Source organism: Geobacter argillaceus (assembly GCF_007830735.1).
Taxonomy (GTDB): domain Bacteria; phylum Desulfobacterota; class Desulfuromonadia; order Geobacterales; family DSM-12255; genus Geomobilibacter; species Geomobilibacter argillaceus.
Genome location: NZ_VLLN01000026.1, coordinates 1 through 54502, shown reverse-complemented (window position 1 = coordinate 54502; position 54502 = coordinate 1). Strand labels below are relative to the sequence as shown.

The window sequence follows — 54502 nt, the reverse complement described above, 5'->3', positions numbered from 1 at the left end:
CCCGAATTGTCGAGAACGAAGCCGTCGATATCAAGAGGGATGTGACCGGTGGAGATGGCCGTCAGGGGGACTTTCGTCCTCTGCAGGAATTCGATGGAAGCCCAGGAGACAGCGGCCAGAATCCGCTTGGCGTATTCATCCATGCGCTGCCGCATGGTTCCTTCCGAGGGGATCTCCTTGTTGCCGAGCGCTTCCCGGAAGAAGTCATCGTTTCGGCACTGCTCAACGGCGACGAAATCACTTTTCCCTTGAGCGAGAAGGGCACAGTAGCTCCTGATGATGTCGATGCCGGCGATCAGATCGCCCGGGGCATCCATGACTGCCAGGGCTGAAGAGAGGGACGTGAAACGGTTCAGGGCCAGCCCGACAAGGGCGATGCCGGAGTGGGAAGTGTAGAATTCTTCGTCGGACTGTTCGATCACAAAACGCTTCATGAATTCACCTGCCGGGTGAGTTTTTATTGCGTAGCAAAATAGCTCAATTGTCAAAGAACTTCAAATGGTTACAGCGGGCAAATTTAAATTGCTGAATTTGCCGTCACGGAGTCAGGTTAGAAAGTTACTGTATGCGCAGACTACTCTGACTTCACAACACACTGGCGAGCAAAAAAGATCGCAGACAAAATCAAGAAATTAAACGTCGATTTCTTTCCGAAGCCCATCTTCCTCTCAAATTTAAGCATATCGTCCGGAGATCGGCCGACAACTTCGGCCACACCCTCATTGGCCGGTCACGGGAGCTGCTGAACGACCGAGCCGTCCGGGGCGACGAGGCGGATGCGGAGCCCCCCACTGCCGGCTGCATGGGTAGCACAGCTGATGCACGGGTCATAAGCCCGGATGGCGATCTGCAGGAGCTGACTTGCCGCCTCGGTCAGCCTGCCGCCCCGAATCTCCTGGCCGGCGATCTCCCGCACGGCCCGGTTCATGGCCGGACTGTTCTGGACCGTGGCGATCACCAGGTTGACCCGCTCCAGCAGGCCGTATTCATCCACATGGTATTCGTGGCAGAGGGTGCCGCGGGGGGCCTCGCAGACCCCTATCCCCACCGGCTGGTTCACCTCGGCCCGGCTCCGCACCCGGCGGTCAATGATCGTCGGGTCGTCCAGCAGTTCCTGAAGCCGTTCCAGTGCCACCAGGATCTCGATCAACCGGGCGTGGTGGGCGAAGAACACGTCGTGGACCGGGTGGCCGGCTCCTGCCTGATCCCGGAAGGTCGCCAGTTCGGCATCCGCCTGCCTTGTGCCGGCACGGGCCACCAGATTGAGACGCGCCAGTGGCCCGACCCGGTAGCTGCCGTCTGCAGCACCCAGCGGCGCGTAATACGGCCCCTTCAGGTAATTCCAGTTGGACACCTCTTCGGCCACCAGTTCCGGGAACCGCTCCGGCACGGCCCCTGCCACCAGCAGCTTCCCCTTCCGGTCCATCACCGCCAGTTCCCCTTCATAGTATTCAAGCGTTTTTTCGGACGACGTCAGACCGAGGTAGAGGGTCGGCAGGCTCCCGAGGCGGCCGGCCAGCTTCAGCCCGGCGCTTATCTGCCGGAACCGCGCGATGGTCGCAGTGGCGATGGCGGTCAAGCCGGGAATCCGGCTGAGGAGCTCTTGCCGCACCTTTTCGCTGAGCGGTTCCGCCATGCCGCCGGGGATGATCCACTGGGGATGGACCACCCCGCCGCCGATCCGGGTGGCGATCTCGTGGGCGAAACGGCGCAGCTGCACCGCATGGGTGACGAGGTCGGGGTGGCTGCGGGCCAGTTCGGTGAGGGTCCGCCTGGCAGGGTCGTCCCTGAGACCGGGGATAAAATCGGGGAGGCTCAGGAAAAAGAAACTCAGGGCATGGCTCTGCACCACCTGGGCCAGGGCGAGGATGCGCCGGAGCTTGACCGCCGTTGGCGGAACGGTGAGCCCCAGGAGCCGGTCGCCGGCCAGGGCCGAGGCCAGCGCATGACTGGTGGGACAGATGCCGCAGATGCGGGCGGTGATCGCCGGCATCTCCCAGAAGCTCCTCCCGTGGCAGAATGCCTCGAACCCCCTGAACGAGGTGGAGAGAAAACGGGCATCCGTAACGGCACCGCTATCATCCAGGAAGATGTCGATCCGGGTGTGTCCCTCGATCCGGGTGACTGGGTTTATGGAGATCGTCTCAGCCATTGTAAAGCCTCAGCCAAAGGTGAGCATCTGTGGCGGCAACTGGAGGTGCGTGCCCCTGATGATGGCCGTCAGCACGGTCCTGATCCGCTCCGGCTCGGGGGGGCAGCCGGGTATGAACAGGTCGACCGCGATGACCCGGTGGAGCGGCAAAACAGCGGGGAGCAGTGCGGGAAGCCGTTCCGGCCGCCAGTCAGCGCCATAGACCTCCCGGATGATCGCCTCCCGATCGAGCGGGTTGCGCAGGGCCGGCACATTACCGGTAATGGCGCAATCCCCCAGGCTGACCACCTGCCTGCTCCTGGACCGGGCCAAGAGCGCCCGTTCCAGGTCGTGCTCCGTTCCGACCCCCCCTTCGATCAGGACCAGATCGATCTCTGAAGGGAACTCCGGTGCATCGGCAAGGGGGGAGTGGACGAGGTCGATGGCCGCGGCCAGCTCCAGCAGGAATGCGGCGGTGTCCAGCAGGCTCATGTGGCACCCCGAGCAGCCGGAGAGCCAGAGGGTCGCCACCCGGAGCCGATTTGTCCGCTCACCTTTCATGGGTCTCCCTCCAGGCCACGATGCGCGGGATCAGTTCCGGTGCCCGCTCCTTCTCGCCCCGGGCCGTCCACTTTTCGAACAGGGCACCGGTGGGGCATGACTGGACGCATTTGCCGCAATTGGTGCAGGTGTCGCTCCTGCCCCACGGCTCGTTCAGGTCGATGACGATGCGGCTCCTGACGCCCCGCCCCTGGAGGTCAAGCGTGTGGGCTCCCTCCACCTCGTCGCAGGCACGTACACAACGGGCGCACAGGACGCAGCGGCCGGGGTCCATGCCGAAGCGCTGGTGGCTGGCATCCAGGGGGAGGCGGGGGGAGAGGTAGGGATAGCGGACGTGATCGATCCCAAACCGTGCGGCCAGGCTCTGGAGTTCGCACTGGCCATTGACCACGCAGACCGAGCAGATATGGTTACGCTCGGCCAGGAGCAATTCGACGATCTGACGCCGGTAGCGCCGCAGCCGCTCGCTGTCGGTTGTCACCGCTATCCCTTCTTCGGCCGGTGTTACGCAGGCTGCCTGGGGCTTTTCCCGCCCCGCCACCTCCACCATGCAGAGCCGGCACCCTCCCCTGGCGGTTAGTCCTTCCAGGTAGCAGAGGGTGGGGAGATCAATGCCGTTCCCCCGGATCACCTGCAGGAGCGTTTCCCCTGCCCGGCAGCTCGCCAGCCTGCCATCGATGGTCAGGGTCAGGGCTGGCATGCCGCCTCCGTTGTTGCCATGGTACAGACTGCGGCCGGACAGCAGTGGTCAGCAACATGGGCCTCGTATTCGTCCCGGAAGTGGCGCAGGGTGCTCAGGACCGGGTTGGGGGCGGCGCTTCCCAGCCCGCACAGGCTGGTCTCCTGCAAGAGGTGGCAGAGCTCCTCCAACTGTTCCAGGTCGCAGGCACTGGCCAGGCCGGAGCAGATCCTGTCGAGCAGGAGCCCCATCTGCACGGTCCCGGCCCGACAGGGGACGCATTTGCCGCAGCTTTCATCCTGACAGAAGCCGATGAAAAAACGGGCCACGTCCACCATGCAGCGTTGGTCGTTCATCACGATCAGGCCACCTGACCCCATGATCGAGCCAAGCGCCTTCAGCTGCTCGTAGTCCATCGGGGTGTCCAGATGGCGGGCCGGGATGCAGCCGCCGCTCGGCCCGCCGGTCTGGGCCGCCTTGAAGGCACCGCCGGTGACACCGCCACCGATCTCCTCGACGATCTGCCGCAGGGTCGTCCCCAGCGGCACCTCGACCAGCCCGGCATTGACCAGGTCGCCGCAGATGGCAAAGACCTTGGTGCCGCTGTTCCCTGGGCTACCGACGCTGGCGAACTCTTCCCACCCGTCGCGGATAATCGTGGGGATAGTGGCAAAGGTCTCCACGTTGTTGATCAGGGTCGGGCAGCCACGCAGCCCGCGCTGGGCCGGATAGGGCGGACGGGGAACGGGGTGGCCGCGCCGCCCCATGACGGAAGCGAGCAGGGCGGTCTCTTCTCCGCAGACAAAGGCGCCTGCCCCCATCCGGAGGTCGATCCGGAAGTTGACGCGGCTCTCCAGTATCCGTCCTCCCAGGAGCTGCAGCCGTTCCGCGGCCCGGATCGCCTGCCGCAGCCGGGCCGCTGCCAGGGGGTATTCGCCCCGGACGTAGATATACCCCTGCTCCGCACCCACGGCAAATCCGGCCAGGGCCATCCCCTCCAGGACCCGGTGGGGGTCGGCCTCCATGATGGTGCGGTCCATGTAGGCGCCCGGGTCTCCTTCGTCGCCGTTGGCCACCACGTATTTCCTGCTAGCGCTGGCCTTTCGCACCAGCTCCCACTTGACGCCGGTCGGATAGCCGGCCCCGCCACGGCCTCGCAAACCGCTTCTGGTTACCTCTTCGCAGACCGTTTCCGGCAACAGGTGGTGGATCGCCCGGGACAGGGACTGATAACCGCCTCTGGCGATATAGTCCTCGATCCGTTCCGGGTCGGTGTAGCCACAGTTGGCCAGGACCAGCCGGGTCTGGCCGGTAAAGAAGGAGAGGTCGGCAGGGAGCAACCGCTCAGTCGGGGCAACGTCACCGTTAAGGAATCTGTCGACCAGTGCCGCGGCCGCTGGTGGCGTGACCCGTTCATATCGGTATTCGGTGCCGTCCCTGGTGACAACCCGCAGCATTGGTCCCCGGCTGCAAGGCCCGACGCAGCCTGTTCCGACCACCCGGATATCGGCAGCGGCACCGTGCCGGCCGATCAGCTCATCGACCGTCGTCTTGACCGCTGCGGCGCCGGCCGCCATGCACGGTGATCCCATGCAGACCGTTACCCGCAGGCGGTACTGCTGCTCCCGCTCCGCCTCGTTAAGCGCCAGCTTTTCCAGGTCTGAGGCGTTCACTTCGGCGCTCCTTTGGACAGCAACTCCTCGACAAGGGCGACGGCTGCCGCTGGAGAGTCAACCTTCACATCCCTGCCGTCAAGCAGTATCAGTGGGGCAAGGACACAGTTACCCACGCAGCGGGGAGCCGCCACGGTCAGGCGGCCGTCGCCGGAGGTCTGGCCGGCAACGATGCCGAACCGCTCCTCGATGGCGGAGAGGATCTTTCCTGACCCCTTGATGTGGCAGGCGGTTCCGCGGCAGACGCCGCAGGCATGTTCACCCTGCGGTTCCAGGGTAAAAAAATGATAAAAGGTGGCTACTCCGTACACGATGCTGGGCGGGAGGCAGAGTCCCCGGGCAATATGGGCGAGGGTCTGCCGGTCCAGATGGCCGAAGGTCTCCTGGGCAACGTGGAGCACTTCGATCAGGGTGTCACGGTCATAGCGGTGTCGCTGCATGACCCGATCGACGGCGGACCAACGGGGATCGTCCGGCACTGGAACAGTGTCAGGGGCAGGCATCTGATCCTCCCTGAGGGCGAATTTACCTTGAGTAATTATAATCCGATAATTTGATTTTGCAGGGTGAGCGAAGGAGGGAATACAAAAAAGGCGGCCCAAGGCCGCCTGTCAGCTGTCTGTGAGGAGTTATCTCCCCTTTTTCAGGTCGATGAGGATCAGCTTGGCTACTGCCTTGAGGGTCTCAAATACACCTTCGCCGGTTGCGGCACAGGCCTCGAAGTCGGGAACGCCACCGGGATTCAACTCCTGGCGGAGTTCATCCGTCGGCACGACATTGGGGAGGTCGCGCTTGTTGTACTGCACCACGAAAGGGATCTTCGCCAAGTCATACCCCTGTTCCTTCAGGTTGAAGGCCAAGTTGTCCAGCGACTCGATATTCGCCTCCATCCGCTCCTCCTGGGAGTCGGCAACGAAGACAACCCCGTCCACCCCTTTGAGAATAAGCTTCCGGGAGGCGTCGTAGAAGACTTGGCCGGGGACCGTATAGAGATGGAAACGGGTCTTGAACCCGCGGATTTCTCCGAGGGCCAGGGGAAGGAAATCGAAGAACAGGGTCCGCTCCGTCTCGGTGGCCAGGCTGATCATCTTCCCCTTGGCCTCGGGAGCGGTCTTCTGGTAGACGTACTGGAGGTTGGTGGTTTTGCCGCACAGACCCGGTCCGTAATAAACGATCTTGCAATTTATTTCGCGGGAGGCGTAGTTGATGAAGGACATGGGGCCTGTTCCTCGTCGTGAACTAGCTGAACAGATTGTCGATATCGTCGTCGGTGATCTCGGCAAAGGGGAAGTCGCTGGTGCCGCTCTTTTCCTTTTCCTCGGCCTTGGTCATGAGCCGGTCAAAAATGATGGTCAGTTCGTCCGAGGCCTTTTTGACCCGAAGCCTGACCAACCCCAGCGAAGAGCGGGCGTCGAAGAGGACTACCAGAATGACCCGGCCGCCAACAATGGAGATATGGAGATTGTCCTTTTCTCCCTCGTGGAAGAGGATGGAGAACTCCTTTTCTCCAATCAGCTTGGCCAGACCGCCGGTGGCGGCGATGTTCCCTGCGGTGAGAGAGGCCAGGGAGGTGGTGTCGAACTGCTCCACATCACCGACCCCTGAGATGAGCTGTCCGTTCTTGTCCACCAGGAAGATGACCTTGGAGTTGGATTCCCGCAGCAGCTTTTCAATTACCGCATTGATCTCCTTGAACTCCTCATCGTACATCACCATCTGGGGATACGACATGGAAGGCTCCTTGTGTAACGCACTGGTGCAGCAGAGTGTTTTTTATAACAGAAAAGGGGGCACCTAGCAAGCAAGCCCGCCGGTTTAGCAATAAAAAAAGCCCCGGCAGTTGCCTGCCGGGGCTTTAATCGTACTGAAACAAACTATTTCTTCTCGGTCGGGCAGACCGAGAAGCTGATGGACGCCATTTTCTCGTAGAGATCGAAACGACGGGTATTCCATTCGGCTGCCTGCGCCATGAGGGCTGTGGCGTGCTTCGGGTTGGCCTTCTTCAGCACCCGGTAACGGTTCTCGCCCATGGCGTACTCCTCGAACGACATGGTGGGAGTCTTGCTGTCCAACTGCAGCGGGTTCTCGGCCTTGCATGCCAGATCCGGGTTATAGCGGAACAGGGGCCAGTAGCCGCAGGCCACGGCCTTTTTCTGCTCGTCAACGGCACTGGTCATGTCGATGCCGTGGGCGATGCAGTGGGCATAGGCAATGATCAGCGACGGGCCATCAAAGGCCTCCGCTTCCATGAACGCCTTGATGCACTGGGCCGGGTTGGCCAGGGAGACCTTAGCCACATACACGGTGCCGTACGCCATGGCGATCATCCCCAGGTCTTTCTTTGGCATCGCCTTACCGCCGGCAGCGAACTGGGCCACGGCGCCCAGAGGGGTAGACTTGGAGGCCTGGCCGCCGGTGTTGGAGTAGACCTCGGTATCGAGGACCAGCAGGTTGATGTTCTTGCCAGAAGCGATGACATGGTCGAGGCCGCCGTAGCCGATGTCGTAGGCCCAGCCGTCGCCGCCGATGCACCAGACAGACTTTTTCACCAGGTAGTCGGCCAGGGTCAGGAGCCGCTTGGCAGCCGGTTCGGGGCAGGTGGCCAGCGCCTTCTTCAGACCGGCGACGCGCTCACGCTGCGCCTCGATCCCGGCCTGGGTTGACTGATCAGCACCCTTGATCTCCTGCATGGTTGACCGGAAGGAGTCGCAGGATTTGCAGCCGCAGGTGAGGAGTTGGTCGAGCAGTTCCAGGGCTGCCTCGTTGAACTTGTCCACGGTCAGGCGCATGCCGAAGCCGAACTCGGCGTTGTCCTCGAACAGGGAGTTGGACCAGGCCGGGCCGCGGCCGTCAGCTCGCTGGGCCCACGGGGTGGTGGGGAGGTTGCCGCCGTATATGGAGGTGCAGCCGGTGGCGTTGGCGATGAGTGCCCGGTCGCCGAAGAGCTGGGAGAGCAGCTTCAGGTAAGGGGTTTCGCCGCAGCCGGCACAGGCGCCGGAGAACTCGAACAACGGACGGACCAGTTGGCTCCCCTTGAGGCTGTCCAGCTTGAGCAGGGAAAGCTCGGTTTCGGGGAGGCCGAGGAAGAAGTCCCAGTTGGCCGCTTCCTGCTCGCGCAGTGGCGGCTGGAACTGCATATTGATCGCCTTGTGGTTCGGATCTTCTTTGCTCTTGGCCGGGCAGTTGTGAACGCAGGCGCCGCAGCCGGTGCAGTCTTCCGGTGCCACCTGGAGGGTGAACTTCAGCCCCTTGAGATCGTTACCCTTGGCATCGACAGCCTTGAAGCTCTTGGGTGCCTTGGAGAGGAGAGCGCCGTCGTAAGCCTTCATCCGGATGGTGGCGTGGGGGCAGACAAAGGAGCAGATGCCGCACTGGATGCAGAGCTGCTCGTCCCAGACCGGGATCTCAACGGCGATGTTCCGCTTCTCGTACTGGGAGGTGCCGGTTGGGAAGGTACCGTCGGCCGGCATCTTGGAGACCGGCACGTCGTCGCCGTAGCCGGCGATGATGTCTGCGGTCACATCCTGCACGAAGGCCGGGGCATGAGCGCCGACGACCGGCGGTTTCTTCAGGGAGCTGGTGGCCGTGGCCGGGACTTTGACCTCGAAGATGTTCTCCAGGGCGGCATCCACCGCCTTGTTGTTCATCTCCACGACCTTCTCGCCCGCCTTGCCGTAGGACTTCTTGATGGCGTCCTTGATGGAGTCGAGGGCTGTCTCCAGCGGGATGATGTTGGAGATCTTGAAGAAGGCGGTCTGCATGATGACGTTGATCCGGGCGCCCAGGCCGAGTTCCTCGCCCAGCTTGATGGCGTTGATCACGTAGAACTTGAGCTTCTTGGCGATGAGCTGCTGCTGCACCTCGATCGGCATGCTGTCCCAGATCTCGTCCTTGCTGAACGGGGAGCAGAGGAGGAAGGTGGCCCCTTCCTTGGCCTTCGAAAGCATGTCGTACTTCTCCAGGAAGGAGAAGTTGTGGCAGGCGATGAAGTCGGCCTGGTCGATCAGGTACGGGGAGTTGATCGCCTTCTTGCCGAAGCGCAGGTGCGAGGTGGTGATGCTCCCTGCCTTCTTGGAGTCGTAGACGAAGTAGGCCTGGGCGTTGTTGTCGGTCCGCTCGCCGATGATCTTGATGGAGTTCTTGTTGGCACCGACCGTGCCATCGGAGCCGAGACCGAAGAACATGGCGGAGTAGATCCCCTCGGCCGGGTTGCGGAAGGTCGGGTCGAGCGGCAGGCTGCAGTTGGTGACGTCTTCCACGATGCCGACCACGAAGTGGTTCTTGGGCCGGTCATCCTTCAGGTTGTCGAACACTGCCTTGGCCATGTTCGGGGTGAACTCCTTGGAGCCGAGGCCGTAACGGCCGCCGACGATGGCGGGGTAGCCGGCAAAGCTGGTCTTGCCGTCAGCCATGGCCTCGCCGATGGCTGTGCGGACGTCCAGGTAGAGCGGCTCGCCCAGTGAGCCGGGCTCCTTGGTCCGATCGAGGACGGCGATCTTCTTCACGGTTTTCGGCAGGGCGGCCACAAAGGCGTCGATGGGGAAGGGGCGATAGAGGTGGACCTTGACCACGCCGACCTTCTCACCCTTGGCAAGCAGATTGTCCACGGTCTCCTGGATCGTGTCGGCAGCCGAGCCCATGACCACGATGACCCGCTCGGCATCAGGGGCACCGGCGTAGTCGACCAGCTTGTACTGGCGGCCGGCGATCTTGGCGAACTTGTCCATCTCCTCCTGGACGATGGTGATCGCCCGCGGATAGTAGACGTTGACCGTCTCGCGACCCTGGAAGTAGACGTCCGGGTTCTGGGCGGTACCGCGCATGACCGGCCGGTCCGGATTGAGTGCCCGGTTCTTGTGGGCGGTCACCAGATCGTCGTCGATCATGGCGCGCATGTCGTCGTAGGTCAGCTCCTCGACCTTCTGGACCTCGTGGGAGGTGCGGAAGCCGTCGAAGAAATGGATGAACGGTACCCGGCTGCGCAGGGTTACGGCCTGGGAGATCAGGGCGAAGTCCATGACCTCCTGGACATTGTTGGAACAGAGCATTCCCCAGCCGGTGGAGCGGCACGCCATGACATCCGAGTGGTCGCCGAAGATGGAGAGGGCCTGGGCCGCGATGGCGCGGGCCGAGACATGGAAGACGGTGGAGGTCAACTCGCCGGCGATCTTGAACATATTGGGGATCATCAGCAGCAGCCCCTGGCTGGCGGTAAAGGTGGTGGTCAGTGCGCCTGCCTGCAGGGCGCCGTGAACGGCACCGGCGGCGCCCCCCTCGGACTGCATCTCGGCAACGGACGGGATGGTGTTCCAGATGTTCTTCTCACCGGCTGCGCTCTTGGCGTCGGAGATCTCCCCCATGACCGAAGACGGGGTGATGGGGTAGATGGCAATGACCTCGTTGGTGGCGTGAGCCACATGGGCGGCGGCGGTATTGCCGTCGATGGTGACCATTTTACGACTCATACGAAACTCCTCCTGTCTATGTGTGTTACCGAAACCGGAATAACTGGCCGGTGGCTACATCTCTGAACGACGTTCAAGGGCGTGGAACATGGTGGCGGCATCCACGAATTCCAGGTCGCCGCCGGTGGGGATGCCGTGGGCAAGCCTGGTTACCCGCACCCCCCGTTCCTTGATGAGCCTGGTCAGGTAGAGCGCGGTTGCTTCCCCTTCTACGGAAAAATTGGTGGCAATGACGACTTCCCGGATACCCTCACGCTCCAGGCGCTGCATCAGTTCGGCAATCCGGAGATCGCCGGGGGTGATGCCTGCCAAAGGAGAGAGGGCGCCATGCAGGACGTGGTAGCGGCCTTTGAAGGCACTGCTCCGCTCGATTGCCAGGACGTCCTGCGGCTCCTCCACCACACAGATAATGGCGCTTTCCCGCTCTTCGCGGCAGACGGCGCACGGATCATCCTCGGTGATCATGAAGCAGGTGGAGCAGAACCGGACCTTCCGGCTCACCTCCAGCAGGCTGTCTGCCAAAGCCGCAAGATTTTCGGGGGCTTTCAGGAGATGCAGGGCGAGTCGCAGTGCAGTTTTTTCGCCGACCCCCGGCAATTTTTTCAATTCACCGACCAGTCTCCCCAGAGACAAAGCTTTTTGTAGCATATATTTCATACCGATAAAACATATTTTTAGTAAATTAGTGGCATTGAAATTTAACCACAATAAAAATCATTATTTATAGGAAGTTGCATGTTTTATTTGACAGTTTACAAGAAAAATGTTTAGCCTGCCTAAAAAAATAAAGCACCCCCGGGCCGTAAAAAGAGGGGCCGCAAGGGTGCTTCGTAACGACGGTTGGCAGTGCTTGCGCGGCTCAGAACAGGCCCGGAATGCTGAGTCCGCCGGTAGCCTTGCTCATTTCCTGGCCGATCTCCGCCTGGACCTTGGTAAGGGCCTCGTTGACAGCGGCAACGACGAGATCCTGAAGCATCTCCACATCCTCCGGATCCACCGCTTCCTTCTTTATGGTAAGAGAAACCACCTGGTTCTTGCCGTTGACCAGGGCGGTTACAACCCCGCCACCGGCGCTGGCCTCGGCAGTCTTGAGCGATGCCTCCTCCTGGATCTTTGCCATCCGCTGCTGCATCATCTGGGCCTGTTTCATGATATTGGCCAAGCCTTTGGACATACTGACTTCCTCCTTTTATGTGCTGCTTCGTAATTATTCAGGCTCCCGGCACTCATCCAGCGTGCCGCCGAAGATCTCCAGGGCCGCAGCCACCATGGGGTGGCGCAGGGCCGTCTCCTTCAGGGTCGTCACCCGGGCGGCCTGGTCAAGGCTTTTTTTTTCAGCCAGGGAGATGGGGAGATGCCGGTCTTCGGTGGAGATGGGGACGATCTTCACAACGGTCGGCCGCTTGAAGAAGCTGACGGCGAGCTCCTGGAGCTGTGTATGGTAGTCCTTTTCCTTGAGCATGCTGAGTTCCAGCGAGCCGCGTGGGAAACCGATCTGCAGCCCCCCTTCATCCAGTTGCAGCGGGCTCCCCTTTTCCAGCTTGGTGGCCAGGAGCGGCCTGGTCCTCTTGACAAAGGCGACAAAGCCGGCCCAGTCTCCGCCAACCGGAGTTTCCCGCGGCCGCTCCGGTTCGGGCGGAGCTACAGTTGCCGGTTCCGCAGGACGCGGGGCCGGTTCCTGCTCCCGCCTCTGCTGGGGAGCAGCCGGCTGCTGCCGCTGGTGCACCGGCGGTGGCGACTGCCGCGAAGGGGTCGCGGCCGGGGGGGACGGCCGGGATGATGCGGTAGTGCCGCTGCCGAGGCGTGCCTCCAGGCGGTCCAGTCGGGCCAGGATCTCCCTGGCCGGGACCACGGCGCCGAGGGTGGCCATCTTAACCAGGGCCATCTCCAGAACCAGCCGCGGCATGGCGGAATGGGCACACTCGGTCTCGGCCTTCATCAGAATGGCGAGACAGCGCTGCAGCCGGTTCGCATCGCTCAGGGCGCATATCTCCCGCTGGGTTGCCAGCTCGCTTTCCGCCAGGTCGAGCAGATCAATGCCCCCCTCCACCACCTTGAGGATGAGAAGGGAGCGGAACAGGCCGATCAGTTCCTGGCAGAACTGGCGGAAATTGTAGCCGAACTCGTCCACCTGGCGCACCACCTCCAGTGCCCCGCGGGTGTCGCCGGTGAGAACGGCGCGGGCCAGATCGGCCAGGAGGCGCTGATCCACCACCCCCAGGAGCGTTACCACGTCTTCGTCCCTCACCTCGCTGCCGCAGAAGGCCAGGACCTGATCCAGCGTGGAGAGGGAGTCGCGCATGCTCCCATCCCCCTTGCGGGCCACCACGGTAAGGGCCTCGTCGGAGACGGCGATCCCCTCCCGGTCGACGATGTGGCGCAGGCGGTCAACGATGGTGGCCAGCGGGATCCGCTTGAAGTCGAAACGCTGGCACCGGGAAAGGATGGTGATCGGCAGTTTGTGGGGTTCGGTGGTGGCGAAGATGAACTTGATATGGGCCGGCGGTTCCTCCAGGGTCTTCAACAGGGCGTTGAAGGCGCTGGTGGAGAGCATGTGTACTTCGTCGATGATGAAGATCTTGTAGCGGGAGCGGGACGGGAGGTACTTGACGTTTTCGCGCAGTTCCCGGATGTCGTCGACGCCGGTATTGGAGGCACCGTCGATCTCGAACACGTCCACCGAGTTGCCGGCCGTGATCTCGGTACAGGAGGGACAGACGTTGCACGGCCGCGGGGTCGGCCCCATCTCGCAGTTCAGCGCCTTGGCGAAGATGCGGGCCGAACTGGTCTTGCCCACCCCCCGGGCACCGGTGAAAAGGAAGGCATGGGCGATCCGACCGGTCTCGATGGCATTGGCCAGGGTACGGGTGATATGCTCCTGGCCAACCAGGTCGTCAAAGGTCTGGGGACGCCATTTTCTCGCAAGAACCAGGTAGGACAAGGGGGATCAACCTCGCAACATCAGCCGTGGGTTACCGTGGGGAGAAATCAGGGGAACGTGCTTGCGGGCACAATTGATAGCTGGGCACCCCCGCGGCACACGGAGTCGATTACTGCCGCTGCTTCCTTCCGGACCTGACGGGGTTCATAACCTTCCGTTGCGCGGGACCCAGCTATCAGCTCTGCCCGCAAACGACCGACACCGCCCAGTGGGCGGTGTCTATGCGATAAGGTGGCGGAGAGAGAGGGATTCGAACCCTCGATACCGGTTTCCCAGTATACTCGCTTAGCAGGCGAGCGCCTTCGGCCTACTCGGCCATCTCTCCTCAGAAACTGTTCGATGTTCGACGTTAACAGGCTTATAACCTCGAACATCGAACTAAAATATTAATTGGCGGAGGAGGTAGGATTCGAACCCACGGAACTTTCGTTCAACGGTTTTCAAGACCGCCGCCTTCAACCACTCGGCCACTCCTCCGTGTGTTGCCGCCTCTTCCGTACCCTTGCAGAGCCCTATCTAGGGGAAGCGAAAGCAATGTGTAGCATTTCCGCCCTGTATTTGCAATACCAAAAAAATGAATCTGCCGGGGAACCCTAAGCTGGCGTAGCCGGAACCAAAACCAAAGGCAATTCAACACGGATCAACGCGGATAAAGCATGACAAAAATAGATTTGTAACATCCGTGTAAATCCATCCAATCCGTGTCCTTCTGCGTTGAATTGCAGTTCAGGCTTGCTCACTTTATGTAAAATCTTAAGTCGTATGGGACTAACCGATCCGCTCCTGGCCGCCCAGATACGGTCGCAGGGCCTTCGGGACGACGACCGAGCCGTCGGCCTGCTGGCAGTTCTCCAGGATCGCCACCAGGGTCCGTCCCACCGCCAGCCCCGATCCGTTCAGGGTGTGGACGAATTCGGGCTTGGCCTTCTCGTCCTGCTTGAAGCGGATCTTGGCCCGGCGGGCCTGGAAATCCTCGAAGTTGCTGCAGGAGGAAATCTCCCGATAGGTATTCTGTCCCGGCAGCCAGACCTCGATGTCGAAGGTGCGGGCCGCGGAAAAACCGATGTCGCCGGTGCAGAGCTCCACCACCCGGTAGGGGAGTTCCAGTTGCCGGAGGATCTCTTCGGCGTTGTCCAGGAGTCGGTCCAGTTCCTGATACGATGTCTCGGGTGTGACGAACTTGACCAGTTCCACCTTGTTGAACTGGTGCTGGCGGATCAGCCCGCGGGTGTCCTTGCCGTACGAGCCGGCTTCCTTGCGGAAACAGGGGGTGTAGGCGGTATAGCACAGCGGCAGGTCCCCCCCCTTGAGGATCTCGTCCCTATGGATGTTGGTGACCGGCACCTCGGCGGTTGGGATCAGGAAATAATCGGTCCCGTCCAGATGAAAGAGGTCGTCTTCGAACTTCGGCAACTGTCCGGTGCCGGTCATGCTCTCCCGGTTGACGATGAATGGGGGGAGCATTTCCGTGTAGCCGTGCCGGGTGGTATGGAGATCGAGCATGAAGTTGATCAGGGCGCGCTCCAGGCGGGCGCCTGCCCCCTTATAGAGGGTGAAGCGGGCGCCGGTCAGCTTGGCCCCCCGCTCGAAGTCCAGTATACCCAGGGCTTCGCCGACCTCCCAGTGGGGCCTGGGGGTGAAATCGAACACTGCCGGGGTACCCCACCGCCTGACCTCGACATTTTCCTCTTCCGAGGCGCCAACCGGCGTCTGGCGGGAGGGGAGGTTCGGAATCGTATAGATGATCGCCTGGAGCAGTTCCTCGATCTTGTTGAGGTCCTCGTCCAGCCCCTTGATCTTTTGGCCGACCTCCCGCATCTCGGCGATCCGGTCCTGGACCAGACTCTTGTCCCTGACCTTGCTGATCTCCTCGGAGACCTTGTTGCGCAACGCCTTCAGGGTTTCGCTCTCCTGGAGGAGTTCGCGCCGCTGCTGGTCCAGGTCGCGGAACTGACCGAGATCTATCGCTTCCCCGCGGGTCTTGAGCCTCGCCTCTACCTCTTCCAGATTCTCACGGATGTAACGTATGTCGAGCATGGCAAAACCCTTTGCAAATTGATGGATAAGGCCCTATCTTGTAGCACTTGCCCAGTGGTTAGTCAATAACTTGCTCCCTGTTTCGGAGGGGTTGTGCACCAGTTCATCGCCTGCACCCTGCTTCTCTTATCGTTTGCCCCGGTTGCCGCCGGGCAGGAGATCGTCATCAACGCCGTGGGCGACATCATGCTGGCCGGCCGTGCTACTGCCACGCTTGCCCGGACCGGTTACGACCACCCTTTTGCCGCCACCGCCCCGCTCCTGCGCCGGGGAAACATCACCATCGGCAATCTGGAGGCGCCTGCCGCCCGCACCGGCACGGAGTTCAGGGATAAACGGTTCCGCTTCCGGTCCGACCCGGCGGTTGTCCCGGCTCTGCAGCGAGCCGGCTTCACTACCATCACCCTGGCCAACAACCATATCCTCGACTTCGGGCACCAGGCCCTGTTTGAAACCATTGCCCACCTGGAACACCAGGGACTAGGGTACGCCGGTGCCGGGACCAACCTGGCAGCTGCCCGCAGAGAAGCCGTACAGACGGTAAACGGCCGGCGGGTGGCGGTCCTCGCCTACTCCCTCATCCGGCCGACCGAGTTCTTTGCCGGCTCTGACCGGCCGGGAACGGCGCCGGGATGGGCGCAGTTTTTCGCGGAAGATATCGTCCGGGCCAAGAGCCGGGCCGACTATGTGGTGGTATCATTTCATTGGGGCGGGGAACTGGAGACCAGGCCCAAACCGTACCAGGTGACGGCCGCAAGGCGGGCAATCGATGCCGGCGCCGATCTGGTCATCGGCCACCACCCCCACGTGCTCCAAGGGATCGAGCGTTACGGCAACGGGGTGATCTTCTATAGTCTGGGCAATTTCGCCTTTGCCAGCCGGAGCAGCCGCGCGGACCGGAGCGTCATCGCCCGGATCGTGCTGGACAATGGGGTCAAGGAGGTGGAACTGATCCCGCTCAATGTCCTGAACCGGGAGGTCGGTTATCAGCCCAGGATATTGACCGGGAGGCGGGGGGACGAGGTGATTGCCCGCTTGAACCGGCTTTCCGACGGGATGGGGATTGTCATCGCAAACGTTGCCGGCCGCTACGTGATTAGTGGCAGCGGTGAACAGATGGCCAAACAGTAACGGTGGTGGGCGATGCACAGGCTCTTTGTGGCGATCGATCTGCCGGACGAGGTGAAGCGGGAGCTGGCAAAACTCAGGCGGGAAGAGATCCAGGGTGCCCGCTGGGTGCCGGTTGAGCAGCTCCACCTGACGCTTCGCTTCATCGGTGAGGTGGATGACGCGACCTTTGAGGCCATCAGGCAGGCCCTGGGCGCCGTCAGGGGGGGGCAGTTCCCCCTGGCCGTTCAACTGGTGGGGCACTTCCCTCCCCGCAAGTCTCCGCATGTCCTCTGGGTCGGTGCTGATGCCGGAGAGTCTCTGGCCGACCTGCAGGGTCAGGTGGAAGATGCGGTCCAGACGGCCGGCCTCGCCCCCGAGCACCGCCCGTTCTCTCCCCACATCACCATCGCCCGCCTCCGGGAGACTCCCCCTCATGTTGTCGCCGAGTTAGAGAAGCGACACCAGGCCTTTGCCTGCGCCCCTTTCGAGGTGCCCTCCTTCCACCTCTACGAGAGCACCCTCACCGGCAAGGGGGCGATCCACACCGTGGTGCGGAGTTACCCGCTGAGCGCGCCTACGCCGTCAACGGAAGGCCGATAAATGCGCATCCCGAGGAGGATTCGGCCAATGAAGCGCACCATCTGCCTGGTGATTTTGTAAATCAAACCCAGAGAATCTTTACCAGATGCGCCACCTGCCGAAACTCCGGATCTCCGGTAACAAGTGACGCCCCATGTTCTATAGCCGAGACAACGGCAAAGGTGTCGGCGTATGACATGGCAAAGCGTGCTTTCAGTTCTGCGGCGCGAAAGATAAGCTCATTGGGGCACGGGAGGGTAGTTAAACCGAGGCTATGGAGTTTTACTATCATCTGGAGCTTGGCCTGCTCACCAGATCTGCGCTGAACGATGTAGATGAGCTCACCGACATTGATAGCAGAAATCAGACGAGGCACATTAGCTTTCGTGGCCTCTTTGAGCAGTTCTCGAACCCTTTCGGCTCCGGGCTCCTGGTAAAAGAAACGGAGCATTGCAAAGCTGTCGAATAACAGACTACTCATTCCGGAAATCAATGCGCCGTTCCTTCAAAAGTTCTTCCGCTGCTGATGGTCCGCCATCACGCAAGAAACCGTATGCGTCATCGACCGGCTCCTTCACAACCGGCACAATACATACGACATCGCCGTATTCCACAAAGCGCACCTCGGTGCCGGGCTCGATATGGTGCCGTTTCCTGATTCCGCCGGGAATGAGAACCTGACCCTTTACGGTTACTTTTGATGCCTTTTCCATGGCACGCCCCCAAGGTATTACCTTTATATTAAATAGTAATACCCGCTATCAAAATCTTCAAGCTGAAAAATAGTGGAGGTTCAAGCTCATCGTCCGTTCCCCATGACGCCCCACCCCATCTTCCCGCTTGATCAACCGCAGTCAGGTGATGTCCGGTTTGTACTCCCGCTCCGTTATCTCGTCGATGGAGAAAGAACGGAAGCGCCCTCCCCCTCAGTCCGCTATTCTACTTCCAACGGCACCTTCTGTAGCCTCTTATAATAGAAATTCTGCCCGTAGAGCGCAGCTACCGGGTTGTGGCCGGTGACCCGGTCCTTGCAGATCAGGGTCGTGACCGGTGCCTGCGAGTGCTTGGTGAATAGCATGTCGTGCCCGACACAGAGGCCGACGATAATGTTCATGTCGGTCCCGGCCCGGTTGCAGAGCTCGGCCTGGGCGATGGGGTTGCAGGCCGGCTCGAATGTACCGGGCCGGACCTTGTCCTCCTCGGAGAGCCCCAGCCGCAGTTTGTCGACGCTCCCCGCCTTGCAGCAGACCGACAGCGGCTCCAGCCCCTGGCCGGTAAGGATGGCCATAAGCTGGTCGGTCTCGGCCAGGAGGCCGATGCAGGTGGCAATACCGATCTTTTTCCACCCCATTAGCTTTGCCAGGGCCACGGTATCCTCCACCCGCGTCCAGCGGGCCGTTACCGTGCTGCTTCCCGGCGTCTTCTGGTAGCAGAGCCCCTCGACCTTTGCCGCCATCAGGGCCAGTCGGGCATCTTCGCTGTCACCGGTGTAAGTGGCCAGGGAGGCATCGATGATCTCGCTGCCGCTGTTGGCGGGACAGTAGCCGGGACGCGGCGGGGCAGTGGCCGGGTCGCCGCTCCAGCAGTTGGTGGTGCCGTTCTTCTGCCAGACCGCGCTGCACTTGCTGCAGGATAAGGGGGTCTCTTCGCCGGATCTTTCCATGGTTGCCTCCTTTGGAAACGGTTATACATACAATGTTCGAGACAATGAAGAACTCAGACATAGAGCATAAAACGGTTTAACAGAATCTGGGAAAATACAGGTTGCTCAAAATAGTCAGATCGTCGCACCCGCAGCAAGCTCCGCGGAGGCTTGAGCCAAGCTACGCCGCACAAGGTAGCTTGCGAGGACGGCGGCGAGATGGCTGTTTTTCAGCAACCGCTTACGCCGAATACAGTTTGCCGGTCGCTTCCTTGAGCAGGATGTAGGGGGAGACGATCAGCATCTGGAAGCGTCGGGACGGCGTCGTGTTCCATGCCTCGACCTGCGCCGGCGTCGGCTTTCCCAGCTTGCCGTTCTGTATCCACTGGGTCACCATGGGCGTGTTGTCCTCGGCGATCCGGTAGCCGGCCTCGGCCAGCTCCAGGCCGGGTGCGACGAGAATCAGGGTTCCCCGTTCCAGGTGGGGCCTGACCCACTGCCACTCCGCCTCGTCGATGTTGAGGGCCAGCTCCTCCTTGGTCTTGTCCGGTTTGGTCATTTCCGCAAAATCCTCTTATCGCCGACCCGAATGGTCAGCTTGGTTGAGTCAAAGTATTCCAGCAAGGGGATCATAAACTTTCGTGACAGCCCGGTGATTTCCCGGAACTCATTCGGGGTGATCTCACCCGTTTCCGTGAGCCGGGCGAAGAGCTTTTCACGGATGGCCGCCAGGGGCGTTGCCGCGTAATAGAGGTCGCTTTTTACCCTGATCACCTCCCCTTCCCGTACCAGACTGTTCAACTGCTCCAGGAGCACCTTCTCCGGTACCTGCACCAGGTCGCACAGCTCCTTGACGGTAGGGGGTTCGCTGTCGCCGTTCAGGAGCGCCGAGCCGATCTTCTCGCGAAGACCGGTCTGTTCTGGCGTAGCGGTTCCTTTCCTGCCGGGGAGCTTCACCAGGTCCCGGTCAGCTACCACTGTCCCCTCCTTTTCCAGGGAGGCCAGGACCGGCGTAAAGAAGCGCGGGTCGCTCCGCTTCGGCAGGCGGGTCTTCAGCTCTTCCTTGCTGATCCCCTCCTTTAGGGCATTTTCCTGCAGATAGCTGTCGAGTTCGGCCAGAACCGATTCCTTTAGAGCGGCAAATGCCTCCCGTCCCAGGAACATCCGCGGCTCCCGCACCACCTGGATCACGGTCCCACCGCTCAGGAGTGGCGTCAGGGCCGCATCCAGCCGCTTGGCAGAGAGGCCGGTACGGTTGGTCAGTTCACCGACCGTCAGGCCGGAAAGTAGGGAAGCGGCCACCATCCGGCCGATCCGGTCCCCCTCGTCCCCCTCCTCGATAGCGGTGAGCAGTTCCATCGCCTCGGTGGTACGACGGCGGCGGCGCGGAGGGGCGGGATCGAGCACCGTCCCTCCCCCCAGAGTCGCCGATGGCGAATAGGTGCGCAGGACAAAGGGATCGCCGGGGAGGAGCAGGACCGGCCTGGCCAGGCGCAGCTGAGCCAGGGCGCTCTCGCCCGGCTGCAGGGTATCCCGGTCGAAGAGGATCACCTGGGCCGACACTTCGTAGGTGGCCGAGTGAAGGCGCAGGGTCGAGCGGTGCCTGAGTTCCCGCGGCGCGGACGGTAGGTAGTTGAGCCGCACATCAACGGCCCTGGTGGTCCGGTAGAGTTCGCGGGGCACAACCACATCACCCCGCTCCAGGTCCGTATGCTCCACCCCCTGCAGATTCACCGCCAGCCGTTGGCCTGCTTCGCCGGTCTCCGCCTTTGCGCCGTGGGCCTGGAGCCCGCGCACCCGGCTGGTCAGCCCGCCCGGAAGGATCTCAACCTCGTCGCCGACCCGGATCGAGCCGGAGAGGAGGGTACCGGTCACCACCGTACCGAAACCTGCCACGGTGAAGACCCGGTCCACCGGGAGGCGGAACGGGCCATCGCTCCGCTTCTGCCCAACCCCGGCAGCCAGCCGTGCCAGTTCCTGGCGCAGGTCGTCGAGACCGGCCCCGGTCCGTGACGAAACCGGCACAATGGCTGCCCCCTCCAGAAAGCTGCCGGCCAGGTATTCGCGCACCTCTTCCGCCACCAGACCGAGCCAGTCCGGATCAACCATGTCGCTCTTGGTCAGGGCCACCAGCCCCTTTTTGACCCCCAGCAGCTGACAGATCTCCAGGTGCTCCCGGGTCTGGGGCATAACCCCCTCGTCGGCGGCGATGACCAGCATGACCAGGTCCATGCCGCCGACGCCGGCGACCATGGCCCGGACAAACCGTTCGTGGCCGGGCACGTCAACGATGCCGAACTGGGTGCCGTCGGCAAGCTCCAGATGCGCAAACCCCAGCTCGATGGTGATTCCCCGGGCCTTCTCCTCCTTCAGGCGGTCGGTATCGATGCCGGTAAGGGCCTTGACCAGGGAGGTCTTGCCGTGGTCGATGTGCCCGGCGGTGCCAAGGATCAAGTGTTTCATGAATGGAGCCCCACAAACGGTTTCAAACGAATATTCAGGCTGTCCTTTGTAGCACAAAAAAAGGACGCCGCAAAGGGCGCCCTTACCTATCGATTGCACATCTGGGAGGAGAGCCATCCAACCCTCGTGACCGGCTACAGCTTGTGCAACCAGTTGAAACGGTCGGGGAGCCGGCCGTACTGGATGCCGGTCAGGGTGTCGTACAAAAGCTGCGTTACCTTGCCGACCGACCCGTCACCGACCGTTACCTGTTCACCCTTGTAGCAGAGGGTCGAAACCGGCGAAACCACGGCCGCGGTGCCGGTGCCGAATACCTCCTGGACGCGGCCGGCCTTGATGCCGGCCATGAGTTCGTCAATGGCGATTGGCCGCTCTTCTGCCTGCAGGCCGAGACTCGGCGCCAGCTTCAGCACCGAATCTCGAGTGATGCCGGGAAGGAACGACCCGGTGAGGTTGGGAGTCACCACCCGGCCGTCGATGACGAAGAAGATGTTCATGGCCCCCACCTCTTCCACAAAACGGCGCTCGATGCCGTCGAGCCAGAGGACCTGGTCGAAGCCGCGTTGTTTGGCCTCCTGCCCGGCGAGCAGCGAGGCTGCGTAGTTGCCGCCGGTCTTGGCCTCGCCGGTCCCGCCGGGCACGGCCCGGACAAAATGGTCCTCAACCAGGATACTGACCGGCTGGAAGCCGGCGGCATAGTAGGCCCCCACCGGCGAGAGGATGACGAAGAAGCGGCACTGGTCCGCCGGCTTCACCCCCAGCACCGGTTCCGTGGCAATCAGTGTCGGGCGGATGTAGAGCGATGTCCCCTCGCTGGCCGGTATCCAGTCCCGTTCCAGCCGGACCAGTTGGTCGATCCCCCCCAGGAACAGGTCATCCGGCAGCTGCGGCAGGGAGAGCCGGCCGGCAGAGCGGTTGAAACGGGCCAGGTTCATGTCCGGCCTAAACAGGGAGATGCTGCCGTCCCCCCACTTGTAGGCCTTGAGCCCCTCGAAGATCTCCTGGGCGTAGTGAAAGACCATGGCGGCCGGCTCCAGGCTGAACGGGACATACGGCTCGATGCGGGGATCGTGCCACCCCTGCATGCTGTCCCAGTCGGCCACCAGCATCCGGTCGGTAAATATCTTGCCGAAACCGAGCCTGGCCGGGTCGGTCCATTTTTCTTTTCTGCATGCTGCCGGTAACGGTGCGATCCGTATCTCCATTGCTACTCTCCTTGTTCACCAACCATTTTTTCGCTCTTCGGATTAGTAAGCATACCGCTCCCCTTCTGTGGCCGTCTAACGCCTTTAGGACAAAAATGCGCTTGAAACGGACATGCCGTGCGGTATACTGTCTATCATGCTGAAAGAGCTGACACAGGCTGAAACCTTGGAACAACTGGATCTGCGGGGGATCGAAACACCGTCGCTGGAGTCGTTCGCCTACCTTGACCGGGACGTGAACATCCGCTACGACTGGCATGCCCATGACCGCCACCAGCTCATGTATGCCTTCTCCGGCACGCTGCGGCTGGAGGCGGAAAACGGTGTCTACCTGCTGCCACCCCAGCGGGCCGCCTGGATTCCGGCACGCGTTCCGCACCGCTCAACGCTGCACAACGTCCGTTCCGGGTCGGTCTTCTTTGCGCCGGACCTGGTGCCGACGGAGCTGTCCGGGGTGCGGATCATCTCGGCAGCCCCCATTGTCCGGGAGATGGTCAGGTACTCCCTGCGCTGGCCCCCCACGCGCGACCCGGCCGACCGGCTGGCCAACGCCTTTTTCAGGACCCTGGGGATGCTCTGCGTGGAGTGGATTCAGGAGGAGATGCCGTTTCGCCTCCCCGCGGCCCGGACCGGGCAGGTTGCCGTGGCCATGGAGTACACCTTGCGGAACCTGGAAACCGCCACCATCGAAGGGGCCGCGGCGGCGGCCGCGCTGTCGGCGCGCCAGTTTCGCCGCCGCTTCGGCGCCGAGGCCGGCATTGCCTGGCGCCAGTTCCTGCACCAGGCGCGGATGCTGCGGGCTATGGAACTCCTGGTGGCGCCGCGGGCGGATATCACCGGCGTGGCATACGCGGTCGGCTTCAACAGCCTGAGTGCCTTTGCCAAGAGTTTCACCCTGTTCACGGGCCAGACGCCGAGCGAGTTCCGGCGCGGCCGGGATGGCGGCGCAACGGTAACGCCCTGACCGCACCTGACTTCCGCTGTACACCGGCACAGGTACGCACATCTGCCTTGGTGCCAGCCGGGATTGATGGTATGGTTGGGCGTCGCTAAAGACGAATATTCCCAGACACGAGAACAGGACCGATGCGCGAGAGCCAGCACCCCTTCCAGACCCTTACCCCCACCTTCGTCATGGACGCCGTGGAGAGCCAGGGCTTTGTCTGCGACTGCCGCACCCTGGCGCTGAACAGTTACGAGAACCGCGTCTACCAGGTGGGGATCGAAGACGGCCAGCCGCTCATCGCAAAGTTTTACCGCCCGGGACGCTGGAGTGATGCCCAGATCGTCGAGGAGCACCGGTTCTGCCTGGAACTGGCCGAACACGAACTGCCGGTGGTGGCGCCCTGGATCAATGCTGCCGGCGAGAGCCTGTTTCGCCACGACGGATTCCGTTTTGCCCTCTATCCGCGCCAGGGCGGCCACGCCCCGGAGTTCGACAACCTGGACAACCTGTTGATCCTCGGCCGGATGCTCGGCCGCATCCACAGCATAGGCATGGTGCGGCCGTTCGAGCATCGGCCGATCCTGGACAGCAAGAGCTTTGGCCATGACAGCGTGAAGCTGATAACGGAGCAGTTCATCCCGGAGGAATACCGGGAAAGCTACGCAGCCGTAACCGGTCAACTGCTGGAGACGATCGATACCATCCTGGCAGGGTCCGGCCAGATCCGCTATATCCGCGCCCATGGCGACTGTCACAGCGGCAATATCCTCTGGCGCGACGACGCCCCCCATTTCGTCGATTTCGACGACGCCCGAATGTCGCCGGCAGTGCAGGATCTCTGGATGATGCTCTCCGGAGACCGGCCCCGTCAGACCGCTCAGTTGGCCGAGCTGCTGGAAGGGTACGGAGAGTTCTGCGACTTCGATCCCCGCGAACTCAGGCTGGTCGAAGTTCTCCGTACCCTGCGGATGCTCCATTACAGTGCCTGGCTGGCCCGCCGCTGGCATGATCCAACCTTTCCCCGCACCTTCCCCTGGTTCAATACGGTCCGCTACTGGGGCGAACATATCCTGCAACTGCGCGAACAGCTGGGGGCGCTTGAAGAGCCGCCGCTGGCGATGCCGTGAATTGAGCCGCCGAGAACTGCCGTCGGGAGAATGCCGAAGGGCGGGGGAGGGAGAAGCTGATAGGAAAACACGGCCACTCACCATTTGTGCCGCTTGAGTTTGGGCCACCACAGACGGGTCGTCGAGCAGAGCGACTGCTCCTGATTGGCGAACTGTGCCGAGTTTGCTCCGGTGCCAGTGATGGCCTTTGAGGGAATTGCCCCGGAAAAGGGGGTGATGGCACCATTGGGGCCAAGGTTCACTGAGTTGTAGGCATAGTCGAGTTTAACGTAACCGCCTATGGACAGGTTGAATTTGCTGGTTACCTGGCTCAACGTTTTACCATAGATGCCGGGAGCGACCTCGGGGGATGGTTGGCGGTCAGTGTTATATTCCGGGCCCGCAGCCAAGGCGGATGCCGCCATAAAGATGACAGCGCTGAACAAGCAAAGAGATTTATTCGTTCTCACCCTCCTGTGGGATGTTTCCGCCAGCTGCTTTCCGTCACGGCCCGGGTGGTTCTTATTTTTGTACTGTTCATTCCGCTTCCACCGCCTCTTCGTTATAGTCTTCTGGTTTGGTCTTATCTTCCCGGTGCTCGATACCGAGAGCTTTACAGACAGGGGTGAGCGCAACCGCCATCAGCAGGTTGAGGGCCAGGGCGAACACACCGGCATAAGCGGAAAAAGACATTTCGCCTAGGTGGACGGTGTAAAGAGGCGACTTGAAGCCCGACGACGCCATCATGGCCGTGCCGCTGGCCATGCCTACAATCCAGCCAATCAGGAGCGCTCGATGGTGAAGCCACCTTGTGAACAGGCCGAAGATAATCGCAGGGAAGGTCTCCAGTATCCAGATACCTCCCAGGAGCTGCAACTGGATGGCGTATTTGAGCGGCAGAAAGATGACAAAAGCCAGTGCCCCCACCTTCACTACCAGCGACACCAGTTTTGCCATGGTCGCCTCTCTAGTGGGCGTACAGCCGGGCCGGAGCGCGGCGCAGTAGATGTTGCGCGTGAAGAGATTGGCTGCGGCAATCGACATGACCGCCGCCGGCACCAGTGCGCCGATGGCAATGGCCGCGAAACAGAAGCCGACGAACCAGGCAGGGAACATCCTGATGAACAGCTCCGGAACCGCGTCGTTGGGTGTGGCGGGATTCACGCCGGCGGCAAGAGCCATCAGTCCCAGCAATGCAATCAGCCCCAGCAGGAAGGTATAGGCCGGAAGCAGAGCGGCATTGCGCTTGATGACATGGCCGCTGGAGGAGCTGAGGATGCCGGTGATGGTGTGGGGATACACGAACGCGGCCAAGGCCGAGCCGAAGGCCAGGGTGGCGTAGGCCCCGAACCCGCTCGGGGGGAGGATGAGATGGCCGGGCGGGCTCTTGGCTGCCAAGGCGTGGTCGGCGAGGCGGAAGATCTCCGCATACCCGCCTAGTCTTTCGGGAATGATGGTCACAGCAGCAATGACAACGATGTAGATCATTGTGTCCTTGACCAGTGAGATCAGCGCCGGAGCGCGCAGACCGCTGGTGTAAGTGTAGAGCGCCAGGATCACGAAAGCGATGATCAAGGGAAGATCTCCCAGCCAGCCTGCCCCGGTGACTCCCATGGCTCTGATCACCACCTGTATCCCCACCAGTTGCAGCGCAATGTAGGGCATGGTGGCGAGTATACCGGTGAAGGCCACTGCCAAGGAGAGCCCCCGTGAACCGTAGCGACTCTGCACGAAATCGGCGGGGGTGACCAGGCCGTGCCGCTTGGCGACCGCCCAGAGGCGAGGCATGGTGAGGTATACAAAGGGATAGACGATGATCGTGTAAGGGAGGGCGAAGAAGCCGGCCGCCCCGACCCCATAAACCAGCGCCGGGACGGCGATCACCGTATAGGCGGTATAGAAGTCACCGCCGATGATGAACCAGGTGACGACAGTGCCGAATCGGCGGCCGGCCAGGCCCCATTCGTCCAGGCGGTTCAGGTCGCCGCGCCGCCATCTCGCGGCCACGAACCCAACCACGGTCACAAGCAGAAAGAAGAAGATGAATACGCCGAGCTCTGTTCGGTTGATCACGGCATCACCTCCGGTGGGTTGCCAGGTAGACAAATCCGGTAATGATAGCGCTCAGGATCACCCAGAGGAACTGGTACCAGTAAAAGAACGGGAATCCCAAAAGCTGCGGCTCGCTGCGTGCGTACAGGGGAGGCCAGAGCAACCCCAGAAAGGGGAGCAGGAGCAGCAGATTCAAGGTCTTACCGGCGGATCTCCGTCGAAAGTCGTGCACTGCAGGGTGCTGCAGCGACTCTTGCACTGGCTCAGCGCCGGTATTCTTGGAAATGGGGGGCATGTGAACCTCCTGTTTTCATTTATTTACAACCGGATCATGTACCAGTATCACGTGAGCTTAATGTACTTGATCAGTAGCCGGCGGATGCGGGCCGCGGTTTTGATTATGCCATTCTCTACGACCTTTGCGCCTTGACACGAGCAATGTTTCCCTTATCTAGCCTTTACCCCCTCGGATGATATTGCCGCATCATATCGAGCGTTATCCGGAAAGCCGTCCCCCTATTTCCGCACCGCCTCAAGAACCATTTCCGGGAATCTGTTGTTTTCCATAGAACTGTCGCTGGCGGCAAGTACTCCGAAGTCCCCCCTCAGTGCCTTCAGCGCGTAACGCTCCATCTCGATCTCGCTCTGGGTCCTGATCCGGAGCCGGCGAAAGAGAGGGACTGGTGGACACCATCCTTGGAGTGCGTGCTGCAGGAGAAATCCCATAACCAGGGCTGACAACAGGTAAAATTTGCGGCTGAGTGCGGTCCCAAGGCCCAGTCCGACAAGGGCAATGGTTGATGCGTTGGTCTCCAGGAGCCGCTCTATATCCCACTCCTCGTCCAGTTCCCGCAGCCTCTTCTCAATCTCCTCGGGATGATCCAGGTAATACCAGAGACGCTGCTCCATATCCCTTTCTATCCTGCGGGTCTTCCACTCCGCCGAGTGCAGGACGACCCGTTCAGTTGTTGCCGGCAGTGCCATTGCTATCCTCCCTTATCGGACGCTTTCCTTTGCCGGTCACTGACCGACCGTCCTCTCCCCCCAGAAGAACTCCTTTCCCGTCCAGATACCAGCGTTCCACCAGGGCCGCGGTTACCGCGTCCAGTTCATCGCCATCTGTTCGCTCACCCCCACGATCCCCCCCTTGGAGGCGGCGTAATGGGGGCCGACCACCCCTCCCGTCTGGGCGGCCACGGAGGAGAGGGCCATGATCCGCCCCCAGCCGGCAGCACGCATGTCCGGCAACACTGCCTTGAGTGACCAGAAAGGAGGCTTTGAGGTTGACCGCCAGCATCTCATTCCAATCCTTCTCGGTAATTTCATCGATTGTCCGTACCATGCCGATCCCGGCATTGTTCACCAGGATGGTGATCGGGCCCAGTTCACGACGGACCATCTCCACCATCCGGGCCACGTCAAGTGTTCGGGCAACGTCGCACTGGGCCGGTACCGTGCGCTGGCCCATCTTCTGTATCCGAGTGCAGACTTCCATAGCAGCGACCTCGTTTCGCTGGTAGTTCGCAGCCACATCCGCGCCCGCTTCAGCCAGTGCCAAGGCGATCGCTCGGCCGATGCCACGGCTTGCCCCGGTGACCAGGGCAATTTTGCCGTTCAGTTGTTCAGTGCTCATCTTGCTTTCTCCCGGATAGAAACAAGGTTTTCCTTCACATTTTTACTGCTGACATACTCCAAAAGTTTAAGTCGTTTCGAGGAGGTGTCAACGTTCCCCCCATCCCATTTTTCTCAACTCGTTTTCATGCTACAGCCCTGCCAAAAGCCGATTCGGTGTCATATTTTTTCTTACGGGATATCCTTCATGGTAACGCCATGATACTTTTTGAAAAGAGCCGGCATGAAGGCGCGAATCGAATACAACAAGGTAGTTCCCGAGGCGGTGAAGGCTATGTGATGGGCCTGGAGGATCAGATCAGGAGCAGCCGCCTGGAAGAATCCCTGCTCGACCTGGTGAAGCTGCGGGCGTCGCAGATCAATGGCTGTGCCTATTGCATCGACATGCACTCAAAGGAGCCAGGGCTCACGGGGAAAGCGAGCAGCGTCTCTATGAGCTCGACGCCTGGCGGGAAACTCCCTTTTACAGTGAACGGGAAAAGGCGGCGCTGGCCTGGACGGAAGCGGTGACGCGGCCATGCACCCGATCTGGTGAATCTCACTCTCGCCATTGTGGCTATCAATGGCTGGAACCGTCTGGGCATCGCCTTCCGCTCGGTTCCGGGCAGTTACCAGCCCCCCCCACAACCGTGCGTTCTGAAGGCATTCCGTGGGTTAGTCCAAGGTTGATTGTGGCCGTCAATCTGGTCATTACATTCATGGGGAGCACGTTGCTCACACCGCTCTACGTGCTCTACCAGAGAAAATTTGATTTCCCTTAACTTACGCTGACCCTGATATATGCCGTCTATGCGGTCGGGAACCTGGCAGCTCTTTTCTTCTTGGGACGGCTTTCAGACCAGATCGGCCGCCGCAGGGTGAGCCTGGCGGCGATCGGGATCGCCTCCGATACCAACACGGCCTGGATCACAGATCTGACGGAAGGCAGCGACAAGTCAGGCGCAAGCGTCATGGCCTCATGCGCCAACATGCTCGGGCTGGCAGTCGGGCCGCTCATGGGGGGGATGCTGGCGCAATACGTCCCGGCGCCGCTTCAGTTGTCTTTTTGCATCTACCTGGCATTGCAGGTCGTCATGGCGCTCTTCATTCGGCAGACCCTGGAAAGGTCAGAGTGGCCAGGCCTAACGCTTCGCGAGGTTTCTCTCAGGCCCCGGATCGGCATCCCGCCGGGGATTCTCGGCCGGTTTTTCTCTCCTGCCGCAACCGTTTTTGCCACATTCGCCATGACCTCCTTTTATGCGGCGCTCCTCCCCTCCCTCCTGGTTCGGGACCTGCGCATATCAAACCTGACAATCGGCGGGGACGTAGACTTCGAGCTCTTTCTTGCGGCAGCGCTCGCCATCATCCTGACGAGACGCCTGCAGAGCAGGACGGCCATGCTGGGCGGCCTCGCGCTCCTGGTCCCGAGTCTCGCCATGCTCATGCTGTCCCAGGGAACTCCGTTCACTTCCGGTCCTCCTTGCAGGAACCGCTGTGAGCGGACTTGCCGCAGCTCTGGGGTAAATGTCAGTTCGCCGAACCGAATCCCAAAACCGGGCTACACTACAATTATATCAACCAAGGAGGTGCATCATGAGCGAAGCGCCGGTAGTTGAGATTTGTTTCGACTATGTCTGACCCTGGTGCTATCTCGGTACCGTGCGTACCGACCGTTTACAGCAGGAGTATGGCGTTGAACTACGCTGGACCGTTTTCCCGCTTCACCCTGAAACGCCGGAGGAGGAGATGGAGCTTGCCGAGCTCTTTGCCGGGCGGGAGGCAATGATCAAGGAGATGCAGGCTAGGCTGCACCGGCTTGCCGAGATCGAGGGGGTGCCGCTGGCGGAGCGGAGCCGCACCTGCAACAGTAGACGTGCCCAGGAACTGGGGAAGTGGGCGGAAGCGATGGGAAAGGGAGATGCTTTCCGGAAAGCAGTCTACGGCGCGTATTTTGTCGGGGGACGCAATATCGCCAAGGTGGACGAACTGGTGCGGATCGTCGAAACCATCGGACTGCCAGGGGACAAGGCACTGGCGGCGCTTGCCGAGGGGAGTTTTGCATCCGCGGTCGATGCCGACTGGCAGCGGGCTCGAGAATTAGGGGTTGACGCTGTCCCCACACACCTCTGCGCCGGCAAGAGGCTGGTGGGGTTTGCCCCCTATGAGGATTTCGAGCGTCTCATCGAAAGGGATAATAAGACGCCAGTATCGCGATAAAAGCAGGCGCAGGCAGGCTACTACTCGGTGCCGGAGACTGCGCCTGTTTGTTCATACGACCTTCAACACGATCTTCCCCCGCACATGGCCTCTCTGGCTCAACTCCTGGGCGCGTCGCGCCTCTGAAAGCGGTAGCACTGATTCTACAGCTTCCCCCCATCCACCAGTTGTGCCAGCTTCGCAAGAACCGCCGCATCCGGCTGGATGAAGACGAAGGCCTGGCGGCAGCCGTGGGCGGCAGCCATCGCTTCCGGCGGTGGGGCGACGATGGAGACGAGGATGCCCCCCTTTTTCAGTACCTGCCAGGAACGCTCCTGGGTGTCGCCGCCGATGGTGTCAAATACAGCGTCAACGTCGCGTATTGTGTCCTCGAAAGGCATTGACCGGTAATCGATCATCTCGTCGGCCCCCAGCCCATGCAGGTAATCGTGGTTGTGCTCCGAGGCGGTGGCAATGACATGGGCACCCTGCCATTTCGCCAATTGCACCGCATAGCTGCCGACCCCACCTGCAGCCCCATGGATAAGGACCCTCTGGCCAGCTGACAGTCCGGCGGCCTCGATGAGCGACTTCCAGGCGGTGATCCCGGCGAGGGGGATGGCGGCTGCATGGATATGGTCGATGGATTCCGGCTTGAACGCCACCTCAGTCTCCCTGATGACGACGTATTCGGAATAAGTCCCGTCCCGCAGGAGGTCCGGTCGGCTGAATACCTCGTCCCCGGCGTTGAAGCGGGTCACGCCGGGGCCGGTCTCCTCGACCACGCCGGACACGTCCCACCCCATAATCAGCGGCAGGGAATGGGGCAGCATCTCCCGCAGGTATCCCTCCCGGATCTTCCAGTCCACCGGGTTGACCGCCGTAGCCCGGACTCGGACCAGCACCTCGTCGTTTTGTGGCCGGGGAAGGGGCACCTCCTCGTGGACCAGCACCTCGGGACCTCCATATGTGTGAATGCGCACTGCCTTCATGATTTGCATGCTGATTCCTCCTCATGATCTCAATCATTTTTATCCCTGTTCGCCCCAATCCAAGTCGGTGGTGATGGCGATGGCCGTGCTGATGGAGCGGAAGACGGGGCAGTGTTCCGCGTGGAGCGCATAGGCGCGCTCGACCTTGTCCCTGTCCGCCGCCGGCGTGACCAGATGGTAGACCACGCGGATCCGTTTTATGACCAGGACGTTATCCTCCAGTTCGATCTCGCCCCTGGCCTCGCCCACGAGTCCATCTCCGCCGATTCTTACTTTCCTTGCCTCCAGCGCACCGCCGAAGGTTCCGGTCAGTCAGCCGGCGGCGGCAGCGACGATGTAGTCGAGGGTTGTGGCGTGGGGCTCCGAGATGTCCGGGGCGACCCCGTAGTGGGCGGCGACCGCCCCATGAACGCCGAACAAAACCGGCTCCAATTCGGCAGGGAGCCACGCCCTGCGCAACAGCCCCTTCACCCGCTCGATCCGCACCAATGAACTATAGACAATTCCCGACATGGATTTCCCCCCTTCGGTATGGAGTCATGTGTCCCGTGATCCGGTCTGCCGTGCCCGCATCAACTTGCAACCCGTTCTCAAGCGGGCTTGACGGCAAAAATCTGAACCACCGATGCCAGCCCGGTGTGCCTTGTGCCCTCGCGTACATCCCGTTCCAGCGTCGCCGCGCGAATAAATTCCAGACCGGCAAGTTCATTCTTCAGATCATCCAGAGACATCAGCATGTCAATGTCCTTGGGGCCGCCGCTGTCGTATGCCAACTGCTCCTTGCTGAAGGCCTCCAACACGAAGACGCCGCCCGGCTTCAGCCCCCTGACCACAGCCTGGTGAAGCGGTGCGCGAATGGAGGACGGAACATGGCAATAGCACGAAACGATCCCGTCCCATTTTTCCGGCTCGATCTTGAAATTTGCCAGATCGGCCACTACCGTGGTAATCGCTACATTCCGTTCGGCCGCCCATGCCTCGGCCTTGCGGAGGCCGACTGCCGAGCTGTCAACCGCCGTAACAGTGCAGCCGAGTGTCGCCAGGTATACCGCGTTCCGCCCCTCTCCCTCGGCAAGCGAAAGGACCCTGCCGCGCGGGATCCTTTCTGAAACGGCTACTATAAAATCGTTGGGTATGGTGCCGTAGGCATAGCCCGGTTCCCGGTATCGCTCGTCCCAATCCATCATATTCCCCCCCATGAAGACTCCCTTCGTGTCCTTGTTAAAAGCAGGACTTGACCACTCCGCCATCGACCCGCAGCGCAGCCCCGTTGGTCGCGGACGAGAGCGGACTGCACAGGTAGGCGACCAGGTTCGCCACCTCTTCGGGGGCGGCAAATCTTTGCAAAAGCGAGGTCGGACGGACATCCCGGAAAAACTCCCGCTCGAACTCCGCAAAAGGCTTGCCGGCACTCAATGTGGTTATGAATGTCTCCACCCCCTCGGAAAGGGTCGGTCCGGGCAGGACGGCATTCACCGTAACCCCCGTGCCGGCGCAGGTTTCAGCGAGTCCGCGCGAAATGGCGAGTTGCGCGGTCTTGGTCATGCCGTAATGGATCATCTCGGTGGGGATCTGGATGCCGCTTTCGCTGCTGATAAAGACGACGCGCCCCCAGTTGCATTCCTTCATCCGTGGCAGGTAGGCTCGTGCTAGGCGCACGCCGCTCATGACGTTGATTTCGAAAAAACGTAGCCAGTCTTCGTCCAAGATCTCCACGAACGGTTTAGGCTCGTAGATACCAAGGTTGTTGACTAGGATGTCCACGGCGGGAAAACGTGCAACCAACTCCTTGATCGTTTCGGCAGCGGCCAAGTCTCCCGCGTATCCGTCAAGGCGGGCGTCGGGAAAATGCCGCCTGATTTCGGCCTGAGCCATAGCGACCGACTCCCCTGTCCGGCCGGTTATTATGACGCTGGCGCCTTCGGCGGCTAGCATCATGGCGATAGCCCGCCCGATCCCTTTGGCGGACCCGGAGACGAGCGCGTGTTTGTTTTCAAGTTTGAGATCCATTCCTATTCTCCTTTACCTTTCGCCGCTTCGGAACACATGTGTCGTGGCCTTCTTATCCGGCTACTTGATACGGGATTATACCACCGACAATGGCTGCGACAACCTGTCGCATCCACCCTGGAATTATTGTGTCAGATTCGCATTAATTGGCGATTTATGTGCACCGGATAACAAGGACTGTGACTCGTTCAGTAATGGCGGGATTGTAATTTGATTCGTGTATCATGTGCAGGTAGGTCAAGTCACCCCGGCACCCCCGCTGGGGTTCATGGGGGGGGCTTGAAAAAGTTGAGCGCATATTAGTCTGGAGAGTCAGCTGATTGCAGCAGGGGGCTACAAGTTGGGAAAAGGGACGTACGGAGTTAGGCAATAAAAAGCGATACAAAATCTTTCATTTCTGACAAAAAGGTCACTCAAATGAAAAGGCACCTACAAGATGACTTGTAAGTGCCTGTTTTTTATGGCTCCCCAGCCGGTACACTCAGCAAAACTTTTTCGCATATCATTTCGGATTCCGAATGATCCCTCTAAAGAAAAACCACCCGAGAACTGAATACAGGTTTCAGAGGGTTGGTATAGCATCCCTGTAGCAAAGTCTCAAGTTTTAGTGTGTCAGGACAAAATCAATAAACTCCGTGTTCAATCCTGGCAAGACAGTCCTTAACCAACTCCATGCCAGCGCATGTATCTAATAATTCCATAGGGGGGGCATACCCCAAGTACGGGTTTGAGATTTTTACCCAACGTGTAGCTTTATCAGGGGTACCGAACACATTGACGATTCGAGCAAAGAGCACAATAAGGCAAACCAGATGATCAGAAACGTGTGAATTCAATAACTGATCAGGTTGGTAGCGCCTCAAGGCCCTCCACGAAATAGGCAATAAAGCGCATAGCTGATCCATCGACAAACCGAAAGCACGGGCCACATCGTCAACGACACTTCTCGGAACACCTTTGCGAGTGAGATTAACAAGTGCTTGCTGGTTGAGATGTTCTTTCCCTTCTAGAATACTCTTCACGGTCGAGTTACTCACCGCTTCGCCTACGAGAGTTCCCATATCATGCCCCTATAGATAGATTGGCCTATGTATGTTAGCAGATACTAACTGCCCTTTGGATATTTTCCGAGTAGGCGAAGTTTAATGAAGCAAAAATGGGTAGAAGACCTAGCAGTTATGGTCAATTCTCAGTCTCTCACAAATATACTTGTTTTCGATGCGGATTGAAAGCAAGGCTCGAAGCCAGGCGCGGCGCACTGGCTTTTGGGGCGTCAGGCCAAGTTCGATGAGAAAACGGGCTACCGTTCCTTCCGAAAGGGTGACGGCATATTGGTCGATGTTTGGAATGACTGCGGCCACCGGTTAATGAACTGGATAATATGTTGATAGCAATCAGGGCACACCTTCGGCCTTGTATTTCACGCTGACGGACTTACCAGAGTCTTTGGGGTAAAACGCAAAACGGCGCCGACCCGGGAACTGTTGCTCCCGAATCGTCGCCGTTTTTTTTTAACGGGGAGATATTGCCGCACTGAGATACCGCACCACCAGCGCGGCCCAAGTCAGAAAAGCGTTCCTCCGCTGGATACGGCCAGACGCATTCGTTAAGGTGACCCGCGGTTCCGGGCTTCGTTGAATTACCCCGAATCTGACATTTGTCCGGACGGTTGGGACTCAACAGACATACCTTCCCGCCGTTCCTGTGGCTCATTTCCCTCTAGTGCGGGACAAAGAGCTCGTGAGAAATTCCTCGATTCACTTCGATGACGTCCATCGTGATTTCCGAAAGCTTCATATCACCGGCAAAATTGACCAGTTTGTATGGAAAAAGGACTCCACCGGCCGGACGAAAATCACCATATTCTGTCGAGAGTTCACCGGCCCCCATCATTCCCATTGAAAAACTGGCGGAAACTCGAACAATAAGGCGTGTTCGTGCGTCAATGAGAACTTTAAGCCGGGGAGCGTCGTTCGGCTCAATCAGCAGTAAGAAAACCTCGCGTCCCTTGTAGTGCTGTTTTCCGCCGTACGTAATCCTCGATTTATCGCCCACCATTCCCATAGGTAGATCGAGATAGCTGTATTGATAGATCATGGACTGAAGTTCAAGGGGGGAAACGGGGATAAATCGCTCGCTACTCACCTGCCAGCCTTTATCCCCATTAAGAACCCTGATTTCGCCCCCTTGCTCAGGCATCACTTCAATACGCAGCTTTCTGGGACGTTCAAAATAGCGTCTATAGCTACCCTCTTTCCCATTGAGGAATTCAATGATCCTCCCCTTGGCCGTGACCGAGACAACCTTCCTGACCGAAGCATCACCCCCATAAGCCTGGAGCATGGATGCAACAATCTCCCTGGTTGGATCCGCATTTCCGGCTTCCCCTTTGCACGGACCGGCAAGGAACAGCAGACAAAGCAAGGCCGATGATATGGTAACCGCGTACAGACTATTTCGTAACGCCATGTTCACTCACATCCCTGCCAGGCGAAGCAAGCCTCTTTATTGCCGCTCCTGGTTCAGGTCAATCCGTTTCTGATGAGAGAGTACTGTTTGCCACCTATGAACTGAGCTAGAATCAGGTAGCCCAACCTCATTTAATCCCGGGTTTATGATGACAACGGGTGCAGTTGTCCTTTATCAGGAAGGCTTTTTTACCGTCATGGCATCTCCCGCAATACTTGCCGGCGTACAAGTCGTTCATGGTAATATTGACAGTTCCCTGCTTCATCTTGGGGAATAGTTCCGGATTGTGACAGTCAGAGCAGGTCAATCCGGCATTTTTGTGCGCTGTCCCGTCAAAAATCACAGTTCCCATCGGGCTGCCCTTGAATTCCAGCGTCTTGCCTGGCCCGACAGCGAGTGCAGTGCCACTGGCCATAACCATCAGGATCAAACTCAGTGCTCTCATCTGCTCTTTCATGTGCATGTCTCCTTTCCCTTTCTGTGTAATTTCCCCTGCATGCTTTCGATGCATGTCTCGGGAGGTATCGTCGCAGCTCACTTACTTAGGATAAACTCCCATTATGAGGAGTCAACCCAGAATGAGACCCGATCCGTTCAAATACCCCTACTTCGTTTCCTTTGGCGACGATGAGTTCGGCATGAGTGCGTACATCATATCCTCAGCTTCTTTCAACTTCTCCTTAAGTTTCTTGATTTCATCTGCCCTGTAGACGGTTGCCCCTTTGGCAAGTTCGTTCTGCATGTGCCGGATCTTCTCCTGAAGGTTGAACAGCTTGTCTGCACAGTCCCGAGCGTAAAGTATGCAAAGTTCCTTTTCGTTCGTATCATTCTGCTCGACGGCTGAAACGGGTCCAGCCATTGCTATCAGCCCTGATACTATAATGAGAGCCCATATTTTCTTCATAAATTATACCTCCCTGCCACGTACGATCTGCTGTCGCTCCCAGCCGCTGAGTGTCATGGCCGTTCTCCCTTCACCATTTCTGGAATCGGTGTCAAAAAGGGGCCAGCCAGAGTTTGAACACCTTGTAGGGAATGATGCGTTCATCCCTTCCATAATTGAACCGAGGCATCCGGTGGATCTGGGAAGCCGTAAAATAGAGATAGTCATCCGGCGAGATATCCATGCTGTCCGGCCACTGAATCCGATCATCCTTAATGATGGTGTCTATTGATCCGTCGGGGCGGTATCGCTTGACGGCGTTTTCTTCCAGGGCAGTGAAATAGAGGTTGTTGTCGGAGTCCATCACCATGCCGTCAACGGCACCGGTTTCGGCAAGCATCTCCACCTTTCCTGCCAGTTGTGCCTCCGAGAGGCTGGCATCCTTGAGAAACGATGTCTTGATGCGATACAGCATCCTAGCGGTCAATGCATGGTAATAGAGATACTCACCGGCAGCATCGATCGCTATCCCGTCAGCATGGATCTGCGGCACCCGACCGTTTTCATCCCGCAACTCCTTGCCAGCGATTATTGGCACATACCCTGGTTCGGCCTTGGTGGACGGATGGTCCGCCAGCAGCCGCCTGCTCTTGCCGCTCGCCAGGTCGACCACGAGGATCGCTCCGGTCCCTGAATCGGTGATGTAGGCAACATCTCCCGCGGGATCGAGACGGACGTCATTAAGATAGCTGTTGCGGGGGGCTGCCGCGTCACCAAACGGAATGACCCGTTCAACCGTGTCGGTTGTCAGATTGATCTTGAGCAACTTTGCACCGCCAGGCACCACCCCCTTGAAACCCGGCGATGCCGGGTCAAGAACCCAGAGGGAATCGTCAGTGTCGACAACGACGCTCTGAACACAGATAAAATGGGCTTCGGGATGACCGGCCTCGTCTTTGCCCCAGCGGTTCCAGTCGTTGTCCGGATAGGGACGCAGCGAGCCGTCCGGCAGAAGTTCTGCCACGGAATAGAGGGGGTCTTTATCCCAGCGGGGGAAATTGACGAAAATTCTCCCCTGCTCCGAGACGGCAATTCCCGTTACCTGGTCGTTGAAATAGGGGTACTCGAACAAGGCGCCGCGCGGCACCGGTTCAGCCGCGTTGTAACTGATCGGGTTGGTTACGCACCCCCCGAGAAACATGAACGATGCCAGGGAATAGACGATACACAGCGCCTTTCTGCCCGATATCCCTTTCATGTCTTCACCTGACTTCCTGGCTCAGGTCACTCAACTCCTCTTGGAGCTTGATGCCGCTCAACTCTTCTTGGATCGTTTCATAACGTTCCTGAACAGTTGCATCGTTCTTTCCGGGGTTTGCCTTGAGCGCCTGGAGCATACTGACAATACTGCGTATTTTCTTGCGGTCCGCATGATCAGCCAGCTTGCTCCCGGCCGCCTTCTGCAAATAGGAAACAGCGGTGTCGAGTTCCCTGATCGCCTTGTCCGGCTCGGAAGTTGTTACTTGGTAGGTTTCAGCAAACGACACATGCATCCTCGCCTCTATCAGGCTGCGTTCTCCACCGAGAGTTGTTTCTGCCTCGGACAGTCCGGCTGAATAGTAGGAAGCAGTACGCTTCGCGAGCGCTTCGCTCTTTTCCAGGGCCGACTTAAGGGCCGACTCCGCTATCCTCCCTTCGGTGGCCAGTGTATTTTCCAGTTTCGCTACTTCCTGAGATAATGTGCCGATCTCTTCTTTCCCGGCCTCACTTCGCGCGGCTGCCGCTTTTCCCAGGTAATTCCTGGCCTGCTTGAGGTAGGCCCCCACATCGGTTCCTTTCGCGGTGGAATAATTTCTGAAGGCCAGCCAGATATTCTGGTGCGCCTGGGTAAGTGGGGAATTCACGCCGTTGTAGAGTGCCATGGCCCGTAGTTCCGCTGACATCAAGGCCTTATCGGCCTTCCCGGCATTCTTGGCAGCAAGATATCCCTGGGCCTTGGTCACGTACTGCTGCGCTCTGAGTAGCGGTACCTCCACTTCGATGATGATCAGGGATTTACCGGTCAGTACCAGTTCCCGGTCGGCTGCGCGCTTGTCGTTTTTTTCCAGATGCGCCTTTGCCCTGTCGAGATGAGTTTTCGCCCTGTCAGTCGGCAGATAGACGGAGACCTTTTCAAGGGAAGCATATATGGGCGGAAGGTCGTGCAATACCTGCCGTGCCTGTTCGTATTCGAGGTGCTTGCGAGCTACTTCGATGAAGTTCTTCGCAGGCGACGTCGAGAGATTATCCCTGATGCTGTCCATCAGCCTTACCGCTTCGGCCAACTCGCGCCGGGCAGCTGCAAGTGCCCTCTGGTGAATGTCGGAGCGGGCCTGGGAAATATGGCGCAAGGCGATTATGGCGGTATTTTCTATGGTGGATTCAACCTGCGGAGTTAAGCTCTTATAGGGGATGGGGACATCGGCTTGAACTGTCTGCGCATATGCTGGATGCGAATAAGAATACATCGTGAACAAAGCGACTACTAAGACTTTAGTAGCTATATTAATTGTCTTTTCCATGGGTTAATCTCCTTAGCCTGCAATACTTACGTAATCCCTGTGAAGACGGGAAAAGATTCGGTCCCTTTTGAAATCGTCTTGGCAACTTGTTCTTCACCGATTATTCCAACGAGGTTTTTTGACGCCCCCCCCTCACCATGGACCACTATTGCCACAGAGGCATTTGCCAGACGCATTCGTACGATAATGCTGTAAAACTGAACATCTTTTTCCACGACAATAAAGCTGAGAGACGGTAAGGTTTCGACCAGTCCCGCGGCTGCTTGGATGACTGCCGATTCCAGGGCAGCTTCTCGTGATAACAGGCCGATCAGTTTCTCAGCTTTCATTATGAGGAACCACCTAGCCTCAGGTTCGTTTCGAACCATCTCTGCAAGCTCTTTCACGGTGAGAGTAGCGGGAATCCTGGTAAACCGTGTCTCCATAATCTCTTCCGCTCTTATCAGGTTTTGAATTGTGGAGTGAAGTGCCTCTGGCATGAAATGACCACGCCGTACAAGCTTCATGGTATAGATGCTCTCGCGGCAGAGGAGTTTCCTGATACCGAAACAGACGGCGACGGTTATCGTCACCGGAATTACCACGCTGTAGTCCAAGGTCATTTCCTGGATCATGACGATAGCAGTCAGGGCGGCACCGGTCGCTCCGCCCACGAGTCCGGCCATTCCCGCCAGGGCAAAGGCTGGCGGGCTGATGCCTAACTCCGGGAAAAAGTGATTAAGCATGATTCCGTAGGCCCCACCAAAGGCCGCTCCGATAAAAAGTGATGGGGAGAATATTCCTCCCGACCCCCCTGATCCGATCGTCAGGGCTGTCGCAACCAGCTTCATCGCCAACAGAAGCAAAAGAAAACCTGCCCCGTGAAGGGTCATTGAGAGAATGTCCTGGATCGCTGCGTAACCCACACCTTCGATGTAATAATGCCCCGAGTATCTCTGAAGCATCATGAACATGAGTCCGACGAGAAGCATTCCCGTAATATGTCGGAAATAGTCGTTGCCGGGGAGGTGGTTCTCGAAGAGGTCCTCGAAACCATAAACAGCTCTGATATAGGCGGTGGAAACAACCCCGAGGGCGATCCCCAGACCGACATAGGCGAAAAGCACCACCGGTTTGTCCAGATGGAAGAACGGGGTTTCAAGGTCGGGGATCCTGAATGCGGGATAGGTGCCGAAGAAGAGCTGTCCGATATAGGTTGCCGTTGCGGTGGCAATGAATACAGGAACCAGGGTTCTTACGCTTACTTCGTAAAGCAGGATTTCAATCGCGAAAAGTAATCCACCAAGGGGGGTGTTGAACGTCGCGGCAATCCCGCCGCCCGCTCCGGAAGCTATCAAGACGTTACATTGCCATGGGTTCATCCGCAATAACTGCCCAAGAGTAGATCCAAAGGCTGACCCGATCTGGGCAATCGGTCCTTCCCGCCCCACTGAACCGCCACTGCCGATGGAAAGGGCCGAGGCGAGCGATTTCACGACAGCTACCGTGGGGCGAATGATCCCTTTGTTGTAGTAGATGGCGTCCATCACTTCCGGGACCCCATGCCCCTTCGCCTCAGGGGCATAGTTTTTGACCAGGTAGACGACACAGACTGCCCCGACGACCGGAACGAGAACAATGAACACTCCCCATGGACTGGGAGCCGTATGGACATTGGCGTCATATGAAAGTGACAATGTGCGGTTAAAAAACAGATTGTGAAACAAGGCGATCAAGGCGCGAAACAGATAGGCCCCGCATCCGGCGATGATGCCGGTGATGAATGAGAGAAGGGCCAGGACGAAAAGCCCATACTCCTTTTTTTCAACATGCTCACTCATTGCTGTTCCCCACTGCTTGTGTCCACGGTACACGGCCGTCATCCTTTATTTTTCGCATGAAAGAAAGCCATGGGCTGTCATTGTGTTTCCATAGTTACAAAGAACGTTTGTTTCCCCCGTTTCAGCAGCAGCAGTGTCGGTTGCCCCTTGCCGCTTTTGGCCAAGGCGGCATTGTAATCTGCCAGGTTCCTAACGCTTCTCCGATTGGCTTCTTTGATGACGTCACCCGGCTGAATCCCGGCTCCATCGGCGAGTCCCCCCTGTTCCACACTCACCACAAGGACCCCTGTCTTTTCCGCGGTTCCGAATTGCTGACGCAATTGCGGTGTGATGTTATCGACCTTCATGCCGAAGCTCTGTACCGGCTCATTGGTCTGTGTGGCGATCCGCTCCTGCGTCATCTCTTCAACCTTGATGGACAGACGTACTTCCTTGTTCTCGCGCATGACCGTTACATCAACGGGTTTGCCCACCGGTGTTTCGGCGACGAGGCGGGGCAGATCATTGGACGTCTTGACGCTTTTACCGTCGAAAGAGACGATAATATCGCCGGTTCTTATCCCGCCCTTTTCGGCAGGGCCATCCTTGACGACATCGCCCACCAGGGCGCCTTTTGTTTCCTTCATGCCGAATGATTGCGCAAGTTCAGGCGTAAGGTTCTGTATTGTTACGCCGATCCAGCCGCGGACCACTTTCCCCTTTTCTTTAAGCTGGTCAGTAACCGATTTGGCCAGCGCACTTGGTATGGCAAAGCCGATCCCCTGACCACCAGGGACGATTGCGGTGTTTATGCCGATGACCTCGCCTTTCAGATTGACGAGCGGCCCGCCACTGTTGCCCGGATTGATCGGGGCGTCAGTCTGAAGGAAATCGTCATAGGGCCCGGAGCCGATCACCCTGCCGGTGGCGCTGATAATCCCCTGGGTGACCGTCTGTTCCAGGCCGAATGGGTTTCCGACCGCCATGACCCAGTCCCCGACCCGCATCTTTTCCGAATCGCCAAGGGCCAGGACCGGCAGATTCTCGAACGGAGAGGAAATTTTTATCAATGCAAGGTCTGTCTTGCTGTCGCGACCGATCACCTTGGCCTTGAATTCTCTGCCATCAGAAAGCTTCACCTTGATCTCATCCGCATTATCAACCACGTGGTTGTTGGTGATGATGAACCCATCTTTATTGATGATAAATCCCGAGCCAAGGCTTTGTTGCTTCATCTCTTTGTCGGGGACATCGTTGAAATACCGTTTAAAGAAATCGCCGAATGGATCGTTCTGATCACCCTGGTCCGGACCGAAGAAATGCTTGAATGGGTTGCCGGGAACCTTCACGGTCGATGTTGTTCGTATGTTCACCACGGCTGGTTTCACCCTCTCGGCAAGATCGGCAAATGACTGGGGGAACCCGACGAATTCCGTCTTCCCCCGGCTCTCACAGCCTCCTTGAGTAACCAGTGACAAAAACATAAAGATTGAAAAGAGGGCAGATATACCGAGTTTTGTCAGTTTGGATGTCAACATAAGGACCTCCTTTGCGGTTGGTCATACTTTACTGTTTTGCTGCCGTTGCTTACATGGACCGCCTTAATCTGATGGACTTCATCCCAGCGTTTTTGCTACATTGGTTCGCATGCGTATGAGATCCATCATCCAGATTGCCTTCACGCTGTTCATGGCGTCAGCTGTGGTCATGTTTGAAGTGCCCTTGCGTCACGCCGCTGCTGCGATTCCTCCCGTTGAGCGAGTGGTTGTCTATAAAAGTCAAAAACTCATGCAATTGCTCTCGGGGAATGAAGTGATCCGTTCTTTCCAGGTTGCTCTGGGACGAAACCCGCTCGGCCACAAACAAAAAGCCGGAGACTGTCGAACCCCCGAAGGCACCTATGTTATCGACCGTCACAACAAAGACAGCAGGTTCTACAAATCTCTTCACATCTCCTATCCCAACAGCCAGGATCTCTCCGCAGCAAAGAACAATGGCCATTCTCCGGGAAGCGACATCATGATTCACGGTCTGCCCAAAGGATTCGAGGATCTTTCAGATTTCCATTTCCGGAGGAATTGGACCAAAGGGTGCATTGCCGTGAACAACGCCGAGATGGACGAGATCTGGCAGTTGGTAGCTGACGGCACACCTATCACCATTAATCCGTAACATATTATTTTTTAGTCACATCTTCCGGCATCCCCGATTTTCTCGTCATCGCTGCTTTCAATTGGTCACTATCGACCCTTGCGATCAATCCCTTTCTTTCCAGAAGGCTAATGGCTTCCTGTTCCAAACCGTTACCCCCATCGTCATGGAATTCCACCAGTACACGTCCATCGACAGCCGCCGCCTTGACCCGCTGGCGAACGATTGCGACCCGGTCCCCGAGTTTAACCTTCCTGAACAGGGTGACAATATCTTCAGGATAGAGGTGGATACATCCATGGCTGACCCTCCGGCCAATGCCGAACGGGCGGTCTGTGCCATGAATAAGCACCGTGCCGATAGATAAACGTAATGCGTGAGAACCGAGAGGGTTGTCAGACCCTGGAGGTACTATTTCCGGAAGCTCAGGTTTCTGCGCACGGATGGATGCGGGCACATGCCACGCCGGACTTGCCATCTTCTCGACAATACGGTACGTCCCCACGGGCGTCTCCCACCCCTCGTCACCGATCCCGACAGGGAAGGTATCGATCACTCCTCGTGTGCGGGGGGTAAAGTAATACAGGCGCATCTCCGCCACATTAATGACGATCCCCTTCCGCAGAGGGACGTCCGGGAGAATCCACCTCCCCGGGATCGTAACCGTGGTTCCGACCTCAGGGATATATGGGTCCACATCAGGATTTGCGGCAGTAATCTCGTTGAAGCCGACATCGTAGTGACGAGCTAGTTCAACAAGTGAATCGTCTGCTCCGATGGTGTGGAATCCAATGGCTCCACCCGCTCCCTGACGGAAGAAGAGTTCAGCGCCGGCGGCACACTGCTGGGGTTGGCAAATAAACCAGAAGAGAAGCAGAATGGTCGTTCGTAATAGATAGGATAAGTCCACAACTCAACTCAATTACTGTCGTCAGATCACTCCTGATAGGGGCATCCCCCTATCAGGAGTGACTACAATTATTTCTTCTGCTCAAGCTTAAAAATCTTTTCAGACTTCTTCTCCATCAGCCGGGCATCCTTGGCGGCCTGTTCTGCCTCTTTTGCAGCTTTTTCAGCCCGCATTGCCGCAGCGTCGGCCTTGACGACATCGTTATCAACCCGTTTGACCTCGCCCGCCACCTTATTCGCAGTGTCGAGTGCCTGCTGTGCTTTGTCGTTAGCCTGTTTGATGGCAGCCTTGTCGGCGTCTGTCATGCCGCTGAATTGGGACACCTTGGCTTCGAGCTTGCCGAGACGCTCTGCCAACGGATCAACTTGGGTACGGACATATCCCTGCGTCGCACACCCGGTCAGGCTGACGAGCATCAATGCTCCGAGAACACCACCAATTCTCTTCATACGACACCTCCACCAGTTTTAATATTGATGCAAATATTGTTTCCTAGTACAAATAATATCTTCATCAAAATAACTGTCAAGAGCCTTTCTAAATTCTTGCTGATGGCTGCGGATGACGCCAACTCATCGGGTCGCAACCAGCTGAAACTAAGCCGCAACTGATGGGTAATCCTGGCATGCCTTGCTTGATACGCTATACTTGCTCCAAAGCGATTGAAACCCTACTTTTAATCGGGAAGATCATGAGCCGCACGGCTGATAAAATCGTTTCCCTGTTTAGAGGATGGCTGAGTGAGCAAGCCTCGAGCATCAACCCCAACGCGGTCATAAAGGATATTTATTCCGAAGTCGAAATCACTGCGGGCTATTTCTTCGTCCTCACCGTGGCAAACCTCATTGCCCTGTGCGGCCTCATCATGAACAGCTCTCCGGTCATCATCGGGGCGATGCTCGTCTCGCCGCTGATGGGACCGATCCTGAGTTCCGGCTTTGCCTTCGTCACCGGTGACAATGTCATCTGGAACAGGTCCGTCAAGAAGATCTCCCTGAGCGTAGCTCTTACGATCACCGTCGCGGCTGTTGCCACCTACCTATCGCCACTGAAAGACCTGACCGGCGAAATCCTCTCCCGAACCCGACCGAACCTCTACGACCTCATCATCGCCTTTCTCGCCGGTATCGCCGGGGCAAGCGCAATCTGTACCAAGAAACACTACCTGACCGTCGTGCCGGGGGTCGCCATCGCGACTGCCGTCATCCCTCCCTTGAGCGTTGCGGGGTTCGGGGCCGGGAGCGCGAACCTCAACATATTCTATGGCGGGTTTCTACTGTTCTTCACCAACTTTGTGGCCATAGTACTATCCACCTGCGTCGTCTTCGCCTTTTACGGCTTTCGGAGAAAGATGGCCGCGGAAGTCGAGCTTTCGCAGATGAAGAAGCGGTTCGCCGTGCTCATAGCCGTCCTCATCGTGATATCCATCCCTCTCATCTACACCCTGCAAACGTCCATTGCGGAGGTAAGGCAGAGAACCACCATACGTGATGCTCTGCAACATACGCTTGAAAAGGAGAAACGCTCGCATCTTGCCTCTTTTACCTATGCCGAGAACAGCGACGGAATCCTTGAAATCAACACACAGGTGAATACCGTGAGTTATCTGAGCAATGAAGAGACTGAAAGGGCTCAGAGCTACCTCGGGCGGACGCTGGGGAGAAGGATCATACTCAATGTGGAACAGGTGAAGGTGCAGGTAGGCGGGCTCAAGGACGGGATCAAGGCGCCCATCCTTGCCATCGCCCCTCAGAAGTCTCCCGGCGAGATCGTCAGGAACTCGGGGGAAAACGTCAGATCCGTCGTAAGGCAGTCATCGGAAAAAATGAATAAAATCATCGTGCCGTCCAGGGTGGTCGATTTCTCTGTCGGTTTCAGCGACAAAACCCCTGGCGTATTCATACTGCTGAAGATACGGCGTGATTCTCCCCTGGCCGAGGAGCAGATCCGCTGGCTACAGAGAATTCTTGCCAATGACCTGAATCTGCCGGTGGATTTGAAGGTGGAAGCCATCCCGTTCGTTCCGCTCCTGGTATTCAAGCCGGGAGAAAGTGAGTTGTCGGAAGAGATGAAAAAGGAGGTCCTGACCGTAAAGGATATTTATGGAGTGGATCCGGGGATAGCACTGCGTGTCGAAGCATATGAGGAACGTGCCGGCAAAAAGGAGAGACCACTCGCCGAAAAGCGAATGGAGCGGATAGTGGAAGTGCTGGTCAAAGAGTGCGGGGTTCCCCGGGAGCGCATCACGACGGCAGCCGGTCCGAGAAGGACTGAGCCGGCGGTAAGGATCTCGGTTATCACCGGCCAACCGGCGAAAGGGAGCTGAATGACGCAGGCAGGTCAGGCAAGGAAGGCCGCATAAGGAAAATGAGTCCCTTGCCAACGCGGCAGTACGACTGCCGTCAGACAGGAGAATCGCATGGAAGGGGCAATGAACCTGTTACGTAGCTGGCTGCTCAACCCTGTCTTTGAAAAGATCGCCTTTGTCATCATCGGCATTGTGGCCATCTCTATTCTGACCCGCTTTATTCGGCAGTCGCTTGCAGGCCGCATAGAAAGCATGGATAGCCGGTACCGCTTCAGAAAACTCGTCAATTTGATCGGAACCCTGGTGGCGGTTATCCTTGTTACCGTGGTCTTCAGCGACCGCCTCGGCAATCTCACCGTCGCCTTTGGCGTGGCCGGCGCCGGCATCGCCTTTGCCCTCCAGGAGGTAATAGCCAGCATCGCAGGCTGGGTTGCTATCTCGTTCGGGAATTTCTACTCCGTTGGAGACCGGGTACAACTTGGCGGCATCTCCGGTGACGTAATCGACATTGGCGTTTTTCGCACCACTCTCATGGAGACAGGACAGTGGGTGAAGGCCGATCTCTATAACGGCCGCATCGTCCGCGTTGCCAACAGCTTCGTTTTCAAGGAGCCGGTTTTCAACTATTCAGGAGACTTCCCATTCCTTTGGGATGAGATCATAGTGCCGGTCAAGTACGGCAGCGACTGCCGACTGGCAAGGGATATTCTCCAGAGCGTCGCCAACGAGCTTCTCGGCGGATTTGTCCCCGAGGCGAAGAAGACCATGACGGATATGATCAAGAAATACAGGATTGAGGAGGCTAGCGTCGAACCGATGGTGACGGTCATCGCCAATGACAACTGGATGGAGTTCACAGTCCGCTACGTTGTAGATTACAAGCGTCGTCGCGCCACCAAGGATATCCTCTTCAACCGGATACTCGAAATGTTCGATGGATCCGGCGGCAGGGTTTCCTTCGCATCCGCAACCTTTCACTTGGTCGAGGCTCCGGTTTTAAATGTAAAGCTTGCCCAAGGGGGCGAAAGCCGGAATATGCCAATAGATAAAGGACCGTGAGCGTCATCGGACATGTGCTTACACCCTTGTCGGAACTCTCACTACAGCGTGCCGGAAACCAGCTGCCAAGGAGTGACAATGGCCAAGAACAACCTCGCCTTAGCCCTGATGTTCCTCATTCTGGCCACATGCGCGCCTGCCATTGCCCAGCCACCAGTAAGTCCTGCCACTCCCGCAGCCGCCAAGCCTCCCATAGGGCAGGTCATGCTGGACGGCAAGCCAGTTTTCAGCATACGGGAAAAAGTGCTTTCTTTTACTCCGGCCGACAGGGCTCGCGCCATTTCCGGCCGGCTGGCCAAGCTTGCCAAGGACCCGCTACTCAGCATCGATTCCTTCACCGCCGTCGACAGTGAGACCACAACCGACATCGTCGCCGGCGACACGGTCATCATGACCGTCACCGACAGTGACGCCAAGGCCGAGGGTAAACGGCGCAGAGAACTGGCCGATGAACTCGTCCTGAAGATTCGGACAGCCATCAAAAGTCACAGCACGGAATACAGCATGAACAGCCTCCTGCTCGGGGGGCTTTATGCCTTTGCAGCAACCGTGGCACTCATCCTGCTGATCGTCCTCCTCAACCGCTTCCTCCCGAAGCTTGTCGCAAAGATTGAGTCCTGGCGCGGGGGACGTATCCGCTCGATACGGTTTCAATCGATAGAGATCCTCCACGAAGACCGCATTGTGGCGTTGTTCATCGGCGGGGCAAAGTGGGTGCGCCTCCTGGTCATACTGGGGCTCCTTTACCTCTACATTCCGCTTGTCTTCAGCTTTTTCCCCTGGACCAGGGGATATGCGGCGAAGATCTTCGAATATGTCCTGACGCCGATAGAAAAGGTCGGACATGCCATTTTGACCTATCTGCCGAACGTCTTCTTCATCGCAGTGATCCTCGTTTTCACCCATTTCGTCATAAAGTTCACCCGATTTTTCTTCACCGAGGTGGAGAACCGGACCATAACCCTCCCCGGGTTCTACCAGGACTGGGCCGAACCGACCTTCAAGATCGTCCGGTTCATGATCATCGCCTTTGCTGCGGTCGTCGCCTTTCCCTACCTTCCCGGGTCGGACTCGCCAGCCTTCAAGGGGATCTCCGTCTTCCTCGGCGTACTCCTTTCCCTCGGCTCCACGTCCGCCGTCGCCAACGTCGTTGCCGGCGTCATTCTCACCTATATGCGGGCCTTCACGCTCGGCGACCGGGTGAAGATCGCCGAGACGGTAGGGGACGTAGTGGAGAAAACCCTGCTGGTGACCCGCATTCGCACCATTAAAAACGTCGACATCACCATTCCGAATTCCATGGTCCTCGGCAGCCATATCACCAACTACAGTTCCTCCGCCCAGTCCTACGGGCTCATCCTTCATACGAGCGTCACCATCGGCTACGACGCCCCCTGGCGCACGGTGCACGAGCTTCTGATCGGCGCTGCCAAAGCCACGGAGCATATCCTTGAGCTCCCCGAACCCTTCGTCTTCCAGACCAGTCTCGATGATTTTTACGTCACCTACGAACTGAACGCCTATACAGACAAACCTCTGAAAATGGCCGCCATATATTCAGAGCTTCACCAGCATATTCAGGACAAGTTCAACGAAGCCGGTGTCGAAATCATGTCCCCCCATTATTCCCAGATCAGGGACGGCAACAGCACTACCACTCCCGAGGCATACCTGCCCAGTGAGTACGTGCCGAGTGCCTTTCGAATCCTTCAAACAGGCGGCAATGAGGGTTCTGGGGTGAAGAGAGACCTACCGGGAAGCAATGAGCAATGACCACACATTATGCATAAGCCGATTGGGGATGTTTTGCCCCGGCATAAACAGGAAGGAGGAATAAATATGTCTGAAGTAGTATATCTATCACAGGTACGGATCGAGCGGGTAAAAGGACCCTTGCGCCGGGCGTATCTCCCGGCGGAAAAGGACCCGGTCCTGTTCGGAGTCCACGGAGCGATCGCCGCCCACTATGGAGTTTCCCCGGACATCTCGGAACCCCATGCAACGACACTCGATTATATCGTCGCCGCCGCTGCCGGCTGACTGACCGGGACCTTCGGCGGTACGCTGGAGGCACGTAAGGTACGAATCGGCCTGGATGGGCTGGTAGGTGATGCGCGCGGCGAGGTGGTACTGGATGGCAGTGTCCTTGTTATCAAGCGGATACATGTGACGTACCGCCTGGTGACCCCTTCCGAGGATCGGGACAAGGTCGAACGTGCCTACGCCCTCCATGCGGAAAACTGCCCCGTCTACCGCTCGTTAATCGCGGCCATCGCCATCACTACGGAACTCGATTGGCATGTTCAGGAATAGTTTAGCTGAGAAATGTCGGTACTCGATCACTGTCAACACCTCGTTCATAATCAAAAGGAGACTCGACATGTCGTACTATTTCAGTAAAACGCATGGTAAAATGCCAAGAGAACCAACCTGAAATAGCACAAAGGTTTTTGTGAAATGACGCTCCATCGGACTGCTTTTACCGCATCGATGCTGGTTACTCTACTGGTAGGTTATTATGACTACCAGACAGGAGCCCATGTTTCGATGATGCTGCTCTATGCCGTTCCGATCCTTGTATCAGCGTGGTTTTGCGGCAGGACCGAGGGCATTGTTATTGCCGTATTCGCTGCTTCCAGCTGGTTGATGGCTAACTTAGCTCACAAACTGCCAGATGAAAGCGAAACCATTCTCTCCTGGAACGCATTCACTCGTCTTGGCATCTTTGCTCTACTCGCCTATACGGTTTCATTGCAGGCCCAATTGCGTAGGGCGCTTGAACGTGAAAAGCTGCGTGCGGACACAGACAGGCTATCCGGACTACTAAACAAACAAGCCTTCCGTGTGCGGACGGAAGAAGAAATGCTCCGGGCCAGACGCTACATTCATCCCCTTTCGCTTGCTTTCATAGATTTGGATAATTTTAAACAGATTAACGACATTCAAGGACATGCCAGAGGAGACAAACTCTTGCAACAGATCGGTGATACCATCAAGCAGACTATACGAGAAACCGACATAGCCGGGCGTATTGGTGGCGATGAGTTCGCCATCTGTTTCCCGGAAATAAGCGACGCACAGGTCCGTAAAGCAGTAGACAAGCTCGTAAAGGCGCTTGACATTATGACAAGCCAATCCGGATGGCAGGTAACTGCCAGTATCGGCGTGGTCACCTGCATTGAAATCTGTGAAACCTACGATGCAATATTAAGTAAAGCAGACGAGCTGATGTACGTTGCCAAGGAGAAAGGAAAGAACTCTGTCGAGTTTATGGTGCTTGGTTGAAACTAGTTCAATTTTGTGATCCAGGTAGTGGAGTTCATGCAGGAGAGTGGCAGCGTCCCCGATACAGCGAATACACGTACAGTTAAGTTAACGCAGTGGATACAATGAGCAAAACCAACGACGACAAGAGCCCCCCATCATCCGAATCGCTTACCGTTCCCCGAGCTGAAGGACGAGGCCGTCAGTTCCTCACGCTCAGCCTGACTGCGCTTGGAGTCGTGTACGGCGACATCGGCACGAGTCCGCTTTATGCGCTCAGGGAGTGCTTTCATGGCACTCATTCGGTGACGCCGTCGCCAGCAAACGTACTAGGCATACTCTCTCTCGTTTTTTGGGCACTCACGCTCGTTATTTCCATCAAATATCTGCTCTTTCTGATGCGCGCCGGCAACCGTGGAGAAGGGGGCATTCTAGCACTCCTCGCCCTCCTCACGCCACTAAGCCTCCTCTCACCCGTCCAACGAAGGTACCTGCTTCCTCTCGGGCTTTTTGGAGCGGCCCTACTCTACGGCGACGGGGCAATTACCCCCGCCATCTCAGTCCTAAGTGCCGTCGAGGGTCTCAAGGTAGCCGCTCCTGCCCTGGAAGGCTTCGTCGTCCCCGTCACCATACTGATTCTCATCCTTCTCTTTCTCATCCAGAGAAGAGGGACGACGGTAGTCGGAACTCTGTTCGGCCCCGTGATGGCGATCTGGTTCTCCACCATCGCAATGCTCGGCATCGGCGGCATCTTAAAGGCCCCGGAGGTTTTTTTTGCGGTGAATCCGCTCCATGGAGCACGCTTCTTCATGGAGAACGGCCAGTTCGCCTTTCGTACACTCGGCTCTGTTTTCCTGGTGGTGACCGGTGGGGAAGCCCTCTATGCAGACATGGGGCACTTCGGTCCACGGCCAATCCGGTGGGCATGGTTCACATTCGTCCTCCCCGCCTTGCTCCTAAATTACTTCGGCCAGGGTGCCCTGCTCCTCGTCCGGCCAGGAGAGTCAACAGAGCCGTTCTTTCACCTGGCTCCGGGGTGGGCGCTTTACCCCCTCGTCATCCTCGCAACGCTTGCGACGGTGATCGCATCCCAGGCCGTAATATCCGGTGCATTTTCCCTCACGCGGCAGGCGATGCAGCTCGGCTACAGCCCCCGTTTCCGTCTGGTCCAGACATCATCCGAGGAGATCGGCCAGGTCTATATCCCCACTGTAAACTGGGGGCTCATGCTCATAACCCTCGCACTTGTCGTCGGTTTCGGCTCCTCGGCAAGCCTCGCCGGGGCCTACGGAGTTGCCGTAACCACCACAATGGTCATCACGACCATTCTCGCCTTTTTCCTTATGGTGAAGCACTGGCACTGGCAGGCGACCGCTGCCTGCACCCTGGCAGGGCTCTTTCTCTCCATCGACATCCCCTTCTTCGGTGCGAACCTTCTCAAGATCGCCCATGGCGGCTGGTTTCCCCTGGTTGCGGGCATCGCAGTGTTTACCCTCATGGCAACCTGGCGACGCGGGAGGGCTGTGCTCAGTCAAAGATTGCAGGGTGGCAAGGAACCGCTTGAAGAATTTATTGACAAGCTGACAGCAGCTCCGCCGCACCGAGTGCCAGGAACGGCGGTCTTTATGACCGGCAGCCCTACCGGGACCCCCCCGGTGCTACATCATCACCTGGCCCATAATCAGGTGCTGCACGAACAGGTCATCATTCTCACCGTCCTCACAGAAGAGGTCCCCCGGGTGCCGGCATCAGATCGGGTGACGGTAACCGCCATGCCACTTGGATTCGCCAGGGTCATCGTACGTTACGGCTTCATGCAGAGCCCCAATGTGCCCGTGGCGTTGCGGCAGTGCGACCCCCTTGGCCTGTCGGTAGCCCTGGAGCATACGACCTACTATCTTGCCCGGGAGACCATCATCTCTACACCACAACAATCCGGAATGATGCGTTGGCAGGAAAAACTTTTCTCGTTCATGTCCCGCAACTCCGTAACGGCGACCTCTTTCTACAATATCCCGGCAGAACAGGTGGTGGAATTGGGGCAGCAGGTTGAAATCTAGACTTGTACCGCCATGTCGGCTGTCCTGAGAATTCATCATTGTGGCTGGCGAATCTGTGGCAGAGGTCATCTACGCCGCAGGTCGGCGATTCGATTGCAGCGGTTCGTTGAAGTCAATATTGCTCAGAATCAATGCCGCGTGCCGTTCGGCCGAGTGCTGGCCGAATATCAGGATACGAACATGGCTCGACAGAACGCCGATCTTGGAAGGCATCCGGATGGTGCAGTTGTTGAGACATCTGAACAGCAGTGAGCACGATAAGGAAGGTTACGATCTCAAACTAGGTCTTGCGCTCTCCTGCTCCTCGGGAAGCGCCACTCTGGCACCGGCTTTTCCTTCAGCCGTGTTATGGTAATAGCGGATCGTGGGATACGCGAAATCGACATCATCAAAGCCGCCAAACCTTTCCAGGATGGTTTCCCATATCTTCTGGGTGCTTTCGCGCCGTCGGCGGGGTTCGCATAGATAGCGCAACGTCAGGAGAACGCCGCTCTCCTCAACAGAGGTGAAGACCGTCGGCGCGAGATTCGGAGAGACAACGATGAATTCACGGGAAGATTCGTGCAGCTTGCTCTCCGCGAGGGGGGTAAGTTCTCCGGCATGCTCGGCCACGATCCGCTCAAGATGTTCTTTGGCCTTTTGCCAGTTGCTTTCGAAGGTGACCAGGACCGGCACCTCGTTCCAGATGTAATCGAACCACCCCTTGGTGTAGTTCACCTGGGGATCGGAAAAAACCTTGCCGTTGGGTATATGGACGATACGTCCGGTGGACTGGTCCGCGTGGACCCATTGACCGATTTCCATGAGGGTGAACTGGAAGAGGCGCAGGTCGATTACGTCTCCCGCATGGCCACCGATCTGGATCCGGTCACCGACATCGAACGGGCGCCGCCAGAGGATGAAGAGCCAGCCGGCCACATTTACCAGCGGATCCTTCATGGCAATGGCCAGACCTGCCGAAAGCAGGCCGAGAAAGGTTACCACGGACTCGAACTCCCTGAACCAGACCCGGCCGAGGAAGAGAAGGGCAAGGGCGAACGCGGTATAGTTTGAACTTTTTCGCCATTGATAGCGCACCCGGGAATTTTCCGTGCGGCGCCATACCGCTTTGAGAATCAGCCAGCGGGCAAGCCAGAGGATCAGGACGATGGAAAGCGAGTTGAACAGATTGCCGTACAGATCGGCAGGTACGCCGGTTGCCCTTTCCAGCCATTCGGTGAGGATTTTCATGGTGTTCGGTCCTGTTTACGGATCGCGAGTGGTTTTCGTCCGATTGCCTGAAAACTGATATGTCTGTCAGTAGTCAATAAGGGAATAGTGTACCTTCCCTCGTTTTAAGGATTTTGTTGTTTTTATGTTTCCCAGGGCACAGGCAGAGACGGGATCCTGTGGCGACGTTTGATCATTCTGATATACGCGGGTTGGGTACCGCAAGACTTGGCTGCGTCGCGGAGCTGCCTCGCTCTAGGAACTGAAGTTCGGCAAATGCCTTATTCACATAGTTTCGTCGAGGGTTCTCCTGAACGTGATCGCGTCTCTGCCTCTGGCCTGGGATTTTTGTGGGTTTGAGTTGTTAGCCTCCTTGGGCTGTAGTTCTTGATCTATTTCTGTGCTGCAGGTTCCGGTAGTAGTGCGCATG

At 58.3% G+C, this 54502-nt stretch carries 55 protein-coding genes, 2 tRNA genes, 1 other RNA gene and 2 pseudogenes; 15 read left to right on the top strand and 45 right to left on the bottom strand.

The window, feature by feature from the left end; all coding sequences use genetic code 11:
- From JN12_RS16805 to serS, 16 genes and pseudogenes are all read right to left on the bottom strand, one after another.
- Positions 1 to 434 (bottom strand): annotated as a pseudogene (locus JN12_RS16805) (IS1380 family transposase); the annotation flags it as partial.
- Between the two features lie 296 nt (positions 435 to 730).
- Positions 731 to 2152 (bottom strand): Ni/Fe hydrogenase subunit alpha, encoded by a 1422-nt coding sequence (locus tag JN12_RS16800; RefSeq protein WP_145024867.1) that lies wholly within the window; start codon positions 2150 to 2152, stop codon positions 731 to 733.
- A 9-nt stretch (positions 2153 to 2161) separates the two neighbouring features.
- Positions 2162 to 2692, bottom strand: coding sequence for an NADH-quinone oxidoreductase subunit B family protein (locus JN12_RS16795; RefSeq protein WP_145024865.1), 531 nt, complete (start codon positions 2690 to 2692; stop codon positions 2162 to 2164).
- The gene (gene hoxU, locus JN12_RS16790; protein ID WP_145024863.1) at positions 2682 to 3392 is read right to left on the bottom strand and encodes a bidirectional hydrogenase complex protein HoxU; all 711 of its coding nucleotides are present in this window, start codon (positions 3390 to 3392) and stop codon (positions 2682 to 2684) included. The genes JN12_RS16795 and hoxU overlap by 11 nt, the downstream gene beginning before the upstream one ends.
- Complete coding sequence (locus JN12_RS16785; protein ID WP_145024861.1) at positions 3380 to 5044, bottom strand: NuoF family protein; 1665 nt, start codon at positions 5042 to 5044, stop codon at positions 3380 to 3382. The genes hoxU and JN12_RS16785 overlap by 13 nt, the downstream gene beginning before the upstream one ends.
- Complete coding sequence (locus JN12_RS16780) at positions 5041 to 5547, bottom strand: NAD(P)H-dependent oxidoreductase subunit E (RefSeq protein ID WP_145024859.1); 507 nt, start codon at positions 5545 to 5547, stop codon at positions 5041 to 5043. Before JN12_RS16780 ends, JN12_RS16785 begins: the two co-directional genes overlap by 4 nt.
- 126 nt (positions 5548 to 5673) lie before the next feature.
- Positions 5674 to 6261 (bottom strand): GTP-binding protein, encoded by a 588-nt coding sequence (locus tag JN12_RS16775; RefSeq protein ID WP_145024857.1) that lies wholly within the window; start codon positions 6259 to 6261, stop codon positions 5674 to 5676.
- Between the two features lie 22 nt (positions 6262 to 6283).
- Positions 6284 to 6775 carry a roadblock/LC7 domain-containing protein gene (locus JN12_RS16770; protein ID WP_145024855.1) on the bottom strand — a complete coding sequence of 164 codons (492 nt, stop codon included), beginning with the start codon at positions 6773 to 6775 and terminating at the stop codon, positions 6284 to 6286.
- 143 nt (positions 6776 to 6918) lie between these two features.
- Positions 6919 to 10509 carry a pyruvate:ferredoxin (flavodoxin) oxidoreductase gene (gene nifJ, locus JN12_RS16765; protein ID WP_145024853.1) on the bottom strand — a complete coding sequence of 1197 codons (3591 nt, stop codon included), beginning with the start codon at positions 10507 to 10509 and terminating at the stop codon, positions 6919 to 6921.
- A gap of 54 nt (positions 10510 to 10563) precedes the next feature.
- The gene (gene recR, locus JN12_RS16760) at positions 10564 to 11157 is read right to left on the bottom strand and encodes a recombination mediator RecR (RefSeq protein WP_145024851.1); all 594 of its coding nucleotides are present in this window, start codon (positions 11155 to 11157) and stop codon (positions 10564 to 10566) included.
- 211 nt (positions 11158 to 11368) lie between these two features.
- The gene (locus JN12_RS16755) at positions 11369 to 11683 is read right to left on the bottom strand and encodes a YbaB/EbfC family nucleoid-associated protein (RefSeq protein WP_145024849.1); all 315 of its coding nucleotides are present in this window, start codon (positions 11681 to 11683) and stop codon (positions 11369 to 11371) included.
- Positions 11684 to 11716: 33 nt separating this feature from the next.
- Positions 11717 to 13450, bottom strand: a complete 1734-nt coding sequence (gene dnaX / locus JN12_RS16750) for a DNA polymerase III subunit gamma/tau (RefSeq protein ID WP_145024847.1) — start codon at positions 13448 to 13450, stop codon at positions 11717 to 11719.
- Between the two features lie 75 nt (positions 13451 to 13525).
- Positions 13526 to 13624: signal recognition particle sRNA small type (gene ffs / locus JN12_RS16745), an RNA gene on the bottom strand.
- Between the two features lie 58 nt (positions 13625 to 13682).
- Positions 13683 to 13775: transfer RNA gene (locus tag JN12_RS16740), tRNA-Ser, on the bottom strand.
- Between the two features lie 66 nt (positions 13776 to 13841).
- Positions 13842 to 13927, bottom strand: a tRNA-Ser gene (locus JN12_RS16735).
- A 291-nt stretch (positions 13928 to 14218) separates the two neighbouring features.
- On the bottom strand, positions 14219 to 15487 hold the full coding sequence (serS, locus tag JN12_RS16730; RefSeq protein ID WP_145024845.1) for a serine--tRNA ligase: 1269 nt from the start codon (positions 15485 to 15487) through the stop codon (positions 14219 to 14221).
- 93 nt (positions 15488 to 15580) lie between these two features.
- On the opposite strand from serS, the gene JN12_RS16725 reads away from it, so the two are divergent.
- Both JN12_RS16725 and thpR read left to right on the top strand, forming a co-directional pair.
- Entirely contained in the window at positions 15581 to 16618 is a 1038-nt protein-coding gene (locus JN12_RS16725) for a CapA family protein (RefSeq protein ID WP_246125903.1), read from the top strand.
- 12 nt (positions 16619 to 16630) lie between these two features.
- Positions 16631 to 17197, top strand: a complete 567-nt coding sequence (gene thpR, locus JN12_RS16720) for an RNA 2',3'-cyclic phosphodiesterase (protein ID WP_145024843.1) — start codon at positions 16631 to 16633, stop codon at positions 17195 to 17197.
- Between the two features lie 61 nt (positions 17198 to 17258).
- Here thpR and JN12_RS16715 read toward each other — a convergent pair whose 3' ends face one another.
- From JN12_RS16715 to JN12_RS16690, 6 genes are all read right to left on the bottom strand, one after another.
- Positions 17259 to 17657 carry a type II toxin-antitoxin system VapC family toxin gene (locus JN12_RS16715; RefSeq protein ID WP_145024841.1) on the bottom strand — a complete coding sequence of 133 codons (399 nt, stop codon included), beginning with the start codon at positions 17655 to 17657 and terminating at the stop codon, positions 17259 to 17261.
- Positions 17650 to 17889: an AbrB/MazE/SpoVT family DNA-binding domain-containing protein gene (locus tag JN12_RS16710; RefSeq protein ID WP_145024839.1), complete on the bottom strand. Its 240-nt coding sequence runs from the start codon at positions 17887 to 17889 to the stop codon at positions 17650 to 17652. Before JN12_RS16710 ends, JN12_RS16715 begins: the two co-directional genes overlap by 8 nt.
- Before the next feature lie 221 nt (positions 17890 to 18110).
- Positions 18111 to 18839, bottom strand: coding sequence for a DUF1847 domain-containing protein (locus JN12_RS16705; RefSeq protein WP_145024837.1), 729 nt, complete (start codon positions 18837 to 18839; stop codon positions 18111 to 18113).
- Between the two features lie 220 nt (positions 18840 to 19059).
- Positions 19060 to 19377, bottom strand: coding sequence for a DUF2288 domain-containing protein (locus JN12_RS16700; RefSeq protein WP_145024835.1), 318 nt, complete (start codon positions 19375 to 19377; stop codon positions 19060 to 19062).
- Positions 19374 to 21281 carry a selenocysteine-specific translation elongation factor gene (gene selB, locus JN12_RS16695; protein WP_145024833.1) on the bottom strand — a complete coding sequence of 636 codons (1908 nt, stop codon included), beginning with the start codon at positions 21279 to 21281 and terminating at the stop codon, positions 19374 to 19376. Before selB ends, JN12_RS16700 begins: the two co-directional genes overlap by 4 nt.
- A gap of 134 nt (positions 21282 to 21415) precedes the next feature.
- Complete coding sequence (locus JN12_RS16690) at positions 21416 to 22486, bottom strand: branched-chain amino acid aminotransferase (RefSeq protein ID WP_145024831.1); 1071 nt, start codon at positions 22484 to 22486, stop codon at positions 21416 to 21418.
- Between the two features lie 136 nt (positions 22487 to 22622).
- Between JN12_RS16690 and JN12_RS16685 the strand changes: the two genes are divergently transcribed.
- Entirely contained in the window at positions 22623 to 23450 is an 828-nt protein-coding gene (locus JN12_RS16685) for an AraC family transcriptional regulator (RefSeq protein WP_211360572.1), read from the top strand.
- Between the two features lie 122 nt (positions 23451 to 23572).
- The gene (locus JN12_RS16680) at positions 23573 to 24559 is read left to right on the top strand and encodes a serine/threonine protein kinase (protein ID WP_145024827.1); all 987 of its coding nucleotides are present in this window, start codon (positions 23573 to 23575) and stop codon (positions 24557 to 24559) included.
- A gap of 77 nt (positions 24560 to 24636) precedes the next feature.
- Here the strand turns inward: JN12_RS16680 and JN12_RS20875 are convergent, their stop codons facing one another.
- The 6 genes from JN12_RS20875 to JN12_RS21340 form a co-directional block, all read right to left on the bottom strand.
- Positions 24637 to 25008, bottom strand: a complete 372-nt coding sequence (locus JN12_RS20875; RefSeq protein WP_246125902.1) for a hypothetical protein — start codon at positions 25006 to 25008, stop codon at positions 24637 to 24639.
- 67 nt (positions 25009 to 25075) lie between these two features.
- Complete coding sequence (mctP, locus tag JN12_RS16670) at positions 25076 to 26611, bottom strand: monocarboxylate uptake permease MctP (RefSeq protein WP_211360571.1); 1536 nt, start codon at positions 26609 to 26611, stop codon at positions 25076 to 25078.
- A 4-nt stretch (positions 26612 to 26615) separates the two neighbouring features.
- Complete coding sequence (locus JN12_RS20870; RefSeq protein WP_145024825.1) at positions 26616 to 26885, bottom strand: DUF3311 domain-containing protein; 270 nt, start codon at positions 26883 to 26885, stop codon at positions 26616 to 26618.
- A 221-nt stretch (positions 26886 to 27106) separates the two neighbouring features.
- Positions 27107 to 27574 carry a hypothetical protein gene (locus JN12_RS16660; RefSeq protein ID WP_145024823.1) on the bottom strand — a complete coding sequence of 156 codons (468 nt, stop codon included), beginning with the start codon at positions 27572 to 27574 and terminating at the stop codon, positions 27107 to 27109.
- Entirely contained in the window at positions 27552 to 28223 is a 672-nt protein-coding gene (locus JN12_RS21345) for an SDR family NAD(P)-dependent oxidoreductase (RefSeq protein ID WP_211360570.1), read from the bottom strand. Before JN12_RS21345 ends, JN12_RS16660 begins: the two co-directional genes overlap by 23 nt.
- A gap of 170 nt (positions 28224 to 28393) precedes the next feature.
- Positions 28394 to 28612, bottom strand: coding sequence for a hypothetical protein (locus JN12_RS21340; RefSeq protein WP_246125905.1), 219 nt, complete (start codon positions 28610 to 28612; stop codon positions 28394 to 28396).
- Between JN12_RS21340 and JN12_RS21335 the strand changes: the two genes are divergently transcribed.
- The 3 genes and pseudogenes from JN12_RS21335 to JN12_RS16640 form a co-directional block, all read left to right on the top strand.
- Positions 28559 to 28732 (top strand): carboxymuconolactone decarboxylase family protein, encoded by a 174-nt coding sequence (locus tag JN12_RS21335; protein ID WP_246125904.1) that lies wholly within the window; start codon positions 28559 to 28561, stop codon positions 28730 to 28732. The genes JN12_RS21340 and JN12_RS21335 overlap by 54 nt on opposite strands.
- Before the next feature lie 311 nt (positions 28733 to 29043).
- Positions 29044 to 29817, top strand: coding sequence for an MFS transporter (locus JN12_RS16645; protein WP_145024821.1), 774 nt, complete (start codon positions 29044 to 29046; stop codon positions 29815 to 29817).
- Positions 29818 to 29851: 34 nt separating this feature from the next.
- Positions 29852 to 30418 (top strand): annotated as a pseudogene (locus JN12_RS16640) (DsbA family oxidoreductase); the annotation flags it as partial.
- Positions 30419 to 30561: 143 nt separating this feature from the next.
- On the opposite strand, the gene JN12_RS16635 reads toward JN12_RS16640, so the two are convergent.
- The 14 genes from JN12_RS16635 to JN12_RS16570 all read right to left on the bottom strand — a co-directional run bounded on the left by JN12_RS16635 (position 30562) and on the right by JN12_RS16570 (position 42649).
- A complete protein-coding gene (locus tag JN12_RS16635; RefSeq protein WP_211360569.1) occupies positions 30562 to 31398 on the bottom strand; it encodes an NADP-dependent oxidoreductase in 837 nt (278 codons plus the stop codon).
- Positions 31399 to 31428: 30 nt separating this feature from the next.
- Positions 31429 to 31677, bottom strand: coding sequence for an OsmC family protein (locus tag JN12_RS16630; protein WP_281287744.1), 249 nt, complete (start codon positions 31675 to 31677; stop codon positions 31429 to 31431).
- Between the two features lie 24 nt (positions 31678 to 31701).
- Positions 31702 to 31902 (bottom strand): hypothetical protein, encoded by a 201-nt coding sequence (locus JN12_RS16625; protein WP_145024815.1) that lies wholly within the window; start codon positions 31900 to 31902, stop codon positions 31702 to 31704.
- Positions 31903 to 31979: 77 nt separating this feature from the next.
- Positions 31980 to 32588, bottom strand: a complete 609-nt coding sequence (locus JN12_RS16620) for an SAM-dependent methyltransferase (RefSeq protein ID WP_246125900.1) — start codon at positions 32586 to 32588, stop codon at positions 31980 to 31982.
- Positions 32589 to 32610: 22 nt separating this feature from the next.
- Positions 32611 to 33399 (bottom strand): SDR family NAD(P)-dependent oxidoreductase, encoded by a 789-nt coding sequence (locus JN12_RS16615; RefSeq protein WP_145024813.1) that lies wholly within the window; start codon positions 33397 to 33399, stop codon positions 32611 to 32613.
- A gap of 623 nt (positions 33400 to 34022) precedes the next feature.
- A complete protein-coding gene (locus JN12_RS16610; protein WP_145024811.1) occupies positions 34023 to 34460 on the bottom strand; it encodes an antitoxin Xre/MbcA/ParS toxin-binding domain-containing protein in 438 nt (145 codons plus the stop codon).
- A 108-nt stretch (positions 34461 to 34568) separates the two neighbouring features.
- A complete protein-coding gene (locus tag JN12_RS21240; protein ID WP_145024809.1) occupies positions 34569 to 34760 on the bottom strand; it encodes a winged helix-turn-helix domain-containing protein in 192 nt (63 codons plus the stop codon).
- A gap of 358 nt (positions 34761 to 35118) precedes the next feature.
- Positions 35119 to 35868, bottom strand: a complete 750-nt coding sequence (locus tag JN12_RS16600; protein ID WP_145024807.1) for a hypothetical protein — start codon at positions 35866 to 35868, stop codon at positions 35119 to 35121.
- Between the two features lie 127 nt (positions 35869 to 35995).
- Positions 35996 to 36325 carry a cytochrome c3 family protein gene (locus tag JN12_RS16595; RefSeq protein ID WP_145024806.1) on the bottom strand — a complete coding sequence of 110 codons (330 nt, stop codon included), beginning with the start codon at positions 36323 to 36325 and terminating at the stop codon, positions 35996 to 35998.
- A gap of 147 nt (positions 36326 to 36472) precedes the next feature.
- Positions 36473 to 36772, bottom strand: coding sequence for a hypothetical protein (locus tag JN12_RS16590; RefSeq protein ID WP_145024804.1), 300 nt, complete (start codon positions 36770 to 36772; stop codon positions 36473 to 36475).
- Between the two features lie 91 nt (positions 36773 to 36863).
- Positions 36864 to 38009: an L-dopachrome tautomerase-related protein gene (locus tag JN12_RS16585; RefSeq protein ID WP_145024802.1), complete on the bottom strand. Its 1146-nt coding sequence runs from the start codon at positions 38007 to 38009 to the stop codon at positions 36864 to 36866.
- A 4-nt stretch (positions 38010 to 38013) separates the two neighbouring features.
- Positions 38014 to 39312: a YfdX family protein gene (locus JN12_RS16580; protein ID WP_145024800.1), complete on the bottom strand. Its 1299-nt coding sequence runs from the start codon at positions 39310 to 39312 to the stop codon at positions 38014 to 38016.
- Between the two features lie 26 nt (positions 39313 to 39338).
- On the bottom strand, positions 39339 to 41132 hold the full coding sequence (locus tag JN12_RS16575) for a chloride channel protein (protein ID WP_145024798.1): 1794 nt from the start codon (positions 41130 to 41132) through the stop codon (positions 39339 to 39341).
- 77 nt (positions 41133 to 41209) lie between these two features.
- Positions 41210 to 42649, bottom strand: a complete 1440-nt coding sequence (locus JN12_RS16570) for a DegQ family serine endoprotease (protein ID WP_145024797.1) — start codon at positions 42647 to 42649, stop codon at positions 41210 to 41212.
- Between the two features lie 115 nt (positions 42650 to 42764).
- Here JN12_RS16570 and JN12_RS16565 point away from each other — a divergent pair, with 115 nt between their 5' ends.
- The gene (locus JN12_RS16565; RefSeq protein ID WP_246125899.1) at positions 42765 to 43283 is read left to right on the top strand and encodes a L,D-transpeptidase family protein; all 519 of its coding nucleotides are present in this window, start codon (positions 42765 to 42767) and stop codon (positions 43281 to 43283) included.
- A 4-nt stretch (positions 43284 to 43287) separates the two neighbouring features.
- Here the strand turns inward: JN12_RS16565 and JN12_RS16560 are convergent, their stop codons facing one another.
- Positions 43288 to 44172 carry a L,D-transpeptidase family protein gene (locus JN12_RS16560; protein ID WP_145024793.1) on the bottom strand — a complete coding sequence of 295 codons (885 nt, stop codon included), beginning with the start codon at positions 44170 to 44172 and terminating at the stop codon, positions 43288 to 43290.
- 68 nt (positions 44173 to 44240) lie between these two features.
- Complete coding sequence (locus tag JN12_RS16555) at positions 44241 to 44621, bottom strand: hypothetical protein (protein ID WP_145024791.1); 381 nt, start codon at positions 44619 to 44621, stop codon at positions 44241 to 44243.
- A gap of 242 nt (positions 44622 to 44863) precedes the next feature.
- Between JN12_RS16555 and JN12_RS16550 the strand changes: the two genes are divergently transcribed.
- From JN12_RS16550 to JN12_RS16520, 7 genes are all read left to right on the top strand, one after another.
- Positions 44864 to 46498, top strand: a complete 1635-nt coding sequence (locus JN12_RS16550) for a TIGR00341 family protein (protein ID WP_170242004.1) — start codon at positions 44864 to 44866, stop codon at positions 46496 to 46498.
- Between the two features lie 93 nt (positions 46499 to 46591).
- On the top strand, positions 46592 to 47539 hold the full coding sequence (locus JN12_RS16545) for a mechanosensitive ion channel family protein (protein WP_145024787.1): 948 nt from the start codon (positions 46592 to 46594) through the stop codon (positions 47537 to 47539).
- A 78-nt stretch (positions 47540 to 47617) separates the two neighbouring features.
- Entirely contained in the window at positions 47618 to 49312 is a 1695-nt protein-coding gene (locus JN12_RS16540; protein ID WP_246125898.1) for a mechanosensitive ion channel family protein, read from the top strand.
- Positions 49313 to 49378: 66 nt separating this feature from the next.
- Positions 49379 to 49579, top strand: coding sequence for a hypothetical protein (locus JN12_RS16535; RefSeq protein WP_145024783.1), 201 nt, complete (start codon positions 49379 to 49381; stop codon positions 49577 to 49579).
- Positions 49580 to 49852 (top strand): OsmC family protein, encoded by a 273-nt coding sequence (locus JN12_RS16530; RefSeq protein ID WP_145024781.1) that lies wholly within the window; start codon positions 49580 to 49582, stop codon positions 49850 to 49852.
- A 234-nt stretch (positions 49853 to 50086) separates the two neighbouring features.
- Positions 50087 to 50824, top strand: coding sequence for a GGDEF domain-containing protein (locus JN12_RS16525; protein ID WP_170242002.1), 738 nt, complete (start codon positions 50087 to 50089; stop codon positions 50822 to 50824).
- A gap of 104 nt (positions 50825 to 50928) precedes the next feature.
- A complete protein-coding gene (locus JN12_RS16520; RefSeq protein WP_145024777.1) occupies positions 50929 to 52863 on the top strand; it encodes a potassium transporter Kup in 1935 nt (644 codons plus the stop codon).
- A 267-nt stretch (positions 52864 to 53130) separates the two neighbouring features.
- On the opposite strand, the gene JN12_RS16515 is transcribed toward JN12_RS16520, so the two are convergent.
- On the bottom strand, positions 53131 to 54093 hold the full coding sequence (locus tag JN12_RS16515; RefSeq protein ID WP_145024775.1) for a mechanosensitive ion channel family protein: 963 nt from the start codon (positions 54091 to 54093) through the stop codon (positions 53131 to 53133).
- Positions 54094 to 54502 lie beyond the last annotated feature (409 nt).

What these genes read in the sequence shown, in the direction of transcription:
- JN12_RS16800 (WP_145024867.1), bottom strand. Translation starts at nt 2,152, where the DNA reads ATGGCTGAGACGATCTCCATAAACCCAGTCACCCGGATCGAGGGACAC.
- JN12_RS16795 (WP_145024865.1), bottom strand. Translation starts at nt 2,692, where the DNA reads ATGAAAGGTGAGCGGACAAATCGGCTCCGGGTGGCGACCCTCTGGCTC.
- hoxU (WP_145024863.1), bottom strand. Translation starts at nt 3,392, where the DNA reads ATGCCAGCCCTGACCCTGACCATCGATGGCAGGCTGGCGAGCTGCCGG.
- JN12_RS16780 (WP_145024859.1), bottom strand. Translation starts at nt 5,547, where the DNA reads ATGCCTGCCCCTGACACTGTTCCAGTGCCGGACGATCCCCGTTGGTCC.
- JN12_RS16775 (WP_145024857.1), bottom strand. Translation starts at nt 6,261, where the DNA reads ATGTCCTTCATCAACTACGCCTCCCGCGAAATAAATTGCAAGATCGTT.
- JN12_RS16770 (WP_145024855.1), bottom strand. Translation starts at nt 6,775, where the DNA reads ATGTCGTATCCCCAGATGGTGATGTACGATGAGGAGTTCAAGGAGATC.
- nifJ (WP_145024853.1), bottom strand. Translation starts at nt 10,509, where the DNA reads ATGAGTCGTAAAATGGTCACCATCGACGGCAATACCGCCGCCGCCCAT.
- recR (WP_145024851.1), bottom strand. Translation starts at nt 11,157, where the DNA reads ATGCTACAAAAAGCTTTGTCTCTGGGGAGACTGGTCGGTGAATTGAAA.
- JN12_RS16755 (WP_145024849.1), bottom strand. Translation starts at nt 11,683, where the DNA reads ATGTCCAAAGGCTTGGCCAATATCATGAAACAGGCCCAGATGATGCAG.
- serS (WP_145024845.1), bottom strand. Translation starts at nt 15,487, where the DNA reads ATGCTCGACATACGTTACATCCGTGAGAATCTGGAAGAGGTAGAGGCG.
- thpR (WP_145024843.1), top strand. Translation starts at nt 16,631, where the DNA reads ATGCACAGGCTCTTTGTGGCGATCGATCTGCCGGACGAGGTGAAGCGG.
- JN12_RS16715 (WP_145024841.1), bottom strand. Translation starts at nt 17,657, where the DNA reads ATGAGTAGTCTGTTATTCGACAGCTTTGCAATGCTCCGTTTCTTTTAC.
- JN12_RS16710 (WP_145024839.1), bottom strand. Translation starts at nt 17,889, where the DNA reads ATGGAAAAGGCATCAAAAGTAACCGTAAAGGGTCAGGTTCTCATTCCC.
- JN12_RS16705 (WP_145024837.1), bottom strand. Translation starts at nt 18,839, where the DNA reads ATGGAAAGATCCGGCGAAGAGACCCCCTTATCCTGCAGCAAGTGCAGC.
- JN12_RS16700 (WP_145024835.1), bottom strand. Translation starts at nt 19,377, where the DNA reads ATGACCAAACCGGACAAGACCAAGGAGGAGCTGGCCCTCAACATCGAC.
- selB (WP_145024833.1), bottom strand. Translation starts at nt 21,281, where the DNA reads ATGAAACACTTGATCCTTGGCACCGCCGGGCACATCGACCACGGCAAG.
- JN12_RS16690 (WP_145024831.1), bottom strand. Translation starts at nt 22,486, where the DNA reads ATGGAGATACGGATCGCACCGTTACCGGCAGCATGCAGAAAAGAAAAA.
- JN12_RS16685 (WP_211360572.1), top strand. Translation starts at nt 22,623, where the DNA reads ATGCTGAAAGAGCTGACACAGGCTGAAACCTTGGAACAACTGGATCTG.
- JN12_RS16680 (WP_145024827.1), top strand. Translation starts at nt 23,573, where the DNA reads ATGCGCGAGAGCCAGCACCCCTTCCAGACCCTTACCCCCACCTTCGTC.
- JN12_RS20870 (WP_145024825.1), bottom strand. Translation starts at nt 26,885, where the DNA reads ATGCCCCCCATTTCCAAGAATACCGGCGCTGAGCCAGTGCAAGAGTCG.
- JN12_RS16660 (WP_145024823.1), bottom strand. Translation starts at nt 27,574, where the DNA reads ATGGCACTGCCGGCAACAACTGAACGGGTCGTCCTGCACTCGGCGGAG.
- JN12_RS21345 (WP_211360570.1), bottom strand. Translation starts at nt 28,223, where the DNA reads ATGAGCACTGAACAACTGAACGGCAAAATTGCCCTGGTCACCGGGGCA.
- JN12_RS16635 (WP_211360569.1), bottom strand. Translation starts at nt 31,398, where the DNA reads ATGCAAATCATGAAGGCAGTGCGCATTCACACATATGGAGGTCCCGAG.
- JN12_RS16625 (WP_145024815.1), bottom strand. Translation starts at nt 31,902, where the DNA reads ATGTCGGGAATTGTCTATAGTTCATTGGTGCGGATCGAGCGGGTGAAG.
- JN12_RS16620 (WP_246125900.1), bottom strand. Translation starts at nt 32,588, where the DNA reads ATGGGGGGGAATATGATGGATTGGGACGAGCGATACCGGGAACCGGGC.
- JN12_RS16615 (WP_145024813.1), bottom strand. Translation starts at nt 33,399, where the DNA reads ATGGATCTCAAACTTGAAAACAAACACGCGCTCGTCTCCGGGTCCGCC.
- JN12_RS16610 (WP_145024811.1), bottom strand. Translation starts at nt 34,460, where the DNA reads ATGGGAACTCTCGTAGGCGAAGCGGTGAGTAACTCGACCGTGAAGAGT.
- JN12_RS16600 (WP_145024807.1), bottom strand. Translation starts at nt 35,868, where the DNA reads ATGGCGTTACGAAATAGTCTGTACGCGGTTACCATATCATCGGCCTTG.
- JN12_RS16595 (WP_145024806.1), bottom strand. Translation starts at nt 36,325, where the DNA reads ATGAAAGAGCAGATGAGAGCACTGAGTTTGATCCTGATGGTTATGGCC.
- JN12_RS16590 (WP_145024804.1), bottom strand. Translation starts at nt 36,772, where the DNA reads ATGAAGAAAATATGGGCTCTCATTATAGTATCAGGGCTGATAGCAATG.
- JN12_RS16585 (WP_145024802.1), bottom strand. Translation starts at nt 38,009, where the DNA reads ATGAAAGGGATATCGGGCAGAAAGGCGCTGTGTATCGTCTATTCCCTG.
- JN12_RS16580 (WP_145024800.1), bottom strand. Translation starts at nt 39,312, where the DNA reads ATGGAAAAGACAATTAATATAGCTACTAAAGTCTTAGTAGTCGCTTTG.
- JN12_RS16575 (WP_145024798.1), bottom strand. Translation starts at nt 41,132, where the DNA reads ATGAGTGAGCATGTTGAAAAAAAGGAGTATGGGCTTTTCGTCCTGGCC.
- JN12_RS16570 (WP_145024797.1), bottom strand. Translation starts at nt 42,649, where the DNA reads ATGTTGACATCCAAACTGACAAAACTCGGTATATCTGCCCTCTTTTCA.
- JN12_RS16565 (WP_246125899.1), top strand. Translation starts at nt 42,765, where the DNA reads ATGAGATCCATCATCCAGATTGCCTTCACGCTGTTCATGGCGTCAGCT.
- JN12_RS16555 (WP_145024791.1), bottom strand. Translation starts at nt 44,621, where the DNA reads ATGAAGAGAATTGGTGGTGTTCTCGGAGCATTGATGCTCGTCAGCCTG.
- JN12_RS16550 (WP_170242004.1), top strand. Translation starts at nt 44,864, where the DNA reads ATGAGCCGCACGGCTGATAAAATCGTTTCCCTGTTTAGAGGATGGCTG.
- JN12_RS16545 (WP_145024787.1), top strand. Translation starts at nt 46,592, where the DNA reads ATGGAAGGGGCAATGAACCTGTTACGTAGCTGGCTGCTCAACCCTGTC.
- JN12_RS16540 (WP_246125898.1), top strand. Translation starts at nt 47,618, where the DNA reads ATGGCCAAGAACAACCTCGCCTTAGCCCTGATGTTCCTCATTCTGGCC.
- JN12_RS16535 (WP_145024783.1), top strand. Translation starts at nt 49,379, where the DNA reads ATGTCTGAAGTAGTATATCTATCACAGGTACGGATCGAGCGGGTAAAA.
- JN12_RS16525 (WP_170242002.1), top strand. Translation starts at nt 50,087, where the DNA reads ATGATGCTGCTCTATGCCGTTCCGATCCTTGTATCAGCGTGGTTTTGC.
- JN12_RS16520 (WP_145024777.1), top strand. Translation starts at nt 50,929, where the DNA reads ATGAGCAAAACCAACGACGACAAGAGCCCCCCATCATCCGAATCGCTT.
- JN12_RS16515 (WP_145024775.1), bottom strand. Translation starts at nt 54,093, where the DNA reads ATGAAAATCCTCACCGAATGGCTGGAAAGGGCAACCGGCGTACCTGCC.